The sequence below is a fragment of the Variovorax sp. KK3 genome (assembly GCF_001984055.1).
Taxonomy (GTDB): Bacteria; Pseudomonadota; Gammaproteobacteria; order Burkholderiales; family Burkholderiaceae_C; genus Variovorax.
Genome location: NZ_LYVO01000015.1, coordinates 57,246 through 103,133 on the forward strand (window position 1 = coordinate 57,246; position 45,888 = coordinate 103,133).

At 69.1% G+C, this 45,888-nt stretch carries 43 protein-coding genes (1 of these 43 cut by a window edge); 33 read left to right on the forward strand and 10 right to left on the reverse strand.

Annotated features, from left to right (window positions below):
- The 3 genes from secD to B0W80_RS09855 form a co-directional block, all read left to right on the forward strand.
- Positions 1-869: the 3' portion of a protein translocase subunit SecD gene (gene secD / locus B0W80_RS09845; RefSeq protein WP_076998950.1), read on the forward strand. It extends 1,012 nt beyond the left edge of the window; 869 of the gene's 1,881 nt are visible here — the last part of the coding sequence; the start codon falls outside the window, past its left edge; it ends in the stop codon at positions 867-869.
- A gap of 15 nt (positions 870-884) precedes the next feature.
- Positions 885-1,835: a protein translocase subunit SecF gene (secF, locus tag B0W80_RS09850; RefSeq protein WP_076998951.1), complete on the forward strand. Its 951-nt coding sequence runs from the start codon at positions 885-887 to the stop codon at positions 1,833-1,835.
- Positions 1,836-1,962: 127 nt separating this feature from the next.
- A complete protein-coding gene (locus B0W80_RS09855; protein ID WP_076998952.1) occupies positions 1,963-4,350 on the forward strand; it encodes a DUF1631 family protein in 2,388 nt (795 codons plus the stop codon).
- 6 nt (positions 4,351-4,356) lie between these two features.
- Here B0W80_RS09855 and B0W80_RS09860 read toward each other — a convergent pair whose 3' ends face one another.
- From B0W80_RS09860 to B0W80_RS09870, 3 genes are all read right to left on the reverse strand, one after another.
- A complete protein-coding gene (locus B0W80_RS09860; RefSeq protein WP_076998953.1) occupies positions 4,357-4,866 on the reverse strand; it encodes a DUF494 family protein in 510 nt (169 codons plus the stop codon).
- Positions 4,867-4,927: 61 nt separating this feature from the next.
- Complete coding sequence (gene dprA / locus B0W80_RS09865) at positions 4,928-6,094, reverse strand: DNA-processing protein DprA (protein WP_076998954.1); 1,167 nt, start codon at positions 6,092-6,094, stop codon at positions 4,928-4,930.
- Positions 6,095-6,112: 18 nt separating this feature from the next.
- Complete coding sequence (locus B0W80_RS09870; protein ID WP_076998955.1) at positions 6,113-7,327, reverse strand: LysM peptidoglycan-binding domain-containing protein; 1,215 nt, start codon at positions 7,325-7,327, stop codon at positions 6,113-6,115.
- Between the two features lie 162 nt (positions 7,328-7,489).
- Here B0W80_RS09870 and def point away from each other — a divergent pair, with 162 nt between their 5' ends.
- From def to B0W80_RS09925, 11 genes are all read left to right on the forward strand, one after another.
- Positions 7,490-8,023 (forward strand): peptide deformylase, encoded by a 534-nt coding sequence (gene def / locus B0W80_RS09875; RefSeq protein ID WP_076998956.1) that lies wholly within the window; start codon positions 7,490-7,492, stop codon positions 8,021-8,023.
- Positions 8,020-8,526 carry a hypothetical protein gene (locus B0W80_RS09880; protein WP_076998957.1) on the forward strand — a complete coding sequence of 169 codons (507 nt, stop codon included), beginning with the start codon at positions 8,020-8,022 and terminating at the stop codon, positions 8,524-8,526. Before def ends, B0W80_RS09880 begins: the two co-directional genes overlap by 4 nt.
- 7 nt (positions 8,527-8,533) lie before the next feature.
- The gene (gene fmt / locus B0W80_RS09885; RefSeq protein WP_076998958.1) at positions 8,534-9,484 is read left to right on the forward strand and encodes a methionyl-tRNA formyltransferase; all 951 of its coding nucleotides are present in this window, start codon (positions 8,534-8,536) and stop codon (positions 9,482-9,484) included.
- A 55-nt stretch (positions 9,485-9,539) separates the two neighbouring features.
- Positions 9,540-10,280, forward strand: a complete 741-nt coding sequence (locus tag B0W80_RS09890) for an AzlC family ABC transporter permease (protein WP_076998959.1) — start codon at positions 9,540-9,542, stop codon at positions 10,278-10,280.
- Positions 10,277-10,627 carry an AzlD domain-containing protein gene (locus B0W80_RS09895; RefSeq protein ID WP_076998960.1) on the forward strand — a complete coding sequence of 117 codons (351 nt, stop codon included), beginning with the start codon at positions 10,277-10,279 and terminating at the stop codon, positions 10,625-10,627. Before B0W80_RS09890 ends, B0W80_RS09895 begins: the two co-directional genes overlap by 4 nt.
- Positions 10,628-10,753: 126 nt before the next feature.
- On the forward strand, positions 10,754-11,947 hold the full coding sequence (locus B0W80_RS09900) for a phosphoglycerate kinase (protein WP_076998961.1): 1,194 nt from the start codon (positions 10,754-10,756) through the stop codon (positions 11,945-11,947).
- Between the two features lie 127 nt (positions 11,948-12,074).
- On the forward strand, positions 12,075-13,523 hold the full coding sequence (gene pyk, locus B0W80_RS09905) for a pyruvate kinase (RefSeq protein WP_076998962.1): 1,449 nt from the start codon (positions 12,075-12,077) through the stop codon (positions 13,521-13,523).
- A 160-nt stretch (positions 13,524-13,683) separates the two neighbouring features.
- Entirely contained in the window at positions 13,684-14,571 is an 888-nt protein-coding gene (locus tag B0W80_RS09910; RefSeq protein ID WP_076998963.1) for a fructose bisphosphate aldolase, read from the forward strand.
- A gap of 98 nt (positions 14,572-14,669) precedes the next feature.
- Positions 14,670-15,575 (forward strand): phosphoribosylaminoimidazolesuccinocarboxamide synthase, encoded by a 906-nt coding sequence (locus tag B0W80_RS09915; protein ID WP_076998964.1) that lies wholly within the window; start codon positions 14,670-14,672, stop codon positions 15,573-15,575.
- Positions 15,576-15,713: 138 nt separating this feature from the next.
- Positions 15,714-16,367: a helix-turn-helix transcriptional regulator gene (locus B0W80_RS09920; RefSeq protein ID WP_083745280.1), complete on the forward strand. Its 654-nt coding sequence runs from the start codon at positions 15,714-15,716 to the stop codon at positions 16,365-16,367.
- Positions 16,368-16,455: 88 nt separating this feature from the next.
- The gene (locus B0W80_RS09925; RefSeq protein WP_076998965.1) at positions 16,456-17,109 is read left to right on the forward strand and encodes a Crp/Fnr family transcriptional regulator; all 654 of its coding nucleotides are present in this window, start codon (positions 16,456-16,458) and stop codon (positions 17,107-17,109) included.
- Between the two features lie 44 nt (positions 17,110-17,153).
- Here the strand turns inward: B0W80_RS09925 and B0W80_RS09930 are convergent, their stop codons facing one another.
- Entirely contained in the window at positions 17,154-17,594 is a 441-nt protein-coding gene (locus tag B0W80_RS09930) for an META domain-containing protein (protein WP_076998966.1), read from the reverse strand.
- 92 nt (positions 17,595-17,686) lie between these two features.
- Entirely contained in the window at positions 17,687-18,607 is a 921-nt protein-coding gene (locus B0W80_RS09935; RefSeq protein WP_076998967.1) for a tetratricopeptide repeat protein, read from the reverse strand.
- 36 nt (positions 18,608-18,643) lie between these two features.
- Between B0W80_RS09935 and purE the strand changes: the two genes are divergently transcribed.
- The 3 genes from purE to B0W80_RS09950 are packed head-to-tail and all read left to right on the forward strand — an operon-like array spanning position 18,644 to position 21,401.
- A complete protein-coding gene (gene purE, locus B0W80_RS09940) occupies positions 18,644-19,195 on the forward strand; it encodes a 5-(carboxyamino)imidazole ribonucleotide mutase (RefSeq protein WP_076998968.1) in 552 nt (183 codons plus the stop codon).
- Positions 19,192-20,385, forward strand: coding sequence for a 5-(carboxyamino)imidazole ribonucleotide synthase (locus B0W80_RS09945; protein WP_143684544.1), 1,194 nt, complete (start codon positions 19,192-19,194; stop codon positions 20,383-20,385). The genes purE and B0W80_RS09945 overlap by 4 nt, the downstream gene beginning before the upstream one ends.
- A gap of 14 nt (positions 20,386-20,399) precedes the next feature.
- Positions 20,400-21,401 (forward strand): L-threonylcarbamoyladenylate synthase, encoded by a 1,002-nt coding sequence (locus B0W80_RS09950; RefSeq protein ID WP_076998970.1) that lies wholly within the window; start codon positions 20,400-20,402, stop codon positions 21,399-21,401.
- A gap of 130 nt (positions 21,402-21,531) precedes the next feature.
- On the opposite strand, the gene B0W80_RS09955 is transcribed toward B0W80_RS09950, so the two are convergent.
- Together B0W80_RS09955 and dacB are read right to left on the reverse strand one after the other, a co-directional pair.
- Complete coding sequence (locus B0W80_RS09955) at positions 21,532-22,890, reverse strand: lipase family protein (protein WP_076998971.1); 1,359 nt, start codon at positions 22,888-22,890, stop codon at positions 21,532-21,534.
- Positions 22,891-23,037: 147 nt separating this feature from the next.
- Positions 23,038-24,465, reverse strand: a complete 1,428-nt coding sequence (gene dacB / locus B0W80_RS09960) for a D-alanyl-D-alanine carboxypeptidase/D-alanyl-D-alanine-endopeptidase (RefSeq protein ID WP_076998972.1) — start codon at positions 24,463-24,465, stop codon at positions 23,038-23,040.
- 116 nt (positions 24,466-24,581) lie between these two features.
- On the opposite strand from dacB, the gene B0W80_RS09965 reads away from it, so the two are divergent.
- From B0W80_RS09965 to B0W80_RS10010, 10 genes are all read left to right on the forward strand, one after another.
- Entirely contained in the window at positions 24,582-25,568 is a 987-nt protein-coding gene (locus B0W80_RS09965) for a DMT family transporter (RefSeq protein WP_076998973.1), read from the forward strand.
- 5 nt (positions 25,569-25,573) lie between these two features.
- Entirely contained in the window at positions 25,574-26,272 is a 699-nt protein-coding gene (gene tsaB, locus B0W80_RS09970) for a tRNA (adenosine(37)-N6)-threonylcarbamoyltransferase complex dimerization subunit type 1 TsaB (protein ID WP_076998974.1), read from the forward strand.
- Entirely contained in the window at positions 26,269-26,844 is a 576-nt protein-coding gene (rimI, locus tag B0W80_RS09975) for a ribosomal protein S18-alanine N-acetyltransferase (RefSeq protein WP_076998975.1), read from the forward strand. Before tsaB ends, rimI begins: the two co-directional genes overlap by 4 nt.
- On the forward strand, positions 26,841-27,617 hold the full coding sequence (locus B0W80_RS09980) for a uracil-DNA glycosylase family protein (protein ID WP_256856528.1): 777 nt from the start codon (positions 26,841-26,843) through the stop codon (positions 27,615-27,617). Before rimI ends, B0W80_RS09980 begins: the two co-directional genes overlap by 4 nt.
- Positions 27,618-27,683: 66 nt before the next feature.
- Entirely contained in the window at positions 27,684-28,508 is an 825-nt protein-coding gene (gene pyrF, locus B0W80_RS09985) for an orotidine-5'-phosphate decarboxylase (protein WP_076998976.1), read from the forward strand.
- Between the two features lie 177 nt (positions 28,509-28,685).
- On the forward strand, positions 28,686-30,551 hold the full coding sequence (locus B0W80_RS09990) for a DUF1800 family protein (protein ID WP_076998977.1): 1,866 nt from the start codon (positions 28,686-28,688) through the stop codon (positions 30,549-30,551).
- Positions 30,552-30,561: 10 nt separating this feature from the next.
- Positions 30,562-32,028 carry a DUF1501 domain-containing protein gene (locus tag B0W80_RS09995; protein ID WP_076998978.1) on the forward strand — a complete coding sequence of 489 codons (1,467 nt, stop codon included), beginning with the start codon at positions 30,562-30,564 and terminating at the stop codon, positions 32,026-32,028.
- Positions 32,029-32,107: 79 nt separating this feature from the next.
- A complete protein-coding gene (locus tag B0W80_RS10000; RefSeq protein ID WP_076998979.1) occupies positions 32,108-32,455 on the forward strand; it encodes a GFA family protein in 348 nt (115 codons plus the stop codon).
- 59 nt (positions 32,456-32,514) lie between these two features.
- On the forward strand, positions 32,515-32,961 hold the full coding sequence (locus B0W80_RS10005) for a GFA family protein (RefSeq protein ID WP_083745282.1): 447 nt from the start codon (positions 32,515-32,517) through the stop codon (positions 32,959-32,961).
- Between the two features lie 45 nt (positions 32,962-33,006).
- Entirely contained in the window at positions 33,007-33,309 is a 303-nt protein-coding gene (locus B0W80_RS10010) for a CopG family ribbon-helix-helix protein (protein ID WP_076998981.1), read from the forward strand.
- A 109-nt stretch (positions 33,310-33,418) separates the two neighbouring features.
- Here the strand turns inward: B0W80_RS10010 and B0W80_RS10015 are convergent, their stop codons facing one another.
- On the reverse strand, positions 33,419-34,249 hold the full coding sequence (locus tag B0W80_RS10015; protein WP_076998982.1) for an IclR family transcriptional regulator: 831 nt from the start codon (positions 34,247-34,249) through the stop codon (positions 33,419-33,421).
- Between the two features lie 135 nt (positions 34,250-34,384).
- Between B0W80_RS10015 and B0W80_RS10020 the strand changes: the two genes are divergently transcribed.
- The 6 genes from B0W80_RS10020 (at position 34,385) to B0W80_RS10045 (ending at position 40,364) form a co-directional block, all read left to right on the forward strand.
- A complete protein-coding gene (locus B0W80_RS10020) occupies positions 34,385-35,347 on the forward strand; it encodes an MBL fold metallo-hydrolase (protein ID WP_076998983.1) in 963 nt (320 codons plus the stop codon).
- Between the two features lie 43 nt (positions 35,348-35,390).
- Positions 35,391-37,049 carry an FAD-dependent oxidoreductase gene (locus tag B0W80_RS10025; protein ID WP_076998984.1) on the forward strand — a complete coding sequence of 553 codons (1,659 nt, stop codon included), beginning with the start codon at positions 35,391-35,393 and terminating at the stop codon, positions 37,047-37,049.
- Positions 37,050-37,061: 12 nt separating this feature from the next.
- Positions 37,062-37,277 carry a DUF2783 domain-containing protein gene (locus B0W80_RS10030; protein WP_256856529.1) on the forward strand — a complete coding sequence of 72 codons (216 nt, stop codon included), beginning with the start codon at positions 37,062-37,064 and terminating at the stop codon, positions 37,275-37,277.
- Positions 37,278-37,326: 49 nt separating this feature from the next.
- Positions 37,327-38,622: a homogentisate 1,2-dioxygenase gene (hmgA, locus tag B0W80_RS10035; protein ID WP_076998985.1), complete on the forward strand. Its 1,296-nt coding sequence runs from the start codon at positions 37,327-37,329 to the stop codon at positions 38,620-38,622.
- A complete protein-coding gene (gene fahA / locus B0W80_RS10040; RefSeq protein ID WP_076998986.1) occupies positions 38,619-39,899 on the forward strand; it encodes a fumarylacetoacetase in 1,281 nt (426 codons plus the stop codon). The genes hmgA and fahA overlap by 4 nt, the downstream gene beginning before the upstream one ends.
- Positions 39,900-39,995: 96 nt before the next feature.
- Positions 39,996-40,364, forward strand: a complete 369-nt coding sequence (locus B0W80_RS10045) for a response regulator (RefSeq protein WP_076998987.1) — start codon at positions 39,996-39,998, stop codon at positions 40,362-40,364.
- A 79-nt stretch (positions 40,365-40,443) separates the two neighbouring features.
- Here B0W80_RS10045 and B0W80_RS10050 read toward each other — a convergent pair whose 3' ends face one another.
- The gene (locus B0W80_RS10050) at positions 40,444-42,657 is read right to left on the reverse strand and encodes a response regulator (RefSeq protein ID WP_179106869.1); all 2,214 of its coding nucleotides are present in this window, start codon (positions 42,655-42,657) and stop codon (positions 40,444-40,446) included.
- A partial coding sequence (locus B0W80_RS10055; RefSeq protein ID WP_179106870.1) for a response regulator occupies positions 42,648-45,888 on the reverse strand: 3,241 nt, incomplete at its 5' end. The genes B0W80_RS10050 and B0W80_RS10055, both read right to left, overlap by 10 nt.

The following is a 45,888-nucleotide window of genomic DNA, read 5'->3' on the forward strand; positions in this document are numbered from 1 at the left end:
CGCAGCCCGGCTTCGACTCGCAGACCCAGCAGCCCAAGGTCGACCTGACCATGGACGCCAAGGGCGGCCGCATCATGCGCGACGTCAGCCGCGAGAACTTCCGCAAGCGCATGGCCATCTTGATCTTCGAGAAGGGTAAGGGCGAAGTGCTCACGGCGCCGTCGATCAACGGCGAGCTGGGCAATCGCTTCCAGATCTCGGGTGCGATGAACGTGGTGGAAGCCAACGACCTCGCGCTGCTGCTGCGCGCCGGCTCGCTGGCCGCACCCATGGAGATCATCCAGGAACGCACCATCGGCCCCAGCCTGGGCGCCGACAACATCCAGAAGGGCTTCAACAGCGTGATGTGGGGCTTCGCCGCGATCATGGTGTTCATGTGCGTGTACTACATGCTCTTCGGGCTGTTCTCCTCGATCGCGCTGGCCGTCAACCTGATGCTGCTGGTGGCCATCCTGTCGATGCTGCAGGCCACGCTCACGCTGCCGGGCATTGCCGCCATGGCGTTGGCGATCGGTGTCGCGATCGACTCCAACGTGCTGATCAACGAGCGCATCCGGGAAGAGCTTCGCTCAGGCGCGTCGCCGCAGGCGGCCATTCATGCCGGCTACGACCGCGCCTGGGGCACCATCCTCGACTCCAACGTGACCACGCTGATCGCGGGTATCGCGCTGCTGGCCTTCGGCTCCGGCCCGGTGCGGGGGTTCGCGGTGGTGCACTGCCTCGGCATCGTGACTTCCATGTTCTCGGCCGTGTTCTTCTCGCGTGGCCTGGTGAACTTCTGGTACGGCCGCAAGAAGAAGCTCAAGAGCGTGTCCATCGGCACCGTCTGGCGGCCCGAGACCGAGAACACCGTGGCGAACGCCAAGTAAGGGAGCGCGCGCAACATGGAATTTTTCCGAATCCGTCGCACCATCCCGTTCATGCGCCATGCACTGGTGCTGAACGCGGTGTCCGTCATCACTTTCCTCTTGGCGGTGTTCTTCCTGTTCCACCGCGGGCTTCACCTGTCGGTGGAGTTCACCGGCGGCACGGTGATGGAAGTGGCCTACCAGCAGTCGGTCGACGTCGGCAAGGTGCGCGAAACCATCGGCAAGCTCGGCTATGCCGAGGTCCAGGTGCAGAACTACGGCACCTCGCGCGACGTCCAGATCCGCCTGCCGGTGCAGAAGGGCCAGACCTCGGCCCAGCAGAGCGAGCAGGTCATGGCGGCCCTGAAGGCGGTCGACCCGTCGGCCACGCTGCGCGGCAACGAATTCGTCGGGCCTCAGGTCGGGGAAGAGCTCACCACGAACGGGCTCAAGGCGCTGGGCATGGTGGTGGTCGGCATCATGATCTACCTGGCCTTCCGCTTCGAGTGGAAGTTCGCGCTGGCCACGGTGCTCGCCAACCTGCACGACGTGGTGATCATCCTCGGCTTCTTCGCCTTCTTCCAATGGGAGTTTTCGCTGGCGGTGCTCGCCGCCGTGCTGGCCGTGCTGGGCTATTCGGTCAACGAGTCGGTCGTCATCTTCGACCGCGTGCGCGAGAACTTCAGGCGCTACCGGAAGATGAACACCCGCGAGGTGATCGACAGCGCCATCACGTCCACCATCAGCCGCACCATCATCACGCACGGTTCGACCGAACTGGTGGTGCTGTCGATGTTCTTCTTCGGCGGGCCGACGCTGCACTACTTCGCGCTGGCGCTGACCATCGGCATCCTGTTCGGCATCTACTCCTCGGCTTTCGTGGCGGCGTCGATCGCCATGTGGCTGGGCGTGAAGCGGGAAGACCTGGTCAAGACGACCAAGCGCGAGGGCGACCCGGACGATCCGAACGCCGGCGCCGTGGTCTGAACGGGCGACTGGCGCGGTGGCCCGGACTTCGGGTTGCCGAGAAGCAACGGGCGCGGCGGGGCGGTTACGCTTCACAATACAAGCTCAGGCTTGTTGAAACGTTTTATCTGCCGTCCCCGTTCCTCTCATGATCTCGCGGTCCCCCGCTTCCTCCCAGCAGCTCGCCCGCGAGGTGCGTGAGCGTTTCGTCGCCGCCACCGAAGGCGCCATCATCCCGGTGGCCAACGCGGTGCGCGAGCGGCTGGTGGCTCTGGCCACCATGACGGCCAATGCGCGCGAGATGCAGCAGCACCGCGACGATTTCCTCGCCTTCGAGTCGCAGGGGTCGCGATGGGCCCCGCTGTCGCAGGCGGCGTGGCGCAAGTCGCTGAGCGTCGTCACGGTGGGTGGCTCGACCGGCGGCTTGCGGCTGGAGCTGATCGGCGACGAGGTGGTCGAGACCAACATCCTGTCCTCGCGCCTGGCGCAGGCGATCGGCGACAAGGCCAACTTCGAACTCAACGACCTTCGCCTGCGCATCCAGCACCTGGAGGGCAGCAACGAGCTCGATGCCAAGGACGTGCTCAAGCCCGAGGCGCTGGCCCGGACCTTGGTCGACCAGTGGCTTGCCGCCGGCCTGAGCCGCGAATCGTGGACCCGTGTCCAAGAGGTGGTGCAGCAACGTCTGGTCGACGTGGTGGTGCAGGCCTACAAAGACGCCAACACCTTCCTGATCGAACGGGGCGTGATGCCCGAGATCGACCTCAAGAGCTTCGTCAAGCGTACTGGCAGCGTCACCGCCTCCGGGTCGGTGCCGCTGGGGTCCAGCTTTGCACGGCCCTCGCAGATCGGCGCCGCGCCGGGCATGAGCGCCGGCATCACCCTGCCGCCGGGCAGCTTCGCGCCGGCCGCGATCGGCGTCGGCATGGGCCGTGCCGGATCGATGGGCGCCGACACCTTGATTGCCACCGGCGGCTCGCCGCTGGTGATGGCGCGCCAGCGCGCGCAGGGCGTGCTGCTCAACCTCAAGCGCTTCGTCACAGCGCGGATCGGTGGCGACCTGGGGCAGGCGAGGCCGCCGGGCGGTCAGGGCGCCGGCGTCATGGGTGGCGGCATGGCGGTTGGCGGAGGCGGGGCAGTGGGCCTTGCGGCGCCGGCCTTCGCCGCGGCCATCGCGGACGCCGAGCAGGCCTATCAGGTCATGGCCTCGCAGTACATGGTCGGCGACGAGGCCACGGCCATTCATCAGACGGCCGCCGAACTTCGCCGCCGCACCACTGAACTCAAGAAGAAGGCACCGACGACCGCCGACAAGGCCACCGTCGAGGTCGTGGCGCTGATGTTCCAGGCCATCCTGGCCGAAGAGCGAATTCCCTTCTCGGCGCGCGTGTGGTTTGCGCGCCTGCAGATGCCGGTGTTGCGCGTGGCCATCGCCGAGCCGGAGTTCTTCGCCACCCTGCAGCATCCGGCGCGAATGCTGATCGACCGCATGGGTTCCTGCGTGATGGGCTTCGATGCGGCCGCCATCTCGGGCAGTGCGCTCGAAGGCGAGATCCGCCGCGTGGTGCAGGTCATCGAGCAATACCCCGAGACCGGCCAGCGCGTGTTCAAGCTGGTGTTCGACGAATTCGTCGCCTTCCTCAACAAGTACCTGACGCAAAGCGATGCCACCCAACGCGTGATGAGCGTCGCGCAGCAGGTCGAGCAGAAGGAAACGATGGCGATCCAGTACACCATCGAGTTGCGCAAGATGCTCAACGACATGCCGGTGCGCGAGGAGATCCGCGAGTTCCTGTTCAAGGTGTGGGCCGAAGTGCTGGCCATCGCGGCGCTGCGGCATGGTCCCCAGGACGAGCAGACGGTCACGCTCAAGCGCGCCGCCTCCGACCTGGTGTGGGCCGCCAGTGCCAAGCCCAACCGCAACGACCGCGCCCGCGTCATCCAGGACCTGCCGCAACTCCTGCAGCGCCTGCGCCAGGGCATGAGCCTGCTGGGCATCGAAGGCGACCCGCAGGAAGCGCACATCAAGACCATCGGGTCCACGCTGTCGGATGCCTTCATGTCCAAGACCGAAGCCATTCCGCAGGCCAAGATCGAGGCCATGGCCAAGCGCCTGGCCAACCTCGAGGACTTCGTCAGCGACGGTGGCGATGCCACCGACCTGCCGCTGGACGCCGCCAGCATCGAGCTGCTGCTGGGCGTGGACGCCGCGTCGATCGAGGTCGTGCCCGACACCGGCAACAAGGTCGGCGACGACATGGTTCAGTGGGCGCATGAGTTGCAGGTGGGCACCTGGTTCATGCTCGACCACAACGACCGGGTGAGCCAGGTCCAGTTCGTCTGGCGCAGCGACCGCAAGCAACTGCACCTGTTCGCGTCCAGCGACGGGCGCAGCTTCCTGATCCAGGTCGGGCGGCTTGCCTCTTACCTGCAGGCGGGGCTTTTGGTGCCGGCCGAGGAAGAGACGCTCACGGTGCGGGCGACGCGCGAAGCGCTCGCCAAGCTCGATGCGAATCCGGAACGCCTGTTGAACTGATCGCGCTCAGTGCGCGACGCGGTTGGCCGTGTCGTCGCAGAGTTCGTCGAGCACCAGCGCGTCGGGTTCCACGCCGGCGCTCCAGTGCACCATCAGCACGATGATCTTGAGTTCGCCGAGCGACAGCGCATCGCCGGTGGTGGCCATGGCGCGGTCGATCACGATCTCGCGCAGCGAGGCCGACAACACCTGGGATGACTCGAGAAAGCTGATGAAGCCGAGGCACTCCGCGCCCAGGTGCTCCTGCTCGGCGGTCGAATAGATGCGCATCGAGTCCGGCGACCCTGGCAATGCCTCCGGCGCCGCCGGGCCCACCGTGGCGCTCATCCCGTCGGAATCGCGCGTCAGTTCGATGCCCTGGGTCGCGAGGCTGAGGCCGTCGAGCCAGTGCAGGGCGTCGCGTATTTCCTGGGGATCGAAACCCTGGGCGTTGAGCTTGCGGCCCAACTGATCGGGTTCGGGGCAGGCATCGCCGCGCCAGTAGTTTTCGTACACGTACACGAGCACTTCGAACATGCGGCCAATATAGCCCAGCTTCGCGTCTGCGCCATGGCAACTTGTCGACGGAAGCGAATGCTCAGGCGTGGGCGACGCGCTGGAACAGGCCGCCGGGCAGGCGCGCCACCTGGCCGGCGAGCTCGAGTTCGAGCAGTTGGGCCTGAAGCGCGGCAGTGGCATGCCCCGTGCGCGCACCCAGCGCATCCAGGCTCACGGGGTCGTGGCCCAGCGCGTGCAGCAGAGCCCCGGGGGGCGAAGTGTCGTCCTCCGACGTGGCTGACGAGGCCGAGGCCGATGGGACGGGCTGGATGGTCGCCGGTACGGCGGTGTCGAACTGCAGTTCCTCGAACACGTCAGCCACCGTCTCGACCAGCTTCGCGCCCTGCCGGATCAGCGCATGGCAGCCACGCGATTGCGGCGAATGGATGGAGCCTGGGATCGCGAACACCTCCCGCCCTTGCTCGGACGCCAGACGGGCGGTGATGAGCGAGCCCGACTGCAGCGCGGCCTCCACCACGAGCGTGCCGCGTGTCAGACCGGCAATGATCCGGTTGCGCTTGGGGAAGTTCTGATTGAGCGGCGGCGTGCCGATCACGAATTCGCTGACGATCAGGCCGCGTTCGGCAATGCGATGTGCCAGTTCGCGGTGCCGTGCGGGGTAGACGCGATCCAGTCCCGTCCCCACCACCGCGACCGTGGCGGGCCGGAGTTCATCGTTGGCGGCCGCCTCGAGTGCACCTTCGTGCGCCGCGCCATCGACGCCGAGTGCAAGACCGGAGACCACCGTGACGCCGGCTTGGCCGAAAGCACGGGCGAAAGCACGTGCGTTGGCGGCGCCTTGCGGGGTGGGATTGCGGCTGCCGACGATCGCGATGCTGCGACCCAGTTGCAACAGGTCGAGTGGGGCGGCGCCCATCACATGCAGCAGGAGTGGCGGGTCGGCCATGTCGAGCAGCGAGGCGGGGTAGCCGGCGTCGCTCAAGGTCAGGATGCGGCGTGTGGCGCCGTGCGCGTCGCCGCCTTGCAGCCACGCGAGCGTGGCGTCGAGCAGCGCATCGAGCCTGGCCGGCGGCTCGAGCAGTGCAGCGGCGTGCGCGTCGCCTACCACCTGCTGCAGCGCTTCATCCGTTTGTGCGAATACCGAGTCGGGTAGACCGAAGGCCGCGAGCAGGCGGCGCGCGGCGGTGTTGCCGATGCCCGGCGTCAGCGCGAGCCGAAGCCAGCCCGCGAGTTCTTCACGCTCCACGCGATGTTCTGCGCGGCGTCAGGGATTGACCAGCAGGTCGCCGATGCGCGGGGCGTCGTTGATTTCGAGCACCAATGCGTATGAAACCCGCTCGAAGGGGCGGAACACCATGAGCAGCCCGATGCGTTCGTTGGGCAGCTTCAGCGTTTCCTTGGCGCCGCTGGTCTTGTCGACGATGGTGTCGCCGTTCTTGAGGATGGCCAGCACGTTGCCGTTCTCGATGCCGTCGATCGTGCCCTTGTTGATCGCCACCACCTGGTTTTGCGCAGCGAACTGCACAGCATTGCCGTAGACGGAGACGATGCGGCCGCCCGCGATGGTCTGGGCCGGCGCACGCGGCACATAACTCAGCAGCTGGCGCGGCGGCTCGGGCAGCAGGCGATCGCCGGCACGGATTTCCTCGCGCGTCGCCACGACGTCGAGGCTGGCGGGCACCGGGTACACGACCTCCTTGCCCTCGACCTCTTCCTTGGCGGTCGATTCGCCGCGCTGCAACTGAGCCTTGCCCACGTACTGCGCTTCGTAGCCGAGGATCTCGCCCGTGCCCGGGTCCTTGAGGGGTGTGGCGCTGCGGAACACACGATAGGTTTGAAGCGGGCCCGCCGTTTCGAGCAGGGGTGCGTTGGCTTCGCCGCGTGCATAGATGCGATCGCCCCGTGCCAGCACGACGCGGCTCTCGTTGCCGGCCACGATGCGCGGCGCCAGTGTCAGCGTGTCGGCGTCCACCACGATCGGCTCGGCGAGGAAGGGCTCGATCAGGCTGGGGTTGAGGGTCGGCAGCGCCATGTCCGCGAGCGACTCGTAGCGGGTGCGTGGTGACAGCTTGATCGTGCCGCCGTCCGGCATGCCGCTGCCGCCGCGCCGCAGCGCCAGGCGGGCCCGGCCGCCGCTCTTGTCGAGGTAGAGCACCTGGCCGGGGTAGATGCGGTGCGGGTTCTGGATTTCGGCGATGTTCATGCCCCACAGCTCGGGCCAGCGCCACGGGCTGCGCAGGTAGAGGCGGGAGATGGCCCACAGCGTATCGCGCGGCTTGACCGTGTATTCGTCGGGTGCGTTGGGCGCCAGCTCGGAGAGAGGGACGCCGGCCTGTGCCGCCTGCTGCGCCGTGCTCCGCTGCTGCGGAGTGACGGGATAGTTCTGCGCCAGCGCGGAAGTGCAGATGCCCGCCATCGCGAGGGCCGCCAGGGTGGCGACGAGTTGCGGACGCAGGCTGTCTTGGATGCGGTGTGTCATGGTCGTATGGTCTGCACGCAGGCGCCCGTGGCGGCCCTACAAATACTCACAATTTGCTACGAATTTTGCGCCCAAGCCCTTGATCGGGCAACGTTTATCAAGCCGCAAGAGCCTGAGGCGTCGCGGAAATGGCGAAAATAACGACAACTTTTCCTCCCGTTCATGGCCAAAAGAATCATCCTGAGCTATCCCGACCCACGCTTGCACAAAGTCGCCAAGCCGGTGCAGGGTGTCGATGCTCGCATCAAGTCACTGGTGGCCGACATGCTCGAAACCATGTACGACGCCAACGGCATCGGCCTCGCGGCCACCCAGGTCGACGTGCACGAGCGCCTGGTCGTCATCGACACATCCGAGGAGCGTAACCAGCCGCTGGTTTTGATCAACCCCGAGATCGTCTGGGCCAGTGATGAAAAAGTGCTCAACGAGGAAGGATGTCTCTCGGTGCCGGGTATTTACGACGGCGTCGAGCGTTCGACCCAGGTGCGCGTGACGGCCCTCGACGCCGAAGGCGAGCTTCGCACGATCGAGGCCGAAGGCCTGCTGGCGGTCTGCATTCAACACGAACTCGATCACCTGCTCGGCAAGGTGTTCGTCGAATATCTCTCGCCGCTGAAGCGCAACCGCATCAAGAGCAAGCTGCTCAAGCAGCAGCGCGAAGACCAGCGCGACGATCAACGGGACGGCCGGCGTTGACCTTCCCAGCCCGCGGCAGCGTGGCGGCGCTGGCACTGGCCGCGTTGTTGGCCGGCTGCGCCGGCGAGCCGACACGCCTGCCCACGGGCAGCTCGCGCGAGCAGGCCTTGCAGCAGCTGGGCGCGCCGACGGCCACCTATGCCTTGCCGGGCGGCGGCCAGCGCCTGCAGTACTCTCGCGCGCCGGCCGGCTTCGAGGTCAACAACGTCGACCTGGATGCCGGCGGCCATGTGGTCTCGGTCACGCAGGAACTCGACGAGCGCCTGTTCGACCGCACCATCCAGCCGGGCGTGGGCAACTGGCGCGTCGCCGACGTGATGCGCACCTATGGCCGGCCCTTCGAGATCACCCAGGTCAGTTCCTTCGACGGCAACATCTGGACATGGCGATACAAGTTCCAGAACACGCCGCGCCTGCTGTACATCTACATCGATCCAACCGGCGTGGTGCGGCGCTACCACACGGGCGACGACCTGACGCTCGAACTGCTGGCGCCACTGTGAGGCTTTCATGAGGATCGCATTCGCGGGCACGCCCGAGTTCGCCCGTGTCGCGCTGGAAGCCATCGCCGCGGCCGGCTTCGAGATCGTCCTGGTGCTGACCCAGCCCGATCGGCCGGCCGGCCGCGGCATGAAGCTGCAGGCTTCGCCGGTCAAGGAACTGGCGCTCGAGCGCGGCTGGCCGGTGGCGCAGCCGCGCAGCCTGCGGCTCGACGGCAAGTACCCCGAAGACGCGACGGCCGCGCGCACCGCGATCGCCGAAGCGAATGCCGATGCCATGGTGGTCGCGGCCTATGGCCTGATCCTGCCGCAGTGGGTGCTCGACGCGCCTCGCCTGGGCTGCCTCAACATCCACGCCAGCCTGCTGCCGCGCTGGCGTGGCGCCGCGCCCATCCATCGCGCCATCGAGGCCGGCGACGAGGAAACCGGCGTGACCATCATGCAGATGGATGCCGGCCTCGACACCGGCGACATGCTCATCGGCGAATCGCTTCCGATCGGCGACGACAGCACTGCACGGCTGCACGACCGCCTGGCCGCGCTCGGCGGCCGGCTGATCGTCGACGCGTTGAAGCAGGCCGAGGCCATCGCCCTGGCCCCGGTGGCGCAGCCGGCCGAAGGCGTGACCTATGCGCACAAGGTCGAGAAGCACGAAGCGCAGATCGACTGGCGGCAGGACGCCGCCACCATCGTGCGCCGCATCCGCGCCTTCGACCCCTTCCCGGGCGCCACGAGCGTCATCGAAGGTGAAACGCTCAAGCTCTGGGCGGCGCGCGTGCAGTCCGGGCCGCCGGCGGAGCCGGGCACCGTGCTGGCAGTCACTCCCACGGGTGTGGCCGTTGCCGCGCAGGATGCGATCGTCGTGCTCACCGAGCTTCAGCGCCCGGGCGCTAAGCGCCTGCCGGTGGCCGACTTCCTGCGGGGTTTCGATATAGAGCCGGGGCAGGTTTTCGGCCGATGAACCGCTCACGCGCTTGCTGCATGCATTCGTTGCCCTTCGAACGGGCGCAGGCCTGATGTTTCTCTCCGCCGCCATCCGCAGCCGACCGGAGTTCAGCAAGGGCATGCGCGACATGTCTTCGGTGGCCCTCGGCACCGGCGCCTGGGGCCTGATGACCGGCGTGGCGATGGTGAAGGCGGGCATGAGCGTCTTCGAGTCGGTGGCGATGACGCTCCTGGTGTATGCCGGCAGCTCGCAACTGGCTGCCATTCCCTTGCTGATCGCGGGCGCGCCGGCCTGGGTGATCCTGGCGACGGGCTTCTGCGTCAATCTGCGCTTCGTGGTGTTCAGCCTGCACCTGCGCCCTTTCCTCATGCACATGCCGCGCTGGCGCCGCATGACGCATGGCTACCTGACGGCCGACATGACCTATGCCTATTTCACCCGCGAGTATCCGCAGCCACCCGTCGATGCCGCCGGGCAGCGCGCCCAGGAGGCTTACCTGACCGGCAACTACTTCGTCGTCTGGAGCGCCTGGATGGGCATGAGCCTGCTCGGCGTCGCCCTGGCCAACCTGATCCCGCAAAGCTGGGGCCTGGGCTTCGCCGGCGTGCTGTGCCTTGTCGCCGTGGTCTGCTCGATGGTGACGACGCGCCTGCGCATGCTGGCGGCGCTGATCGCCGGCGCCACCGCCGTCGCGGCCTATGCGCTGCCGCTGAAGCTCAACATCGTCGCCGGCATCGGCGTTGCCGTTCTGCTGTGCTTCTGGCTCGAAAAGCAGTTCGGGCTGGACGCGAGCGCGGAGGACGACAAATGAGCTTCGGGACGGGTGGTACAACGGACGCCTGGACGCTGGCCATCATCATCGGCCTGGCCGGCGTGACCGTGCTCACGCGCTGCTTCTTCTTCATCCTCGACCGGCCCTGGGGCCTGCCCGACTGGGCGCACCGCGCGCTGCACTACGCGCCGGTGGCCGCGCTCGCTGCGGTGATCATTCCCGAGATCGTCATGACGCAGGGCCACCTGATCTCGACCTGGCAGGACGCTCGGCTGTACGGTGCGGCGGCCGGCGCCGCCTACTATTTTTGGCGTCGTGGGGTGCTCGGCACCATGGCTGCCGGCATGGCGGTCTACCTGCCGCTGCACCTGGGACTGGGCTGGTAGCGGCCGGGCGTTGCGGGCCGACGGCCGATACGTCGGGCTCATTGCAACGAAATCTACAATCGCTGCTGCCTCGTCGTCCCGGTCTCTTCGCGAGCCGTCTCCAACGCATCCACCCGCCCGAACTCCATGAAGATCCTTCGATTCACCGACCTCGCAGCGCAAGGCAAAGTCGCCGGCCAGCGCGTGTTCATCCGAGCCGACCTCAACGTGCCGCAGGACGATGCCGGCAACATCACGGAGGACACCCGCATCCGCGCCTCGGTACCCTGCATCCGGCATGCACTGGACGCCGGTGCCGCGGTGATGGTGACTTCGCACCTGGGCCGCCCGACCGAAGGCCAGTTCAAGCCCGAGGACTCGCTGGCGCCGGTCGCCAAGCGCCTGGGCGAACTGCTCGGCCGCGAAGTGCCGCTGGTGTCCGACTGGGTCGACGGCGTCGACCTGAAGCCCGGCCAGGTCGTGCTGCTGGAAAACTGCCGCCTCAACAAGGGCGAGAAGAAGAACGACGAGGCGCTGGCCCGCAAGCTCGCCGCGCTGACCGACATCTACGTGAACGACGCTTTCGGCACCGCGCACCGCGCCGAGGCCACCACCTACGGCATCGCGCAATTCGCCAAGGTGGCATGCGCCGGCCCGTTGCTCGCGGCCGAGATCGACGCCATCACCAAGGCGCTGGCCAATCCCAAGCGGCCGCTGGTGGCAATCGTCGCGGGCTCCAAGGTCAGCACCAAGCTCACCATTCTCGAAAGCCTGGCCGGCAAGGTCGACCAGCTGATCGTGGGCGGCGGCATCGCCAACACCTTCATGCTGGCCGCGGGGCTGCCCATCGGCAAGTCGCTGGCCGAGGCCGACCTTCAGGACCAGGCCCGCGCCGTGATCGATGCCATGCGTGCGCGCGGCGCCGCGGTGCCGATCCCGGTCGACGTGGTCACGGCCAAGACCTTCGCTGCAGACGCGCCGGCCACCGTCAAGGACGCGACCGACGTGGCTGAAGACGACCTGATCCTCGACATCGGCCCGAAGACCGCGGCGCAGCTGGCCGCGCAGCTGCGCGAGGCCGGCACCATCGTCTGGAACGGCCCCGTGGGCGTGTTCGAGTTCGATGCCTTCGCCAAGGGCACCGAAGCCATCGCGCGCGCCATCGCCGAGAGCAGCGCTTTCTCGATCGCCGGCGGCGGAGACACGCTGGCCGCGATCGCCAAGTACGGCATCGAAGACAAGGTGGGTTACATCTCGACCGGCGGTGGCGCCTTCCTCGAAGTGCTGGAAGGCAAGACACTGCCCGCATTCGAGATCCTGGAGAAGCGCGCCGGCGCGTGAGCGGTCTAAACGAGGCCGCAGGAAGTCCGCCAGGGAGGCTGCCGGAGAGCGACGGGAAAAAATCCGCCGGGGGCTTTCGCCGGGCCTCTAAAGTGTATACAGTTAGGCATACAAACCGGAGACCCGCATGAGCACGCCTCGCCTACCCCGCCACGCCACCAAGATCGTCGCCACCCTCGGGCCTGCGTCCAGCTCGCCCGAGCTGCTGGAGCAGATGATCCACCACAAGGTCAGCGTGGTGCGGCTCAACTTCAGCCATGGCACGGCGCAGGACCACATCAACCGCGCCACCATGGTTCGCGAGGCGGCCAAGCGGGCCGGCCGCGAAGTGGCGATCATGGCCGACCTGCAGGGCCCCAAGATCCGGGTCGGCAAGTTCGCCGAGGGCAAGGTCTTGCTGGAGCCGGGCGCCAAGTTCGTTCTCGACGGTTCGCGCACCGAACTGGGCGACGTCGACGCCGTGGGGCTCGACTACAAGGACCTGCCCCGCGACGTGAAGCCGGGCGACACGCTGCTGCTCAACGACGGCCTCATCGTGCTGGCCGTCGACGCGGTGAAAGGCGACGCGGTCTACACCACCGTGCGCCTGGGCGGGGAGCTGTCCAACAACAAGGGCATCAACAAGCAGGGCGGCGGCCTGACGGCGCCGGCGCTGACGGCCAAGGACATGGAGGACATCAAGACCGCCATGAGCTTCCAGGCCGACTACGTGGCCGTGAGCTTCCCCAAGAACGCGACCGACATGGAAATGGCGCGCCAGCTGTGCAACGTGGCGGCCGCCGAGTTCGGCCACAAGCCCGGCATGATCGCGAAGATCGAGCGCGCCGAGGCCATCCCCAAGCTCGACGAGATCCTGCGCGCCAGCGACGGCATCATGGTCGCGCGCGGCGACCTGGCGGTGGAGGTGGGCAACGCGGCCGTGCCGGCGCTGCAGAAGAAGATGATCCGCATGGCCCGCGAGATGGACAAGGTGGTCATCACCGCCACGCAGATGATGGAATCCATGATCAGCAACCCGGTGCCCACCCGCGCCGAGGTGAGCGACGTGGCCAACGCGGTGCTCGACGGCACCGACGCCGTGATGCTCTCGGCCGAAACCGCGTCGGGCCGCTACCCGCTCGAAACCGTGCAAGAGATGAGCCGCATCTGCGAAGCCGCCGAGCAGGCCGAGGACAAGCACCTCGACGCCGACTTCAGCGGCCAGACCTACAGCCGCATCGACCAGTCGATCGCCATGGGCGCGCTGTTCACCGCGCACCACCTGGGCGCCAAGGCCATCGTCGCGCTGACCGAATCCGGCTCCACGCCGCTGTGGATGAGCCGCCATCGCGCCCACATTGCCATGTACGCCCTGACCTCGCGCCTGGCCACCCAGCGCAAGATGGCCCTGTACCGCAACGTGCGCCCGCTGCTCATGGATGCCGAGACCGACCGCGACACCGCACTCGAGCGGGCGGAGGCTCACCTCAAGAAGCGCGGCATCGTGCAGACCGGCGACATCTACGCCATCACCTGCGGCGAGCCGATGGGTGCTCCGGGCGGCACCAACATGCTGAAGATCTGCCGCGTGAGCTGATCCCGCTCTGCGCGTCCGCCTCGCCGGTCGCAGCTGTCGAGGGTTGGGCAAAGGAGCGATGGGGGCAAGAAGGGGCCGGGAAATTGGCCGCCGATACAATCCATACGTATTAATCCACCCACCTTCGCCGTGTCGCGGCGATGAACCAGAGAGTGATGCAGTGAACACGGAACAACTGAACAAGATCGCCACGGGCAAGGGCTTCATCGCCGCGCTGGACCAGAGCGGTGGCAGCACGCCCAAGGCACTCAAGCTCTACGGCATCGAAGAAAGCGCCTACAAGAACGATGCCGAGATGTTCGATCTCGTGCACGCCATGCGTACCCGCATCGTCACCAGCAAGGCCTTCGACGGCCGCCGCATCCTCGGCGCCATCCTCTTCGAGGCGACCATGGACCGCCAGATCGATGGCGTGGACGCCGCCACCTACCTGTGGGAGCGCAAGCAGGTCGTGCCTTTCCTCAAGGTCGACAAGGGCCTGGCCGCCGCCGCCGACGGCGTGCAGCTCATGAAGCCGATGCCCGAACTCGACGCGCTGCTGGCGCGCGCGAAGGCCAAGGGCATCTTCGGCACCAAGATGCGCTCGGTGATCGATGCCGCCAACGAAAAGGGCATCGCCGCCGTGCTCGACCAGCAATTCGCCGTGGGCCAGCAGATCTTCAACGCCGGCCTGGTGCCGATCATCGAGCCCGAAGTCTCGATCGGCGCTGCCGACAAGAAAGAGGCCGAAGCGCTGCTCAAGAAGGGCTTCATCGAGCGCCTGAACGCACTGCCGGCCGACACCAAGGTCATGCTCAAGCTCACCATTCCCGACGTGGACGGGTTCTACAACGAGCTGGTGGCGCATCCGAAGGTGGTGCGGGTGGTGGCGCTGTCGGGTGGCTATTCGCGCGACGATGCCAACGCTCGCCTCGCGCGCAACCCGGGCGTCATCGCCAGCTTCAGCCGCGCGCTGACCGAAGGCCTGAGCGCCCAGCAGTCGGACGCCGATTTCGACGCCGCGCTCGACACGGCCACCGAAGCGATCCACCGCGCCTCGAGCAACTGAACTCCCGCCGTGCGTCGCCGGTCCAGGCCACCGTCCGCGGTGGCTTTTTTCTGCGCGCACAATCGACGCTCCCGGCCGTCGTCCCTTTCGAAATTGCCATGACCACCGTCCACACCTCCTCCATCCAGAGCCTGCCTCTGCTCGCGCGCGGCAAGGTGCGCGACAACTACGCAGTCGGCGAAGACCGCATCCTGATGGTGGCCAGCGACCGCCTGTCGGCTTTCGACGTGATCATGGGCGAGCCGATCCCTGGCAAGGGCGTGATCCTCACGCAGATGGCGCTGTGGTGGTTCGACCGGCTCGGCCACCTGTGCCCCAACCACCTGACCGGCGAAGCGCCCGAGAGCGTGGTGGCCCCGGCTGAAGTGCCACAGGTCAAGGACCGATCGATGCTGGTCAAGCGCCTCAAGCCGATCCCGGTCGAGGCCGTGGTGCGCGGCTACCTGGCCGGCAGCGGCTGGAAGGAGTACCAGGAGGGTCGTTCGGTCTGCGGCGTGCCGCTGCCCGAGGGCCTGGGCAACGCGAGCCAGTTGCCGCGGCCGATCTTCACGCCTGCGGCCAAGGCGGCCGCCGGTGCGCACGACGAGAACATCAGCTACGAGCGCGTGGTCGAGGTCGTCGGCCCGGCCCTGGCCCAGCAGATCCGCGACGTCAGCATCGCCATCTACGAGACGGCGGCTGCCATCGCGTTGGGCAAGGGGATGATCATCGCCGACACCAAGTTCGAGTTCGGCCTGGACGACGCCGGCACGCTGGTGCTGATGGACGAGGTGCTCACGCCCGACAGCTCGCGCTACTGGCCCATCGAGGGCTACCAGTCCGCCCTGGCCGCCGGCACGAATCCGCCGAGCTACGACAAGCAGTTCGTGCGCGACTGGCTGGAGGGCGTCCGCATCAATGGCAAGCCCTGGGACAAGACGCCGCCGGCACCGCGCCTGCCCGCCGAGGTGATCGAGAAAACCGCCGCCAAGTACCGCGAGTGCCTGCAGCGGCTGACGGGCTGATTGCGCTGATGGGGCTGGCGGGCGGCCGACGCGGCCGACGTGAATAAGTCACAAGCTGGCTGGCAATAGTCACTGCCCGCCCATTCCAGGAGTGTTCAAACTTTCCTCTTACCAAATCGCATGTAAGGGGAAAGTGCCATGAACGCCGCTGCCACCGTATCGCCCGTCCTGCGCAACGATGCTCCGCCAGAAGCCTTGCAGGCCGGCCTGCTGGCCCGCGTGCTCGACGAGATCGACCACGGCCTGCTGATGGTGGACCTGACCGGCCGCCTCCTGCATGCCAACCGGCCGGCACGCCGCGAGCTGGCGGGCGGCCGCGCATTGCGCGAGGTCGACGGCATGCTGTGGACCGCGCTGCCGGCCTGGCAGGCGCGCATCCGCCAGGCGCTGAAGGACGCGGAGCGCGATTGCCGCAGCATCGTGGAGCTCGACGCCGAGGGCGAGCCGCTCATGCTGGCCTTCGTGCCACTGGCGATGCTGCACGGCAGCGGCACCATCGACACGGTGCTGATCATGTGCAGCCGGCGCTCGACCTGCGAAACCCTCACCATGCAGATGTTCGCCCGCGCCAAGCGCCTGACGCCGGCCGAGCAGGGCGTGCTGACGCAACTGTGCGCGGGCCGTGGTGCGCAGGAGATCGCCTGCCTGCAGGGCATCCGCGTCTCCACCGTTCGCACCCACATCAAGAACGTGCGCCAGAAGACCGGCCGCGGCAGCGTGCGCGAGATCGTGCGCGAACTCTCGCGCATGCCGCAGATCGTGTCGGCGCTGCGCCTGGTGGGCTCGGACTGAAGGGCTGCGACGCGTGTGCACTCTTCGGCGGCCTGCCGGCCGCTACAGGGGCTCGTGCCGAAGGGGGTGCGGGCCGTATAGTCCCCGGATGCTGCCGACGCCCGTCGTATCCCGCGCCGACCCCGCTGCCGCACTGCCGCCGACCCTCCAGAGACTGGCAGCGCTGGGTGTGCAACGGCGCTACCGCCGCCACGCCATGTTGATCGAGGAAGGCGACGAGGGCGGCACGCTTTACATCGTCCTGACCGGCCAGGTGCGAGCCTTCGTCTCCGACGCGCGCGGACGCGAGGTCACTCTCGGCTTGCACGGACCCGGCGAGTACGTGGGCGAGATGTCGCTCGACGGCGGGCCGCGCTCGGCCAGCATCCAGGCCACCGAAGCCACGCTGTGCGCCGTGGTGGGCCGCGAGACCATGCTGCGGCAGCTGGCGCAAGACCCCGAGCTCGCGCAGGAACTGATCATGCGTCTGATCAAGCGCGCGAGGCTGGCCACGCAGAGTGCGCGCAGCATGGCGCTTCTCGACGTCTACAGCCGGTTGAAGGCGCTGCTGGAATCGCGATCGCAGCCGCAGGGCGGAGGTGGCTGGGTGATGGCACGCCTGACCCACCAGGCGATGGCCAGCGAGATCGGCTGTTCGCGCGAGATGGTCAGCCGGCTCTGGAAAGACCTGGAAAGCGGTGGCTACGTCACGGCGCAAGGGTCGCGGCTGCTGCTGCTCAAGCCGCTGCCCGCCAAGTGGTGATCGTCAGGTGGTGATCGTCAGGTGGTGACCGGCGCGACGTGGCTTCAGCGCCCGCCGCCGTTGCTCAGCGTCGCCACCGTCCGCCCGTTGCCATCCAGGAGCGACAGCTTCGCGTTTCCCTGCAGCCGGTAGCTGGTCGTGGCCTGCAGCGCTGCGAAGAACTGGGTTTCGTTGATGTTGGCGGCCTCGTTGGGGCAGGCCATGCGGGTGGCGCCCAGCTGGCGCATGCGCAGCGTGCTGCCGCTGCGCTCGTAAGTGCCGCTCACGTTGTTGCAGCCACCCGAGCCGGTGATCCGGCCACTGCTGCGATCGAACTGGATCTTGGCATTGCGCCGCGGGTCGGCGCTCGGCTCGATCAGCTCGTTGCCGAGCTGCTCGAGCTGCCAGACCGGTCCTTCGATCGGCTCGTCGAGGTTGATGCCGCTGCCGCAGCCGGACACCATCATCGACGCCGCCAGGGCCGTGGTCAGGAAGAGGAAGCGCATGGCCGGACTTTCCTTCTGCAACACAATGAAACCCGCCCATCGTATGCGAGCTTCGCGGCCACGCGAAAGTTCTCCGGCCGCGGTATGCGGGATCAGCTCAGGACCACGCTGCTCAGGCGACGGCGGTAGCTGGCCACGGTCGGGTCGTCCGGCGGGATCTGGCCATCGGCCACCTTGGGCTTCGGCGGCTCGATGATCTCGAGGATGGCGATGTAGGTCTTGCGCGCCAGTTCGTCGTTCCAGCCCTTGTCGCGCATGAGGATGTCGAGCAGCTCGTCCATGGCTTCGGTCCATTGCTGCGCCTGCATGAGCAGGCGGGCGCGGTCGTAGCGGGCGTCGAAGTCGCGCTTGTTGGCGGCGATGCGCGCCTCGGCATCCGCGATGGTCGGCGCGGCGCCGGCCACCGGCGCGGCGAAGTCCGCCGCGTCCATCCAGCGCTGCAGCGCATCGAAGCGCCGCACGGCCGGCGCCTTGGCGATCACCGGCGCGAAGGCCACCTTGGCATCGTCGACGCGGCCTTGCTGCATCAGCAGCTTCACGTAGTCGAAGCGAGCATCGTCATTGGCCGGGTCGGCCGCCACCGCGTGCTGCAGCCGTTCGAGCGCGCCTTCGGTGTCCCCCTCGGCCAGGGCGTCCTGCGCGGCCTCCTCGTGCTCGGCGGCCTCGAGCTCGTCTTCGCCCGGCACGTGCTTGTCGAGAAAGGCGCGGATCTGGTCTGCCGGAATGGCGCCGACGAAGCCGTCCACCGGCTGGCCGTCCTTGAACATCACGCAAAAGGGGATGCTGCGCACCCCGAACATCTGGCTCAGCTGCTGCGAGATCTGCGGCACCTTGTCGGCGTCGAGCTTGGCCAGCGTGAAGCGGCCCGCGTATTCGACCTCGAGCTTCTCGAGCACCGGCCCGAGCTGCTTGCAGGGGCCGCACCATTCGGCCCAGATGTCGAGCAACACCGGCGTGGTCATCGAGCCGTCGATCAGCTCGGTCTGAAAATTTTCGAGGGTGATGTCGATCATCGCGTCAGGATGGGGGTGAAACGTAAAATTGAAAACATGAACCAACCCATTCAGGTCGGCGTCGTCATGGGCTCGAACTCCGACTGGGAGACGATGCGCAACGCGGTCGAGATTCTCACGCAATTCGGCATTGCCCACGAGGCGCGGGTGGTCTCGGCCCACCGCATGCCCGACGAACTGTTCGCCTACGCCGAGAGCGCCGCCGGGCGCGGCCTGGCAGCCATCATCGCAGGTGCGGGCGGCGCGGCCCACCTGCCCGGCATGCTGGCCTCCAAGACCACCGTGCCCGTGCTGGGCGTGCCGGTCGCCAGCCGGCACCTGCAGGGGGTCGATTCGCTCTACAGCATCGTCCAGATGCCCAAGGGCGTGCCGGTCGCCACGTTCGCCATCGGCAACGCCGGCGCGGCCAACGCGGCCCTGTTCGCCGTCGCGATGCTGGCCGTAGGCGATGCGGGGCTTCGCGAACGGCTCGACGCGTTCCGGGCTCGGCAGACCGAGGCCGCCCGTTCGATGACGCTCCCACCGGCAGATGCATCCGCGCCGGGCGCGGTGTCGCCGTTCACGCCCCAGGGCGGGGGTGCCCTGTGAGCGCGATCCTTCCCGGCGCCACGCTCGGCGTGGTGGGTGGCGGTCAACTCGGCCGCATGCTGGTGCACGCCGCCCAGCGCATGGGCTACCTCACCGCAGTGCTCGACCCCGATGCCGACAGCCCGGCCGGCCGGGTGAGCCACCACCACATCCACACCGACTACACCGACATCGACGGCCTCGCGCGCCTGGCCGGCCTGGCCGACGCCATCACCACCGAGTTCGAGAACGTGCCGGCGCCCTCGCTGGAGCATCTTGCGGTGGCACGGCCGGTGCGGCCGGGCGCCGCCGCGGTCGCGATCGCGCAGGACCGCGTGCGCGAGAAAAGCCATTTCGTCAGCTGCGGGGTCGACTGCGCACCCTATGCGGTCATCGAGACCGACGAGCAGATGGCGCTCGTGCCGCCCAACCTGCTGCCCGGCATCCTGAAGACCGCGCGCCTCGGCTACGACGGCAAGGGCCAGCAGCGCGTGAGCGATCGCGAAGAGCTGGCCGCCGCCTGGGAGAGCGCCGGCCAGGTGCCCTGTGTGCTCGAAAAGCTGATGCCGCTCGACTACGAATGCTCGGTGATCGTCGCGCGCGGCCAGGACGGGCAGGTGGTGCATTTCCCGCCGCAGCGCAACCTGCACCGCAACGGCATCCTCGCGGTGACCGAGGTGCATGCACAGAACATTCCCGAGGCGCCCGCGCGGCTGGCGGTCAACTCGGCCATCGCCATCGCGGAAGGCCTGCAGTACGTCGGCGTGCTGTGCGTCGAGTTCTTCGTGCTGTCCGATGGCTCGCTGGTGGTCAACGAGATGGCGCCACGCCCGCACAACAGCGGCCACTGGACGCTCGATGCCTGCGACGTGTCGCAGTTCGAGCTTCAGGTGCGCACGCTGGCCGGCCTGCCGCTCACTGCCCCGCGCCAGCACAGCCCGGCGCTGATGCTGAACCTGTTGGGCGACCTGTGGTTTCCCGACGTCGACACCGCCGGCGCACCGCGGGGGGCGCAGGCCCCTGTCGAGCCGCGCTGGGCCGACGTGCTCGCGCTGCCGGGCGCCCACCTGCACCTTTATGGCAAGGCAGGCGCGCGGCGCGGTCGCAAGATGGGCCACCTGACGCTCACCGGCGACGACATCGAGCAGGTGCGCAGCACGGCCGACTTCGCCGCCGCGCTGCTGGGCCTGCCGATCCCGCTGTCTGAATAGGGCGGGCACTGGCGATGATTCGAGATGGCCGGTTGCCCGAAGCGATCGACGAGGCCGCCCGCATGCTGCGTGCCGGCGGCCTGGTCGCCTTTCCGACCGAAACGGTCTACGGCCTGGGCGCAGATGCCAGCAGCGACGAGGCGGTGGCCGCCATCTTCGCGGCCAAGGGGCGGCCCAGCGACCACCCGCTGATCGTGCACGTGGCGGCCGGCACGAAGGGCACCGAGGCGTTGTCGCGCTTCGCGCAGCCGCTGCCGCCCTTTGCACAAAAGCTGGTGAAGGCCTTCTGGCCCGGCCCGCTGACCTTGATCGTCACCCGGCAGCCCGGCGTGGCCGCCGCGGCGGCGGGTGGGCAGGACACCGTCGGCCTGCGCTGCCCCGCCCATCCGGTGGCGCAGGCGCTGCTCGAGGCCTGTGCCGAGCAGGGCGTGCCCGGCGTGGCCGGGCCCAGCGCCAACCGCTTCGGCCGCGTGAGCCCCACCACCGCCGAGCACGTGCGGCAGGAGTTCGGCGACGCGCTGCTGGTGATCGACGGCGGTCCTTGCGACGTCGGAATCGAATCCACCATCGTCGATTGCAGCCGGGGACAGCCCGTGCTGCTGCGGCCCGGGGCCATCACGCGTACGCAGATCGAAGCCGCCTGCGGCGAGCCGCTGCGCGACCGGCACGAGCTGGCCGCGCCCGACCCGCGTGCCTCTGGCACGCTGGAGGCGCATTACGCACCCGCTGCCAAGCTCCGCTTGATGGACGCCAAGGCCCTGCAGACCGGCCTGGACGTGTTGGGCGTCAATGCCGCGCACCTGGCGGTGTGGGCACGCAGCCCGCTCAAGAGCCGTTCGCAGCGCGTGCTGCTGCGCCGCATGCCCGACGATGCAGCGGCTGCGGCGCAACAGCTGTTCGCCCTGCTGCGGCAGTTCGACGACGAGGGCGTGAAGCTGATCTGGGTCGAAGCACCGCCCTCCACGCCGGAGTGGGAAGGCGTGCGCGACCGGCTTCAGAGAGCGGCCGCGGCGTAGCGTTTGCCTGCGCGGCTGCGCGAAGCGCGCCCGTTCAAGGCTGCCGCGGAACCGGCTTTGCCGGGCGGCTGGCAGCGCCCCCGGTGAGGGGGTTGGCGGCTACGCGAAGCGAGCAAGCCTGGGGGAGAGCCTACTTCACCGTGTCGAAGAGAGCCCTGGCACGCGCGTGGCAGAAAGGCGGCTCGTAGGTGCCGTGATACGCCCCGTAGTAGGTCGCGTAAGCGGCCGTCGTCGGGTCGGTCGGCGCCCTGCCGCCCGGCCCGAACGTCGCCTGGATCTGCGCGTCCACGTCCACCGTCGTCACCGTCGTCACGCCGCGCGAGTCGAAGTCGGCCTTCATCGGAACCATGTGCACGGCCGGTGGCACGGTCGGGTCGCCGGCGCCGCCGCACAGCAGCGTTTTGGCTTTCGGGTTCCAGCCGAACAGGTCGTTCTTCTTGGCGTCGAGGTAGAGCGCGTTGTTCGGATTGGTCTGCACGTCGGCGATGTAGGCGGCCTGGAACAACGCGTCGCGCGCCTGGTTCGGCGTGCCGCCCGGCAGCGTGCCGGTGGTCAACAGCGTCGTGTAGTTCAGCGTCGGGCTCGGCAGCAGGTTGTCCATGTAGTTGGCGTAGGGCAGCTTGTAGACCGTGTTGATGTCGGTGTAGACGTCGCCGTACACGCGCTGGTACGAGTTGACGATCATCGGCACGAAGTACTGGTAGCCCGCGATCGCCTGGGTCACCTTGAACGAGCCCGACAGGTTGTAAGGCCCGGCCAGGTGCGCGCCGGCCACCACGTTGATCTCGGCCGCGTTGTCGCGCTCGGCCGCGCGATGCGCCGACATCGAGGAATGGCCGCCCTGCGAATAGCCGGTGATCATCACCTTGCCCGACAGCGACCCGCCCGCGCTCGCCACCGCCGCCCGCGCGGCCCGCACCGAGTCGAGCACCGTGCGCGCCTCGGAGTCGGCATGCAGGTAGGGGTGGTAGGGAAAGGTCGACTTGGCATAGCCCAGGTAGTCGGTCGCGACCACCGCGTAGCCCTGGGCCGCGTACATCGCGGTCAGCGTGAAGGTCTCCGGGTCCTGCGGATTGACCAGCGTGCGCGGCTTCTGGACGTCGGTGCCCTTGGCATAGGCCACCAGCGGCGCGCCGCTGGCGCAGCTGCCGGCCGGCATCAGCAGCACACCTGACGCATTGGTGGCTTCGCCCTTCGGCCCGACGGTCGTGTAATTGAGCGAGATCACGTTGACGTCGCAGCGCGCCTTGCCGCTGATGGCCTGCAGCCCGCTTTGCGCGCTGGCGCCGTCGATCTGCGCGGCGCTCAGCGTGGTTACGATGACGGGCGGCTCCTGCAATGCGCCGGTGGTCACGGTGCCGCCACCGCCGGTGCCCGTGCCGGTACCCGCGCCGATGAAGGCGAAACCGTTGCCGCCATCGCCGCCGCCGCCGCACGAGGCGAGCAGCGCGGCCGTGGCGATGGCACTCAAGAGATGCAGACGTTTCATGGGGCTTGTCTCCGTTCTGGGGTGTTGTCGTACCAAGGGAAGCGGCCCATCCTAGGGCCGCGCCTCCTGTCCGGACCAAGGGAAAGCCCGAGCCGAAGCGACCGCCAGTCGCCTCGGCGACCCCGAAGGCAGGTGCGCGGAGTCGCCTCAGTTGTCCTGCGCCGCCCAGTCGACCAGTGCGTCGAAGGCCGGGCGTGCCGCCGCCGCGTTGCCGTGGTTGGCGATGGCCACGACCACCCAGCGCCTTCCGCTGGCGCCGTGCACATAGCCCGCGATGCCGGCCGAGTCGCGCAGGGTGCCGGTCTTCAGGTGGGCCGCGCCGCCCGAGCGCAGCGTGCGCCGGCGCAGCGTTCCGTCCACGCCCATGGCCGGCAGCGACGAGACCAGTTCGGGCATCAGCGGGGAGCGCCAGGCCACCTGAAGCATCTTCGCCAGCGCGGCCGCGCTGATGCGCTCGTCGCGCGACAGCCCGGAGCCGTTGTCGAACACCGGCTGGCCCTCCCCGGTGCCGATGCGCTCGTTCCACCACTGGCGCATCGCGGCGCGGGCGGCCTCCGGCGTGCCGCGCCGCCTCTGCTGCAAGCCGAGCGTGAGGAAGACCTGCTGTGCCATCACGTTGTTGCTGAACTTGTTGATGTCGCGCACCACCTCGGACAGCGGCGGCGAGACGGCCTCGAAGGCTGGCTTCAGGCCCGCCGGCACCGGGCCTTCGCGCACCTGACCCTGCAGCTTCGCGCCCATCTCGGCCCACATGCCCCCCACGGCGCGGACCGCATAGCTGCGCGGCTCGGTGTAGGCCACCGCCCAGGTCTTCTCGCCGCAGGCGGCGGGGTAGGTGCCGGCGAAGCCGATGCGCGACGGGTCGGCCAGGGCCGGTGCCAGCGTGGCGCGCCAGTCGCCGCAATCGCCGGCCGACAGCGGCACGTTGGCCTGCATGGCGACGCCTCTGAGCGCCGGCTCGTAGGCGATCTGCGCGGTCTGGCCGTCGCGGTTCGGCTGGAAGGTCATCACGACCGAGCGGAAGTTGATCAAAAGCGCGTCCGGAGCGGCGTTGTAAGGGCGCGAGCCTTCGCCGTCGAAGGCCGAGGGGTCGGTCTCGGCCGCGTCGAATGCACCGCGGTCCAGGACGATGTCGCCGCGGATGGTGTGGATGCCCAGGCCCTGCACGCGGCGCATCAGCAGCCACAGGCGCTCGATGACCAGCTTGGGATCGCCCTGGCCCTGGATGTAGAGGTTGCCGGCCAGCACGCCGTCGCGCACCGGCCCGTCGACGTACACCGGCGTGCGCCAGGCATAGGCCGGCCCGAGCAGGTCGAGCGCTGCATAGGTGGTGACCAGCTTCATCACCGAAGCCGGGTTCATCGGCACCTGCGAGCGCCAGGCCAGCCGCGGCGGGCGCACGGCTTCAGCATCCGCCACCAGCATGGTGACGGCTTCGCGCGGCACCTTGGCGCGGGCCAGCGCGGCTTCGACTTCGGGCGGCAGGCTCTGGGCCAGGGCGGGCACCGAAGCGATCAGGGCGCACAGGGTCGACACACGGGCGGCGCGGTGCGCGATCTGCTTCGAGGCGAGCATCGAAGCCAGCGTTGGGGCAAAAGGCATCGCGCGATTATCCCGGGCCGCCCCGGCACGGCGCTCGCTGCATGGGCCCGCCGCAGCGTGGTGCATGGCCTGCCCTCGATAATCGCCCGATGCCCGCCGCTCCCCGCCTGTCCCCCCGTGCAATCGGCATCGGCGCGGCCATCGTCACCGTCCTGGTCTGGACCGCCTTCATCGTCATCGCCCGCGCCTCGGCCGGGCGCTCGCTCACGCCCCTCGACATCGCCTTCGCGCGCATCTGCGGCGCCAGCCTGGTGCTGCTGCCCTGGGGCGCATGGCTGGTCGCGCAGGCGCGCCGGCGCGATCCCGCGCAGGGCTCGCTGTTCGGCCTCTCGCCGCTGGCGCTGCGCACGACGGCGGTCACCGGCGTGTTCGGCGGCCTCGCCTATGCCGTGCTCTCCTATTCCGGTTTCTTCTATGCGCCGGCCATCCATGCCTCGGTGCTGTTGCCGGGCAGCCTGCCACTGTGGACGGCCGTGCTCGCCGCCGTGGTGCTGCACGACCGCCTGACCCCGGCGCGCCTGCTCGGCCTGGCGCTGATCGTGCTGGGCGACCTGCTGGTGGGCGGTGCCAGCCTGCTGCACGCCCTCGAAGGCGGCGAGCTCTGGAAGGGCGACCTGTTGTTCATGGGGGCCGCCTTCTGCTGGGCCTGCTACAGCGTGGTCGTGCGGCGCGAAGGGCTCGACGCGGTGCGCGCGACCATCGCCATCACCGTCTTCGCTTTTCTGGTCTACGTGCCGGCCTATGCGCTGCTGGCCGGTTTCGGACTGGTGGCGAGCCGGCTGGGCAGCGCGCCGTGGGGCGAGATCGTCTTCCAGATGATGTTCCAGGGCCTCGGCTCGGTCGTCATCTCGGGCATCACCTTCACGCGGATGGTCCAGTATTTCGGGCCGGTGCGCACCACCATGATCACTGCGCTGGTGCCAGGCCTGTCGGCGCTGGCCGCGGTGGTCTTCCTGAACGAGCCGCTGTACTGGAACCTCATCGCGGGCCTGCTGCTGGTCACCGCCGGCATCCTGTTCGGCGTGCAGCGCGTGGGCGCCCGCAGCGTGGCCGCGGCTGCCGCTGCACGAGGCTGAGGCACATGGCGTCAACCAAGCTCCTGGCCTTCGACACCAGCACCGAATTGCTGTCGGTGGCGGTGCGCCATGGCGACCGGGTGATCGCACGCGCCGGCGCCGGCGGCGCACAGGCCTCCGGCACGCTGATCCCGCTGATCCGGCAGCTGTTGGCCGAGGTCGGGCTGGCCATGGCGGAGCTCGACGCCATCGCCTTCGGCCGCGGGCCCGGTTCCTTCACGGGGCTGCGCACCGCCTGCTCGGTTGCACAGGGCCTGGGCTTCGGCGCCGGCGTGTCCCTGCTGCCGATCGACACCCTGCACGCGGTGGCCGAGGACGCGCGTCACCGCTTCGGCGCCCTCCAGGTGGTCGCACTGCTCGATGCGCGCATGGACGAGCTCTATGCCGCCCGCTACGACTTCGAGCGCCCCGAGGCCCCGGCCGAGCCGCAGCTGATGGCGCCGGAGCAACTCCAGGTGCCGCCCGGCTGGGCATTGGCCGGCAATGTCTTCGCGGCGTACGGCGAGCGACTGCCGCCGTCCGCCGCACGCCACGATGCGCTTCCCACCGCCGAGGCCATGCTGCGGCTGGCCCCCGATCTGCTTGCCGCCGGCAGGGCGGTCGCGCCGGCACAGGCCTGGCCGCTGTATGTTCGGGATAAAGTTGCACAAACCACCGAAGAGCGCGCCGCCCTCAAGGCGACGCCGGGTTCCCAGAGCACATGAGCGCCGTCCTGCAGCCGCGAGAAGCACGCCTCGAGCCGATCACGCTCGAGCGGGTCGCGGCCGTGTGCGTCATCGAGCGCAGTGCCTACACGCACCCCTGGACGCCCGCCAATTTCAGCGACTCGATGGCCGCCGGCTACCACTGCCAGTGCCTGGTGGCACCGGCGCCCATGCCGGGCGACGCACCGCCGGCGCGGCGCCCGCGCGCGCTCTGGGGCCGGCCGGCCTCGCAGTCCGGTGAAGAGACTTTGATCGGCTACTTCGTGGCCATGAAGGGCGTCGACGAGGTGCACCTGCTCAACATCACCGTCGCACCCATGTTCCAGGGCCAGGGCTGGGCCCCGCTGATGCTCGAAGCGCTGGCCGGCTGGTCGCGCGGCCAGAACGCGCAGTGGCTGTGGCTCGAGGTGCGCGCCAGCAATCAGCGGGCGCTGTCGATCTACGAGCGCCAGGGCTTCCGCCGCGTGGGCATGCGCAAGGGCTACTACCCGGCCGAGGGCCATGCGCGCGAGGATGCCGTGGTCATGAGCCTGCGCCTCAACGAATCGAACAGCGCCTGGGGCGGGCTATGACGGTTCCCACGGGTGACGGCGGCATGAACCTCGACGCGCGTCAGCGCGCCATGCTCGAAGAGATGGGCATCAAGCTCTGGTGGCCGGTCGCGGCGCCGGCGGATGTGCCTGCGCCTCCACAGGCTGCGGCGCCTCGCGTCGCGCCCGAAGCGGCACCGCAGCCTGCCCGCGCCAGCGCGCCCGCGTCCGCTCCGGTCACCTGGCCGATCGCCACGCCGGCGCCGCCGGTGGTCGCACGCCCCGCTGCCGCTCCGTCGGCCGCCAGCGTGCTGATCGAGCCGCCGCGCCTTCTTTACGGCCCCGAGGGCGATGCACCGGGCGGCTGGCTGATCGTCGCCGACATGCCCCCCGGTCCCGACGGCCGCCATGCCGAGCCCTTCGCCGGCGATGCCGGCCGCCTGTTCGAGGCCATGCTGCGCGCGCTGCAGCTGCACACGGGCGCCGTTCCCGTGCAGCTCATGCGCACCCACCGCGGCGTGGCTTCCGGCCAGCCTGGCAGCCCGCGCCCGCTGTCCGACGGCCTGCCAATGCCGGCCATTGCGCCGCAGGTGGTCCTGGCCATGGGCCCGCTGGCCTCTCAATGCCTGCTGCAAAGCGGCGAGCCGCTCGGCCGGCTGCGCGGACGGGCTTCGCGCATCGCTTTGCCCGGCTGGGAGGCCGTGCCGCTGGTCGCCACCTATCCGCCCGCCTACCTGCTTCGCAACCCGGCCGACAAGGCCCGCGCCTGGGCCGACCTGTGCTTGGCTGCCGACCAGATCGATGCTGCTTCCTAGCCGTTTCCTAGCCGTTCCCCCGCCGTTTCCCAGCCGCCTTCGGCCCCCCTCCTAGAATTCCCGCCCATGACTTTCCTGGACAAGCTGCGCGCCGCCGAGCGCCGCAACGGCTCGCTGCTGTGCGTGGGCCTCGACCCCGAACCCACCAAATTTCCGGCCGGGCTGAAAGGCGACGCCGGCCGCATCTACGACTTCTGCGCCGCCATCGTCGACGCCACGGCCGACCTGGTGATCGCCTTCAAGCCGCAGATCGCCTACTTCGCCGCGCACCGCGCCGAGGACCAGCTCGAAAAGCTCATGGAGCACATGCGCCGCAACGCGCCCCATGTGCCGACGATCCTCGATGCCAAGCGCGGCGACATCGGCTCCACCGCCGAGCAATACGCGCGCGAGGCCTTCGAGCGCTACGGGGCGGACGCGGTCACGCTCTCGCCCTTCATGGGTTTCGACTCGGTCGCACCCTACCTGCGCCACGAGGGCAAGGGCGCGTTCCTGCTGTGCCGCACCAGCAATCCGGGCGGCGACGACCTGCAGGCCAAGCGCCTGGCGGACGTCGGCGGCCAGCCCTTCCTGTACGAGCACGTCGCGCGGCTGGCCCAGGGCCCGTGGAACCTCAACGGCCAGCTCGGCCTGGTGGTCGGTGCGACCTATCCGGCCGAGATCGAGCGGGTGCGCGCGCTGGCGCCGACTGTGCCGCTGCTGATCCCCGGCGTCGGCGCCCAGGGCGGCGACGCGGTCGCCACCGTGCGTGCAGGCTGGCGGCCTGATGCGCCGATCGTCGTCAATTCGTCGCGTGCCATCTGCTACGCCTCCGACGGCGAGGACTTCGCGGCCGTGGCGCGGAATGAGGCCATTCGTACTAGGGACGCGCTCGAAAAAGCCAAGGCATAAAGTCGCGCTTCGAGTGACAGCGTTCGGCCAATCTCGCCGACCTGACGGAAAAAGTCACATTCCAAGACAAATGTTGTCGTCATCTTCGCGCTGAAGGGGTTCCCTTGCCCCGCCCTGGCCCGGCACAGTGCTTGCCTTGAATTCGAAGGCGCCAGAGCGCCGAGGAGCGAGGAACTCATGGTGGAAGACATTGCGACCGGTCGCCCCGCGGCGACCGACGGGCCGCTGCGTGCGCCTGACACGACGACAACCCCTCCAGCCGGCCCGGACGCCGCGCTGCACAACCCCTGGGCTCCGGCGGCTGCCGCACTGGCTGCGGCTGCGCTCGCCGCCTGCGGCGGTGGCGGAGGTGGCGGAGGCGGTGGCGGCGGTGCCGTGGGATTCGCCGGCTTCGGCGGTAGCACCACCAACGGCGAAAGCGTCCAGGCCGGCTCGCTGACGCCGCTGGCCAGCACCCAGTCCGGCCAGAGCTACGTCTACGCCAAGCCCCAGACCGACGACGAGGCCGCCCGCTTCCTGCTGCAAGCCCAGTTCTCCGCCTCCGAGGCCGAGATCGCCGCCGTGCGCAGCCAGGGCTACCTGCCCTGGCTCGGCGCGCAGATGGACGCGCCGACCGCGCAGACCGGCTGGGCCTGGGTCGCGAGCAAGCCCTACGACGCGGTCAACAGCGACGACATGGTGTGGAACCAGCTCATGACCTCGACCGACGCCACGCGCAAGCGCATGGCGCTCGCACTGTCCGAGATCTTCGTGGTGTCGGCCAACGACATCGGCACCAGCTGGAACGCGTACATGTTCGCCCAGTTCTGGGACACGCTGGTCGCCGGCGTCACCGGCAACTTCCGCCAGCTGCTGGAGAACGTATCGCTCAACCCGGCGATGGGCTACTACCTCAACACCCGGGGCAACCAGAAAGAGAACGCCCAGGGCCGCCAGCCCGACGAGAACTACGCGCGCGAGGTCATGCAGCTCATGACCATCGGCCTCTACCAGCTCAACCCCGACGGCTCGGTCAAGACAGGTGCCGACGGCGTGCCGCTGGAAAGCTACACCCAGGACGACGTGACCAACCTGGCGCGCGTCTTCACCGGCTACGAGCTCGACATTCCCACGTCCGAGCGCAACGCCTTCACCCCGCCCGGCGCCAGCTACACCGTCGAGAGCAACGGCTGGACCACGCGGCCGATGGCGCTCACCGCTTCGCGCCATTCCATGCTCGAGGCGAAGTTCCTGGGCGCCACCGTGCCCGCCAACACCGAGGGCAAGGCCGCGCTGAAGACCGCGCTGGACACGCTGCACAACCATCCCAACGTCGGCCCGTTCATCGGCCGGCAGCTCATCCAGCGCCTGGTCACCAGCAACCCGAGCGCCGCCTACGTCAAGCGCGTGGCCGACGTCTTCGCCGACAACGGTTCCGGCGTGCGCGGCGACATGAAGAGCGTGTTCGCCGCCGTGCTGCTCGACAACGAGGCGCGCAGCCCCGCCGGCCTGACCGATGCGAACTTCGGCCGCCTGCGCGAGCCCATGCTGCGCCTCGTGCAGTGGGGCCGCACCTTCGGCATCGCTTCCACCTTGGGCACCTGGAAGATCGGCAACCTCTCGCGCCCGAACGACCAGCTGGGCCAGAGCCCGCTGCGCTCGCCATCGGTCTTCAACTTCTTCCGCCCGGGCTACGTGCCGCCGTCGAGCGCCATGGCCAGCGCGAAGCTGGTCGCGCCCGAGTTCCAGCTGGTCAACGAGACCAGCGTGGGCGGCTACCTCAACTTCATGCAGAACGTGCTGGCCAACGGCTTCAACAGCCGCGACGTGGTCGCGGCCTACGCCGCCGAGAAGGCCCTGGTGCTCGACCCGGCCGCGCTGGTGCGCCGGCTCAATCTGCTGATGACCGGCAATCAGCTCGATGCGTCGACCGTCTCGCTGATCGCCAACGCGCTGAGCACGCCGGCGGTCACGTTGACCAGCACCGATGCCGTCAAGAACAACCGGGTCTACGCCGCCGTGTTGCTGGTGATGGCCGCGCCGGGCTACCTGGCCCAGAAATGAGGAACGCGCGATGCACCTGATCGACTCCGAGGCCCACACCCGCCGCGCCTTTCTGCGCCGCTCCGGCCAGCTGGCCCTGACCGGCACCGCGCTGCCCTTCGCGCTCAACCTGGCCGCCATGGGCGAAGCCGCCGCGCAGGCCGCCGGCGACGACTACAAGGCGCTGGTCTGCGTCTTCCTGTTCGGCGGCAACGACTACGCGAACACCGTCGTCACCTACGACGACGCCAGCTACAACGCCTACAGCACGATCCGCGGCGGCGGTGCCGGGCAGACGGCCGGCGGCGTCGCCATCGCCAAGGCCGACCTCACGCCCACGCTGCTGGCACCGACCACGGCCTTGCCCGAGGCACGGCAGTACGCGCTGCATCCGTCGATGACCGAGCTGGCATCACTGTTCAACACCGACGCCAAGGCCGCGGTGCAACTCAACGTCGGCCCGCTCGTGGTGCCGCTCACGCGGGCCCAGTACAACACCGGCAACCGCAAGACGTACCCGGTGCCGCCCAAGCTCTTCTCGCACAACGACCAGCAGTCGACCTGGCAGTCTTCGTCGCCCGAGGGCTCCACGGTAGGCTGGGGCGGCAACATCGGCGACCTGATGCTCGGGCAGAACAGCAACTCGCTCTTCACCTGCATGTCGGTGTCGGGCAATGCGGTGTTCCTGTCGGGCGACACGGCGCTGCAGTACCAGGTGAGCACCGGCGGCGCGGTGCGCATCAACAGCGTGACCGGCGGCAACGTCTACGGTTCGAGCACCGTCAAGGCCGCGATGGCGCAGATGGTGCAGCAGGCCCGCGGCCATGCGCTCGAGAACGAGTACACCCGCATCACCAAGCGCGCGGTGGAGGCCGAGGGCAGCGTCACCACGGCCATCGGCACCGACTACGCGGCCGGCGTGTTCCCGGCCACCAACCTGGGCAACCAGCTCAAGATGGTCGCGCGCCTCATCCGCGGCCGCAACACGCTGGGCGCCAAGCGCCAGGTGTTCTTCGTCTCGATGGGCGGCTTCGACCTGCACGACAACCTGATCGCCAGCCAGCCCGGCCTGATGAAGCAGCTCAGCGACGCGCTGGCCGCGTTCTACCGGCAGACGGTGGCGCTCGGCCTGGCGGACAAGGTCACGGCCTTCACCGCCTCCGACTTCGGCCGCACCCTGGCCACCAACGGCGACGGTTCCGACCACGGCTGGGGCAGCCACCACTTCATCGTCGGCGGCGCCGTCAAGGGCAAGCAGATCTACGGCACGCCGCAGGTGGTCAGCATCAACAACGACGCGAAGCTGGCCGGCTACGAGGGCCACGTGGGGCAGGGGCGGCTGATTCCCACCACCTCGGTCGACCAGTACGGCGGCACCCTGGCCAGCTGGTTCGGCGTGCCCGCCGGCAGCTTGGAAAGCATCTTGCCCAACCTCAAGAATTTCGGCGGCAGCGCCAACGGCATCAACTACCCCAAGAACGTCGGGTTCATGACCTGAGCTCGGGCGAAAGCCTACAGACGCCGCCGCGCTCGGTCCGCATACTCCGCAGTCCGCGCAACATTCTTTGGAGACATCGATGACATACCAAGGAAGCTGCCACTGCGGCCGGATCGCCTTCGAGGTCGAAGGCGAGATCCAGGGCGCGATGGCCTGCAACTGCTCCATCTGCCAGCGTAAGGGCTCGCTGATGTGGTTCGTGCCGCACGACAAGCTCGCGCTCAAGACGCCGGCCGAGGACATGAGCACCTACCTGTTCAACAAGCACGTGATCTCGCACCGCTTCTGCCCGGTCTGCGGCATCCATCCTTTCGGCGAAGGCACCGACCCCAAGGGCAACAAGATGGCCGCGATCAACATCCGCTGCCTGGACGGCGTGGATCTCGACAAGGTGCCGGTGCAGCACTTCGACGGCCGGTCCAAGTGAGTGCCGAGCCGCCCTATCCGCTCGACGGCGGCTGCACGTGCGGCGCGGTGCGCTACCGCATGCGCACGCGGCCGCTCTTCGTCAACTGCTGCCACTGCCGCTGGTGCCAGCGCGAATCCGGCAGCGCGTTCGCGCTCAACGCCATGATCGAGGCCGATCGCATGGAGCGCTTGCAGGGCGATGTCGAGCTGGTCGACACCCCGTCGCTGAGCGGCAAAGGCCAGAAGGTCGCGCGCTGCCCGCGATGCCGCGTGGCGCTGTGGAGCCACTACGCCGGCTCCGGCGAAGCGGTTTGCTTCGTGCGCGTCGGCACCCTGGACATGCCGGACCACCTGCCGCCGGACATCCACATCTTCACGATGTCGAAGCAGCCCTGGGTGCAGTTGCCCGATGGCGTGCCGGCGGTGCAGGAGTACTACAAGAGCTCGGAGCATTGGCCGGCGGAGAGCCTGGAGCGGGGGCGGGCACTCAAGGCTGCGCGCGTCGAGCGGGCCGAGCGGGGCTGATTCTCGCCATGATCGTCGGGTTGGAGGGCGGGTAAAGTAGCAGGCATGACTCCTGCGCGCCCCTCTTCGCCGACTGCGCCAGCTCCCATCGAACTCGATCCGGTGCTCAAGGGGCGCCTTGAACGGCTGGCCGACGCACGCCATCGCTCGCCGCATTGGCTCATGCGAGAGGCGATTGCGGAATACGTGGAGCGAGAGGAAAAGCGCCAGGAGATGCGCAAGCAGGCCGTTGCCGCATGGGAAGAGTTGCAAAGCACCGGGCTCCACGCGACCGAGCAGGAGGTCTCCGCCTGGCTCGAGAGTTGGGGCACGGATGACGAGTTGCCGCCGCCTGAATGGCACAAGTGAGGTTCGCGCCTGCGGCGCTGCGTGACGTTGTACCGGTATGACGAAGACACGGACGTGGTGACCGTGCTGGCAATCCGGCACCAGGGCGAGGCAGGGTACTGATCCGGACTCAGCGCCGCAGCGCCCCCAAGCGCTCCGACACCTCGCCCGCACACCGCTTCAGCGCCACGGCCACCGGCCCGTCCCAGCTCGCATCGAACACGGCCGTCGTGCCGATCGCCGTGATCGCCAGCGCGATCGCGCCGGTGTGGTCGAACACCGGGGCCGACATGGCGCTGACTCCCGGCACGATCTCGCCGTCGGAGCGGCTCATGCCGTGCTCGCGCACGGCGTGCAGCTGGGCCTCGAAGCCTTTCCAGTCCGGCAGCGGCGGGGCCGGCGGCATGCCGACGTGGCGCCGGGGCGCGGCGCTGGCGCTCTTCTTCTCGCGGCGTCGCTCCTGCTCCAGCATGCGCTGCGCTTCCTCGGCCGGCAGGTAGGCGCCGAAGAGCCGGCCCGATGCCGTGCTGGTCAGCGAGAACACGGTGCCATGCCGCATGCTCATGTGCAGCGCGGCCGGCGACTCGGCCACCCGCACGATGGTGGCGCCTCGGTCGCCCCACACGGCGATGGCGGTCGTGTGGCCGATCTCCTGCGCGAGCGACTCGACGAGCGGCGTCGCGACGTGCACCGGATCGGCCTGCTGCAGGCTGATCAACCCCAGTTGCAAGGCCAGCGGTCCGAGCAGATAGTGGCCGCTGGCGCGGTCCTGCTCGATCAAGCCGAGCCTGCCGAAGCTGACCATGTAGGGGTGCGCCTTGGCGGCCGACATGTCGGCCTCGCGGGCCAGGTCCTTCAGCGCCATCGGCCGGCCGTGGTGCACCAGGGCACGCAGCAGTTGGCCGCCCACCTCGATGCTCTGGATGCCGCGCTGTGCGCGGTCGCCGTTGTCAGTGGCCATGGCCGCTCCGTCGTTCGTTCATGCGGAAGGCATTAGACATGATCCAAAAAGCGGACTACACTCCGCCCGTTCGTTCCATGCAAATCAGTTTGTTTTAGACGAATCTGTTTCAGACGAATCCACAGGAGACCCCCGATGACCCAGTCCAACAAAGCCTTCGCCAGCCAGGCCGACCTCGAAGAAAAGAAAGTCACCTTCAGCCAGATCTCGGAGCACGCCTGGGCCTACACGGCCGAGGGCGACCCGAACACCGGCATCGTGATCGGCGACGACGCCGTGCTGGTGGCCGACACCCAGGCCACCCCGGCCATGGCGGCCGACGTGATCCGCCGCATTCGCGAAGTGACCGACAAGCCCATCAAGTACGTGGTGCTCACCCATTACCACGCCGTGCGCGTGCTGGGCGCGAGCGCCTACCAGCCGCAGCAGATCCTGGCGAGCCAGGACACCTACGACCTGATCGTCGAGCGCGGCGAAGAGGACAAGGCCAGCGAGATCGGCCGTTTCCCGCGCCTGTTCCAGAACGTCGAGACCGTGCCCGCGGGCATGACCTGGCCGACCATGACCTTCACCGGCAAGATGACCCTGTGGCTGGGCAAGCTCGAGGTGCAGCTGCTGCAGCTCGGCCGCGGCCACACCAAGGGCGACACCGTGGTCTGGCTGCCGGGCGAAAAGGCCCTGCTGTCGGGCGACCTGGTCGAGTTCGACGCCACGCCCTATGCCGGCGACGCCTACTTCAAGGACTGGCCGCAAACCCTCGACAACATTGCCGCCCTGAAGCCCAAGGCCCTGGTGCCCGGCCGCGGCGCCGCGCTCACCACGCCCGAAGAAGTGGCCAAGGGCCTGGCCGGCACGCGCGATTTCATCGCCGACGTGTATGCCAGCGTGTCCGAAGGCGCGAAGGCCGGCAAGGACCTGAACGCCGTCTACAAGGACACCTACGCCAAGCTCAAGCCCAAGTACGGCCACTGGGTCATCTTCGACCACTGCATGCCCTTCGACGTGACGCGCTGCTACGACGAGGCGACGAAGTACGCCGACCCGCGCGTGTGGACCGCCGAGCGCGACGTCGAGATGTGGAAGACGCTGGAAGGCTGATCGGGGCCAAGGGCAAGACGAGAAGACAGACGGAGACAAGAACGTGAACGCAGTCGCCGATGCCCCCGCCGCAGCGCAGATCGACTACCAGTCCCTGCGCTACGACTACCGCCACCATCCCGACCAGGACGCCGCCGCACCCGCCCACCACCCGGTCGTGATCGTCGGTGCCGGCCCCGTCGGCCTGGCGCTGGCCATCGACCTCGCCCAGCGCCGGGTGCCGGTGGTGCTGCTGGACAACGACAACAAGCTTTCCACCGGCTCCCGCGCCATCTGCTTCGCCAAGCGCTCGCTGGAGATCTTCGACCGGCTCGGCTGCGGCGAGCGCATGACGGCCAAGGGCGTGTCGTGGAAGCTCGGCCGCGTCTTCCTGCAGGACGCGCAGATCTACGAGTTCGACCTGCTGCCCGAGCCGGGCCACCACCGCCCGGCCTTCGTCAACCTGCAGCAGTTCTACGTCGAGGGCTACCTGGCCGAGCGCGCGGCCGAGCTGCCCGGCCTGGACATCCGCTGGAGCCACAAGGTCGTCGGCGTCGAGCAGCATGCCGACCACACGCTGCTGACGGTCGAAACGCCCGAGGGCACCTACAGCCTGCAGGCCGGCTGGCTGGCCGCCTGCGACGGTTCCCGCTCCGCGGTGCGCCAGCTGATCGGCCAGGAGAGCAAGGGCCGTGTCTTCAAGGACCGCTTCCTGATCGCCGACGTGAAGATGAAGGCCGACTTCCCGGCCGAGCGCTGGTTCTGGTTCGACCCGCCCTTCCACCGCAACCAGAGCGTGCTGCTGCACATGCAGCCCGACGGCATCTGGCGCGTCGACTTCCAGCTCGGCTGGGACGCCGACCCCGAGGCCGAGAAGCGGCCCGAGAACATCATCCCGCGCGTCAAGGCGCTGCTGGAAGCCTCGCCCTTCAAGGACGCCGAGTTCGAGCTCGAATGGGCCAGCGTCTACACCTTCGCCTGCCAGCGCATGGATGCCTTCCGCCACGGCCGCGTGCTGTTCGCGGGCGACTCGGCGCACGGCGTGTCGCCCTTCGGCGCACGCGGCGCCAACTCGGGCGTGCAGGACGCCGACAACCTGGGCTGGAAGCTCGCGGCGGTGGTGCAGGGCGAAGCGCCCGAAGCACTGCTCGACAGCTACGCCCGCGAGCGCGAATACGCCGCCGACGAGAACATCCGCAACTCCACGCGCGCCACCGACTTCATCACGCCCAAGAGCGACGTGAGCCGGCTCTACCGCGACGCCGTGCTGCAACTGGCCCGGCGCCATGCCTTCGCGCATTCGCTGGTCAACAGCGGCCGGCTCTCGGTGCCTGCCACGCTGCATGGCTCGACGCTCGGTACGCCCGACGTCGACGATTTCGCGGGGCGTATGCTGCCCGGCGCGGTGGCGGCCGATGCGCCCGCGGCCGCGGGCGGCTGGCTGCTGGACGCGATCGGCGCCGACGGCCGCTTCGCCGCACTGGTCTTCGGCGACGGTGCCGCCGCCGATGCCAGCCTGCGCGCGCTGGCCGAATCCGACGTTCCTGCCGCGGTCGTGCGCGTGCCGCTCGACGAAGCCCATGCGCTGGCCGCGCAGCGCTACGACGCACGCCCCGGCACCACCTACCTGCTGCGCCCCGACCAGCACGTGTGCGCGCGCTGGCGCAGCCCGACGGCCGCCGCCATCCGCGGCGCACACGCCCGCGCGCTCGCCAAGTCTTGAGAGGACCACGACATGACCACCGCCATGAACGCGCCCGACGGCACGCACCTGATCCTCACGCCGCACCTCGACGCACCGGACGATTTCTACGAGGCCCTGCTCGACGCCCACCAGGGCCTGTCGATCAAGGACAGCCATGCCTTCAATGCGCGCCTGGTGCTGGTGCTGGCCAACCACATCGGTTCGCTGCCGGTGCTGCGCGAAGCCTTGGCGGCGGCGCGCGGCTGACCCGGCATCGGCGACCGAACCGAATCGAATCGATCGACAAAGGAAATCCATGAGCACCGATGCATTGCGCTACCAGAGCGGCTTCGGCAACGAACACGCCACCGAGGCCGTTCCGGGCGCCCTGCCGCAGGGCCGCAACAGCCCGCAGCGCGCGCCGCACGACCTGTACCCCGAGCTGATCTCGGGCACTGCCTTCACCGCGCCGCGGCACGAGAACCGGCGCACCTGGATGTACCGCCGCCAGCCCTCGGTGGTCTCGGGCCGCTACCAGAGCTATGCACAGCAGTGGTGGCAGACCGGACCCGACCGCGAGGTCGTGCTCGCACCCGAGCCGCTGCGCTGGCACCCGATCCCGCTGGAGAACGCCGAGGTCGATTTCGTCGACGGCGTGCGCACGCTCGCGGCCAACGGCGACGCCGAGGCGCAGACGGGCCTGGCCGCGCACGTCTACCTGGCCAACCGCTCGATGGAGCGCCGCGCCTTCGTCAACGCCGACGGCGAAATGCTCTTCGTGCCGCAGCAGGGCCGCGTGGTGCTGACCACCGAAATGGGCGTGCTCGAGCTCAAGCCCGGCGAGATCGCGGTCGTGCCGCGTGGGGTCGTGTTCAAGGTCGGCCTGCCCGATGGCCCCTCGCGCGGCTACCTCTGCGAAAACTACGGCGCCCAATTCCGCCTGCCCGAGCTGGGCCCGATCGGCTCCAACGGCCTGGCGAACGCGCGCGACTTCCTCGCGCCCGTGGCCGCCTTCGAGACCGACACCGGCCCCTACGAGCTGGTCAAGAAATCGTCGGGCCGCCTGTGGCGCGCGCCGATGAAGCAGTCGCCCTTCAACGTGGTCGCCTGGCACGGCAACCTGTCGCCGGTGAAGTACGACACGGCCAACTTCATGACCATCGGCTCGATCAGCTTCGACCACCCGGACCCGTCGATCTTCACCGTGCTGACCTCGCCCTCGGACACGCCCGGCACGGCCAACTGCGACTTCGTGATCTTCCCGCCGCGCTGGCTGGTGATGGAAGACACCTTCCGTCCGCCCTGGTACCACCGCAACCTCATGAGCGAGTTCATGGGCCTGGTGTACGGCGAGTACGACGCCAAGCCCGGCGGCTTCAAGCCCGGCGGTGCCAGCCTGCACAACGCGATGGTGCCGCACGGCCCCGACGAAGAAGCGTTCGAGAAGGCGAGCCACGCCGACCTGAAGCCGCAGAAGCTCGACAACACGCTGGCCTTCATGTTCGAGAGCCGCTTCCGCTTCATCCCGAGCGCCTGGGCCCTGCAAAGCCCGGCGCTCGACACCGACTACGCCGACTGCTGGGCCGGCCTCAAGGACCAATTCAAGCCATGAACCCCGACGCGCTCAATCCCACCCACGACCCGGCGCTGCGCAGCTGGGTCGCTTCGGCCAACCAGCCGGGCTGCGACTTCCCGATCCAGAACCTGCCCTTCGGCCGCTTCAGGCCCTCCGGCAGCAGCGATGCCTTCCGCATCGGCGTCGCCATCGGCGACCAGGTGCTGGACCTGCGTGCCACCGGCCTCATCGGCGACGAGGACATGAACGCGCTGATGGGCCACACCCGCGAGGCGCGCCAGCACCTGCGTGCCGCCATCTCCGCCGGCCTGGCCGAGGGCAGCGACCAGCAGGCCGCCTGGTCGAAAGCCCTGCTGCCGCAGTCGGCGGTGGAGCTCACTGTGCCCTGCCGCATCGGCGACTACACCGACTTCTACACCGGCATCCACCATGCCCGCACCGTCGGCAGCCTGTTCCGGCCCGACGAGCCGCTGCTGCCCAACTACCAGTGGGTGCCGATCGGCTACCACGGCCGCGCCTCGTCCATCGGCATTTCGGGCCAGCGCTTTCGCCGGCCGCAGGGCCAGACCAAGGCGCCGGATGCCAAGACGCCGAGCTTCGGCCCCTCGAAGCGGCTCGACTACGAGCTGGAACTCGGCTTCCTGGTCGGGCAGGGCAACGCGCTGGGCCAGCCCATTCCCATCGCACAGGCCGAGGCGCACCTCTTCGGCGTGACCCTGCTCAACGACTGGTCGGCGCGCGACATCCAGGCCTGGGAATACCAGCCGCTGGGCCCCTTCCTGTCGAAGAACTTCGCCAGCACGCTGTCGCCCTGGATCGTGACCATGGAGGCGCTGGCGCCGTTTCGCGCGCCCTTCGCGCGCCCGGCCGGCGACCCGCAGCCGTTGCCTTACCTGGACGCGCCCGTCAACAGCGCGGCCGGCGCCCTCGACATCGTGCTCGAAGTGCTGCTGCAGACCGCGAAGATGCGCGAGGCCGGCGAGGCGCCGGTGCGGCTCACCCGCGGCAACGTGCGCGATGCGGCCTATTGGACGGCCGCCCAGCTGATCACCCACCACACGGTGAACGGCTGCAACCTGCAGCCCGGCGACCTGCTGGGTTCCGGCACGCTGTCCGGGCCGAAGCCCGACGAAGCCGGCTCGCTGCTGGAACTCACGCTCGGCGGCAAGCAGCAGGTCGAGCTGCCCAACGGCGAGCGCCGCAGTTTCCTCGAGGACGGCGACACGCTGATCCTGCGCGGCTTCTGCGAACGCGAAGGCGCGGTGCGCATCGGGCTCGGGGAAGTGAGCGGCACAGTGGAACCGGCGCTGTAGGGGATTGCACCGTGTCGAGGCGGGACGGGGCCTTTTCCTACGCTCCCGTTCCCGACCCCTGCGATACTGGCGTGCTTGCCTCGTAAGGACCCCGCCGTGAATGTGCTGATCGTCGATGACAACAAGGCCGCGGCCGACCTGCTGCGGGAACTGCTCGCCCTGGAGGACCACGCGGTCCATTGCAGCTACACGGCACAGGCCGCGCTGGATGCCGCGACTGCCGCCACCACCCCCTTCGACGCCGCACTGGTCGATCTGGTGCTGCCGGACTTCTCCGGCGCCGAACTCGCCCGCCGCCTGCGTGCCGCTGCCGGCGAACGCCCCATGCTCCTGGTCGCTGTTTCGGGGCTGGGCCTGGAAGACGCCGGCGATGCAGCCACGCCCGGCCTGTTCGATCACCATCTGCAGAAGCCCATCGACTTCGAGGCACTCGATCGCATGCTCGCGGCGGCGCCGGCCCGCTGAGGTCGCTCAGGTGGTCCAGCCGGTCCAGCCGGTCCAGCCCGCTCGATCGCTGAGCGCCATCCCGAGCCCCTGACGGGCATCAGGCCGCAGCGTTCTCCGCCCCGTTGTTGCTGCTGTTGATGTTGCCGTTGTGCCCCGCGCGGCCCACGGACCATTGCCGGATGCAGGCCAGCAGGCCCTGCGCGTCGGCCGGCTTGACGAAGTGGTGGTCGAAGCCGGCCTTGAACGCCGTCTTGCGATCTTCCCGCTGCCCGTAGCCGGTCAGGGCGATCAGCAGCAGCGCCTTGCCTTCCGGCATCGCGCGCATGCGGCGCGCCACCTCGTAGCCGTCGAGCAGCGGCAGGCCGATGTCGAGCACCACCGCCTCGGGTTGGTGGGCGGCGAGGGCGGCGAGCGCCTGCTGGCCGTCGGCAGCGATGCGGACCACGTGTCCTTCCAGCTCCAGCACTGCCGCGATGCCGGCGGCCGCGTCCTGGTTGTCGTCGACCACCAGCACGCGCAGCGCGTCGGCCCTTAGCGCGGCGGCCGCAGCGGCGGCGGCGGGCGCGGGCGCCAGCGCCGGCCCGGCCGTGCAAGGCAGCCACAGCCGGAATTCGGAGCCGTGGTTGTGACCCTCGCTGTGTGCCTCGATCCGTCCGCCGTGCATTTCGGTCAGCCGCCGCGCCAATGTCAGGCCGACACCGAGCCCACCCTGCATGCGGTCGAGGCCGCGCTCGCCTTGCTCGAACAGGTCGAAGATGCGCGGCAGCAGCGCGGCATCGATGCCCATGCCCTGGTCGCGCACCGAGACGACGACCTCGCCCTGGTCCACGGCGCAGGCCAGCGCGATGTCGGTGTCGTCGGGGCTGTACTTCGCGGCGTTGTGCAGCAGGTTGGCGATCACCTGCGTGAGCCGCGCGGTGTCGCCGGCCACCCAGGCCGGCTCGCGCGGCAGCGTCACGGCCAGGTGCTGGCGGCGTCCGTCGATGAAAGGCTGCACCGTCTCCACGCTCTGCGTGATCACGCTGCGCAGGTCCAGCGTCTGCCGCTTCAGCACGATCTTGCCCTGGCTGATGCGGGCCACGTCGAGCAGTTCCTCGATCAGCCGCGTCAGCTGCCGCAGCTGGCGCTCGGCGATGTCCAGCGCCCAGTCGACCTTGGGATGCGGTGTTCCGACGCGGCGGATCACCTCCACCGCGGTGTGGATGGGCGCCAGCGGGTTGCGCAGCTCGTGCGACATCATGGCCAGGAACTCGTCCTTGCGGCGGTTGGCGCGCTGCAGCTCCTCCTGCGCGGCCTGCAGGCTGCGGTAGAGCCGCGCGTTCTCGAAAGCCGCGCCGGCCCGCGCGGCCAGCTCGTCGACCAGGCCGAGGTCCGGCCCATCGCCCTCGGCCGGGCCGGCCACGAGCACCGCGCCCAGCGTGCGCTCGCCGCTCGTCAGCGGCACCACCATGCCCGCGCCGAGCGCCACCGGCTTCGACGGGCCGAGCAGGGCGCCGGCCAGTTGCGCCAGCGCCGGCGCGTCGATGCGCACGTGCCGCCGGCCTTCCGACGCCTCGCGCAAGGCAGCGCGCACGCCGTCGGGCAGCGCCGCGTCCGAGGCGGCCACCAGCCGCGGCCACGCTTCGTCGGCGGCCTGGGCCGCGGCCCGGAGCGCGCCGGCGCCGAGTTCGGGGTCGCTCGCCAGCACCAGCGCCAGCGGCGCGAGCCGCGGCACCAGCAGGGCCGCGAGCTGCTCCATCGCGATCTCGATCTGCAGCGAGCCGCCGAGCGCGCGGCTGGCGTCGGCCAGGAAGGCCGAGCGCCGGTCGTTCTCCTCGGCCGCGCGGCGCGCCGTCTGAGCCGCCGCCACCGCGGCGCGCGCATCGGCCTGGCGGCGCACCTGGCGCTGCATCAGGTAGAGCGACACGAACACCGACACCTTGCCGCGCAGGATCTCCGGCACCACCGGCGACAGGATGTAGTCGACCGCGCCCAGCGAATAGCCGCGCGCCTGCTGCATCTCGTCGGCATACGAGGTGATGAAGATGATCGGCGTGTGCGCGCAGCGCCGGTGCTGGCGGATCAGCGTCGCGGTCTCGAAGCCGTCGATGCCGGGCATGTTCACGTCGAGCAGGATCACGGCGAACTCGCGCTGCAGGATCTCGCGCAGCGCGTCGGCGCCCGAGCGCACAAGCACCAAATCTTGCCCCAGCTCTTCGAGCACGGTGCGGAACACCAGCAGCTTCTCGGGCAGGTCGTCCACCACCAGGATGCTGGCCTTTTCCCCATCGGGGAGGGCCGCGAAGTCCGACGGGTCGTCGTCTATTTGCACAGCCAGCCTCGCAACACGGCCAGCAGGTGCGCCGTGTCCACCGGCTTCGACAGGTAGTCCCACGCGCCGGCCTCGATGCACTTCTCGCGGTCGCCCTTCATCGCCTTGGCCGTCACCGCCACCAGCGGCAGCTGCTTGCCGCGCGGCAGGCGGCGCAGTTCGCGCATGGTCTGCATGCCGTCCATCTCCGGCATCATGATGTCCATCAGCACGATGTCGATGCCCGGGTCCTGCTGCACCAGCCGGATCGCGTCGCGCCCGTTCTCGGCCGACACGATGTTCATGCCCTGCGCGTCCAGCACCGCGGCCAGCGCGAAGATGTTGCGCATGTCGTCGTCCACGATCAGCACCTTGCGGCCGGCCAGCGAGCCGGTGGCCTGGTGCATCGCCTCGACCGCGCGCCGTTCGGCTTCGGACAGCCGCTCCGCATGGCGGTGGAGCACCAGGGCCGTGGCATCGAGCAGCTGCTCCAGCGACTCCGCCGCACGCAGCGCCGGGCCGCCGGCGCCGCGCTCCCAGCCCGGCACCGGCTGCTCGGGCGACGGGTTGTAGAACAGCACCGGCAACGGCCGCGTCGCGTCGTGCCGGCCTTCCAGGCCCTCGGCGATGTCGTCGCGGCGCAGCCCGGGCACCAGGCCGTCGGTGGCCAGGCCGTCGAGTTCCTGCGTGCGCAGGGCCTCGCGTGCCGCCTCGGCGCTGTCGGCCAGCACCACGTCGACCTCGCCGCCGGGCAGCGCGTCGATGTAGCGGGTGCGCAGCGGCGAGGGCGCCATCGCCACCAGCAGCCGGCGCACAGGCGCCTCGACGTAGCGGCGCAGCGGGCCCAGCGCGAGGTCGACTTCGTCGATGGACTGCAGCGGCTTGGCCAGGAAGCCGACGGCGCCCGACTCGAGCGCGCGCTCGCGCGCGTCGTCGGTCGACACCACGCACACCGGGATGTGGCGCGTCGCCAGGTCGGCCTTGAGCCGCTCGAGGATGCGCCAGCCTTCCATGTCGGGCAGGAAGATGTCGAGCGTGATCAGGTCCGGCCGGTGGTCGCGTGCCAGCGCCAGTGCGCCGGCGCCGCTGGTGCTCACCAGCCCCTTGAAGCCGCCGCGGCGGGCCGCCTGCAGCAGCATCTTGGCGAAGGCCAGGTCGTTCTCCACCACCAGCAGCACCTTCTCGCCAGCCAGGATGTTGTCGCGGTCGTCCTCGGCGATGTTGAGGCCGGCCAGCAGCTCGGCCGTGACGTCGCCGTCGACCTGCACCGTGCCGGGCACCGGCGGGGCCGCCGGCGCGCGCCGTGGCGGCTTGCGCGCTTCGGTCCTCGCTTCGGCCCTGGCTTCGGCGCGGCCGTCGGCGTGGCGCCGGCCCAGCCGCGTGCCGCGCGATGCGGCGTAGCTGTGCGGCAGGTACAGCGTGAAGGTGCTGCCTTCACCGGGCACGCTCGCCAGGCGGATCTCGCCGCCCAGCAGCCGCGCCAGCTCACGGCTGATCGCCAGGCCCAGCCCGGTGCCGCCGTACTTGCGCGAGGTCGAGCCGTCGGCCTGCTGGAAGGCCTCGAAGACGATCTGCTGCTTGTCGGGCGAGATGCCGATGCCCGTGTCCGACACCGAGAACGCAATCACCCGGCCGGCCCGGTCGAGGCTTTCGTTGTCGGCCGACCAGCCGCTGTCCACCGTGGCGATGGTGAGCGCCACCGAGCCCCGGTGCGTGAACTTGAAGGCGTTCGACAGCAGGTTCTTGATGATCTGCTGCAGCCGCTTCACGTCGGTGCCGATGCTGTCCGGCAGCGGGCCCTGGGTGCGGATGTCGAAGTCCACGTGCTTGGCCTCGGCCACGTGCCGGAAGCTGCGCTCCACCGAGCGCTGCAGGTCGTCCAGCCGCAGCTCGCTGAGCTCCACCGCGACCGTGCCCGACTCGATCTTCGACAGGTCGAGGATGTCGTTGATCAGCATCAGCAGGTCGTTGCCCGACAGGTGGATGGTCTTGGCGAACTCCACCTGGCGCGCCGTCAGGTTGCCCTCGTTGTTCTTGCACAGCTGGTCCGACAGGATCAGCAGGCTGTTGAGCGGCGTGCGCAGCTCGTGCGACATGTTGGCCAGGAACTCGGACTTGTACTTGGAGGTGAGCGCGAGCTGCTCGGCCTTTTCCTCCAGCGCCTGGCGGGCCTGTTCCACTTCCTGGTTCTTGCGCTCAACCTCCTGGTTCTGGTGCACCAGCAGGCGGGCCTTTTCCTGCAACGCCTCGTTGGTTTGTTGCAGTTCCTGTTGGCGGTTCTGCAGCTCCTCGGCCAGCGACTGCGACTGCGTCAGCAGGTCCTCGGTGCGCATGTTGGCCGAGATGGTGTTGATCACGATGCCGATCGATTCGGTCAGCTGGTCGAGGAAGGCCTGGTGCGCCGGGTTGAAGCGCTCCAGCGACGCCAGCTCCAGCACGCCGCGCACCTCGCCCTCGAAGACCACCGGCAGCACGATCACGTCCATGGCCGTGCCCTCGGACAGGCCGGTCGCGATGCGGAAGGCCGTGCTCGGCACGTTGGTCAGCAGGATCTTGGTCTTTTCCACCGCGCACTGACCGACCAGGCCCTGGCCCAGCTCGATCTCCTTGCCGTGCACGTGCTGCCCGCCCGAGGCGTAGCTCGCGAAGAGCTTGAGCCGCGGCGTGCTGCCGGCGGTGGTGAGCAGGTAGAACTCGGCCTGCTGCGCGCCGACCACCGGGGCCAGCTCGGACAGGATCAGCTGGCCCACGGTCAGCAGGTCTTTCTGCCCCTGCAGCATGCGGCTGAACTTCGCGAGGTTGGTCTTCAGCCAGTCCTGTTCGGTGTTCTTCTGCGTGGTGTCCTTCAGGTTGCGGATCATCTCGTTGATGGTGTCCTTCAGCGCCGCCACCTCGCCGCGTGCCTCCACCGTGATCGAGCGGGTCAGGTCGCCCTGCGTCACCGCGGTCGCCACCTCGGCGATGGCCCGCACCTGCGTCGTCAGGTTGGCGGCCAGCTGGTTCACGTTCTCGGTCAGGCCCTTCCAGGTGCCGGCCGCGCCGGGCACCTTGGCCTGGCCGCCCAGCTTGCCTTCCACACCCACCTCGCGCGCCACGCTCGTCACCTGGTCGGCGAAGGTGGCCAGCGTGTCGGTCATGCTGTTGATGGTGTCGGCCAGCGCGGCGATCTCGCCCTTGGCCTCCACCGTCAGCTTTTGCTGCAGGTCGCCGTTGGCCACGGCGGTGACCACCTTGGCGATGCCGCGCACCTGG

Excerpts from the sequence above, each read along its gene's own strand:
- secF (WP_076998951.1), top strand. The coding sequence starts at position 885 with ATGGAATTTTTCCGAATCCGTCGCACCATCCCGTTCATGCGCCATGCA.
- B0W80_RS09855 (WP_076998952.1), top strand. The coding sequence starts at position 1,963 with ATGATCTCGCGGTCCCCCGCTTCCTCCCAGCAGCTCGCCCGCGAGGTG.
- B0W80_RS09860 (WP_076998953.1), bottom strand. The coding sequence starts at position 4,866 with ATGTTCGAAGTGCTCGTGTACGTGTACGAAAACTACTGGCGCGGCGAT.
- B0W80_RS09870 (WP_076998955.1), bottom strand. The coding sequence starts at position 7,327 with ATGACACACCGCATCCAAGACAGCCTGCGTCCGCAACTCGTCGCCACC.
- def (WP_076998956.1), top strand. The coding sequence starts at position 7,490 with ATGGCCAAAAGAATCATCCTGAGCTATCCCGACCCACGCTTGCACAAA.
- fmt (WP_076998958.1), top strand. The coding sequence starts at position 8,534 with ATGAGGATCGCATTCGCGGGCACGCCCGAGTTCGCCCGTGTCGCGCTG.
- B0W80_RS09890 (WP_076998959.1), top strand. The coding sequence starts at position 9,540 with ATGTTTCTCTCCGCCGCCATCCGCAGCCGACCGGAGTTCAGCAAGGGC.
- B0W80_RS09895 (WP_076998960.1), top strand. The coding sequence starts at position 10,277 with ATGAGCTTCGGGACGGGTGGTACAACGGACGCCTGGACGCTGGCCATC.
- B0W80_RS09900 (WP_076998961.1), top strand. The coding sequence starts at position 10,754 with ATGAAGATCCTTCGATTCACCGACCTCGCAGCGCAAGGCAAAGTCGCC.
- pyk (WP_076998962.1), top strand. The coding sequence starts at position 12,075 with ATGAGCACGCCTCGCCTACCCCGCCACGCCACCAAGATCGTCGCCACC.
- B0W80_RS09915 (WP_076998964.1), top strand. The coding sequence starts at position 14,670 with ATGACCACCGTCCACACCTCCTCCATCCAGAGCCTGCCTCTGCTCGCG.
- B0W80_RS09920 (WP_083745280.1), top strand. The coding sequence starts at position 15,714 with ATGAACGCCGCTGCCACCGTATCGCCCGTCCTGCGCAACGATGCTCCG.
- B0W80_RS09925 (WP_076998965.1), top strand. The coding sequence starts at position 16,456 with ATGCTGCCGACGCCCGTCGTATCCCGCGCCGACCCCGCTGCCGCACTG.
- B0W80_RS09930 (WP_076998966.1), bottom strand. The coding sequence starts at position 17,594 with ATGCGCTTCCTCTTCCTGACCACGGCCCTGGCGGCGTCGATGATGGTG.
- B0W80_RS09935 (WP_076998967.1), bottom strand. The coding sequence starts at position 18,607 with ATGATCGACATCACCCTCGAAAATTTTCAGACCGAGCTGATCGACGGC.
- purE (WP_076998968.1), top strand. The coding sequence starts at position 18,644 with ATGAACCAACCCATTCAGGTCGGCGTCGTCATGGGCTCGAACTCCGAC.
- B0W80_RS09950 (WP_076998970.1), top strand. The coding sequence starts at position 20,400 with ATGATTCGAGATGGCCGGTTGCCCGAAGCGATCGACGAGGCCGCCCGC.
- B0W80_RS09955 (WP_076998971.1), bottom strand. The coding sequence starts at position 22,890 with ATGAAACGTCTGCATCTCTTGAGTGCCATCGCCACGGCCGCGCTGCTC.
- dacB (WP_076998972.1), bottom strand. The coding sequence starts at position 24,465 with ATGCTCGCCTCGAAGCAGATCGCGCACCGCGCCGCCCGTGTGTCGACC.
- B0W80_RS09965 (WP_076998973.1), top strand. The coding sequence starts at position 24,582 with ATGCCCGCCGCTCCCCGCCTGTCCCCCCGTGCAATCGGCATCGGCGCG.
- tsaB (WP_076998974.1), top strand. The coding sequence starts at position 25,574 with ATGGCGTCAACCAAGCTCCTGGCCTTCGACACCAGCACCGAATTGCTG.
- rimI (WP_076998975.1), top strand. The coding sequence starts at position 26,269 with ATGAGCGCCGTCCTGCAGCCGCGAGAAGCACGCCTCGAGCCGATCACG.
- B0W80_RS09980 (WP_256856528.1), top strand. The coding sequence starts at position 26,841 with ATGACGGTTCCCACGGGTGACGGCGGCATGAACCTCGACGCGCGTCAG.
- pyrF (WP_076998976.1), top strand. The coding sequence starts at position 27,684 with ATGACTTTCCTGGACAAGCTGCGCGCCGCCGAGCGCCGCAACGGCTCG.
- B0W80_RS09990 (WP_076998977.1), top strand. The coding sequence starts at position 28,686 with ATGGTGGAAGACATTGCGACCGGTCGCCCCGCGGCGACCGACGGGCCG.
- B0W80_RS09995 (WP_076998978.1), top strand. The coding sequence starts at position 30,562 with ATGCACCTGATCGACTCCGAGGCCCACACCCGCCGCGCCTTTCTGCGC.
- B0W80_RS10000 (WP_076998979.1), top strand. The coding sequence starts at position 32,108 with ATGACATACCAAGGAAGCTGCCACTGCGGCCGGATCGCCTTCGAGGTC.
- B0W80_RS10005 (WP_083745282.1), top strand. The coding sequence starts at position 32,515 with ATGCGCACGCGGCCGCTCTTCGTCAACTGCTGCCACTGCCGCTGGTGC.
- B0W80_RS10010 (WP_076998981.1), top strand. The coding sequence starts at position 33,007 with ATGACTCCTGCGCGCCCCTCTTCGCCGACTGCGCCAGCTCCCATCGAA.
- B0W80_RS10015 (WP_076998982.1), bottom strand. The coding sequence starts at position 34,249 with ATGGCCACTGACAACGGCGACCGCGCACAGCGCGGCATCCAGAGCATC.
- B0W80_RS10020 (WP_076998983.1), top strand. The coding sequence starts at position 34,385 with ATGACCCAGTCCAACAAAGCCTTCGCCAGCCAGGCCGACCTCGAAGAA.
- B0W80_RS10030 (WP_256856529.1), top strand. The coding sequence starts at position 37,062 with ATGACCACCGCCATGAACGCGCCCGACGGCACGCACCTGATCCTCACG.
- hmgA (WP_076998985.1), top strand. The coding sequence starts at position 37,327 with ATGAGCACCGATGCATTGCGCTACCAGAGCGGCTTCGGCAACGAACAC.
- fahA (WP_076998986.1), top strand. The coding sequence starts at position 38,619 with ATGAACCCCGACGCGCTCAATCCCACCCACGACCCGGCGCTGCGCAGC.